Annotated in this window: 48 protein-coding genes and 2 tRNA genes (1 of these 50 only partly in view); 23 read left to right on the plus strand and 27 right to left on the minus strand. The window is 68.0% G+C overall.

Annotated features, from left to right (window positions below):
- Positions 1 to 310 precede the first annotated feature (310 nt).
- From tal to rpiA, 3 genes are all read right to left on the minus strand, one after another.
- Complete coding sequence (gene tal, locus AC07UH_RS10690; RefSeq protein WP_495179852.1) at positions 311 to 1,435, minus strand: transaldolase; 1,125 nt, start codon at positions 1,433 to 1,435, stop codon at positions 311 to 313.
- Entirely contained in the window at positions 1,428 to 3,503 is a 2,076-nt protein-coding gene (tkt, locus tag AC07UH_RS10695) for a transketolase (protein ID WP_495179851.1), read from the minus strand. Before tkt ends, tal begins: the two co-directional genes overlap by 8 nt.
- 80 nt (positions 3,504 to 3,583) lie before the next feature.
- The gene (rpiA, locus tag AC07UH_RS10700; protein ID WP_495179850.1) at positions 3,584 to 4,291 is read right to left on the minus strand and encodes a ribose-5-phosphate isomerase RpiA; all 708 of its coding nucleotides are present in this window, start codon (positions 4,289 to 4,291) and stop codon (positions 3,584 to 3,586) included.
- Between the two features lie 189 nt (positions 4,292 to 4,480).
- Here rpiA and AC07UH_RS10705 point away from each other — a divergent pair, with 189 nt between their 5' ends.
- The 4 genes from AC07UH_RS10705 (at position 4,481) to AC07UH_RS10720 (ending at position 11,194) form a co-directional block, all read left to right on the plus strand.
- Positions 4,481 to 5,662: an efflux RND transporter periplasmic adaptor subunit gene (locus tag AC07UH_RS10705; protein WP_245640851.1), complete on the plus strand. Its 1,182-nt coding sequence runs from the start codon at positions 4,481 to 4,483 to the stop codon at positions 5,660 to 5,662.
- 142 nt (positions 5,663 to 5,804) lie between these two features.
- The gene (locus AC07UH_RS10710; protein ID WP_038660681.1) at positions 5,805 to 9,056 is read left to right on the plus strand and encodes an efflux RND transporter permease subunit; all 3,252 of its coding nucleotides are present in this window, start codon (positions 5,805 to 5,807) and stop codon (positions 9,054 to 9,056) included.
- Complete coding sequence (locus AC07UH_RS10715; protein WP_495179849.1) at positions 9,053 to 10,636, plus strand: efflux transporter outer membrane subunit; 1,584 nt, start codon at positions 9,053 to 9,055, stop codon at positions 10,634 to 10,636. The genes AC07UH_RS10710 and AC07UH_RS10715 overlap by 4 nt, the downstream gene beginning before the upstream one ends.
- 54 nt (positions 10,637 to 10,690) lie before the next feature.
- Positions 10,691 to 11,194 (plus strand): GNAT family N-acetyltransferase, encoded by a 504-nt coding sequence (locus AC07UH_RS10720; RefSeq protein WP_038660687.1) that lies wholly within the window; start codon positions 10,691 to 10,693, stop codon positions 11,192 to 11,194.
- 31 nt (positions 11,195 to 11,225) lie between these two features.
- Here the strand turns inward: AC07UH_RS10720 and AC07UH_RS10725 are convergent, their stop codons facing one another.
- Positions 11,226 to 11,657: a phasin family protein gene (locus tag AC07UH_RS10725; protein WP_038660690.1), complete on the minus strand. Its 432-nt coding sequence runs from the start codon at positions 11,655 to 11,657 to the stop codon at positions 11,226 to 11,228.
- A 143-nt stretch (positions 11,658 to 11,800) separates the two neighbouring features.
- Here AC07UH_RS10725 and AC07UH_RS10730 point away from each other — a divergent pair, with 143 nt between their 5' ends.
- Positions 11,801 to 11,986, plus strand: a complete 186-nt coding sequence (locus AC07UH_RS10730; protein ID WP_038660692.1) for a hypothetical protein — start codon at positions 11,801 to 11,803, stop codon at positions 11,984 to 11,986.
- A 7-nt stretch (positions 11,987 to 11,993) separates the two neighbouring features.
- Here AC07UH_RS10730 and AC07UH_RS10735 read toward each other — a convergent pair whose 3' ends face one another.
- The 6 genes from AC07UH_RS10735 to AC07UH_RS10760 form a co-directional block, all read right to left on the minus strand.
- Positions 11,994 to 12,467, minus strand: coding sequence for a hypothetical protein (locus tag AC07UH_RS10735; RefSeq protein ID WP_249340769.1), 474 nt, complete (start codon positions 12,465 to 12,467; stop codon positions 11,994 to 11,996).
- Positions 12,464 to 12,931 (minus strand): hypothetical protein, encoded by a 468-nt coding sequence (locus tag AC07UH_RS10740; RefSeq protein ID WP_038660696.1) that lies wholly within the window; start codon positions 12,929 to 12,931, stop codon positions 12,464 to 12,466. The genes AC07UH_RS10735 and AC07UH_RS10740 overlap by 4 nt, the downstream gene beginning before the upstream one ends.
- Positions 12,932 to 12,976: 45 nt before the next feature.
- Positions 12,977 to 13,342: a hypothetical protein gene (locus AC07UH_RS10745; protein WP_137899914.1), complete on the minus strand. Its 366-nt coding sequence runs from the start codon at positions 13,340 to 13,342 to the stop codon at positions 12,977 to 12,979.
- Between the two features lie 43 nt (positions 13,343 to 13,385).
- Positions 13,386 to 14,078 (minus strand): helix-turn-helix domain-containing protein, encoded by a 693-nt coding sequence (locus tag AC07UH_RS10750; protein ID WP_495189818.1) that lies wholly within the window; start codon positions 14,076 to 14,078, stop codon positions 13,386 to 13,388.
- 109 nt (positions 14,079 to 14,187) lie between these two features.
- On the minus strand, positions 14,188 to 14,445 hold the full coding sequence (locus tag AC07UH_RS10755; protein ID WP_495179847.1) for a hypothetical protein: 258 nt from the start codon (positions 14,443 to 14,445) through the stop codon (positions 14,188 to 14,190).
- A gap of 356 nt (positions 14,446 to 14,801) precedes the next feature.
- Complete coding sequence (locus AC07UH_RS10760; protein WP_495179846.1) at positions 14,802 to 15,359, minus strand: hypothetical protein; 558 nt, start codon at positions 15,357 to 15,359, stop codon at positions 14,802 to 14,804.
- A gap of 175 nt (positions 15,360 to 15,534) precedes the next feature.
- On the opposite strand from AC07UH_RS10760, the gene AC07UH_RS10765 reads away from it, so the two are divergent.
- The 3 genes from AC07UH_RS10765 to AC07UH_RS10775 all read left to right on the plus strand — a co-directional run bounded on the left by AC07UH_RS10765 (position 15,535) and on the right by AC07UH_RS10775 (position 19,795).
- Positions 15,535 to 16,191, plus strand: a complete 657-nt coding sequence (locus AC07UH_RS10765) for a L,D-transpeptidase family protein (RefSeq protein WP_495179845.1) — start codon at positions 15,535 to 15,537, stop codon at positions 16,189 to 16,191.
- A 152-nt stretch (positions 16,192 to 16,343) separates the two neighbouring features.
- A complete protein-coding gene (acnA, locus tag AC07UH_RS10770; protein ID WP_495179844.1) occupies positions 16,344 to 19,028 on the plus strand; it encodes an aconitate hydratase AcnA in 2,685 nt (894 codons plus the stop codon).
- Between the two features lie 293 nt (positions 19,029 to 19,321).
- Complete coding sequence (locus tag AC07UH_RS10775; RefSeq protein WP_495179843.1) at positions 19,322 to 19,795, plus strand: DUF2141 domain-containing protein; 474 nt, start codon at positions 19,322 to 19,324, stop codon at positions 19,793 to 19,795.
- A gap of 13 nt (positions 19,796 to 19,808) precedes the next feature.
- Here the strand turns inward: AC07UH_RS10775 and mtnP are convergent, their stop codons facing one another.
- The 7 genes from mtnP to AC07UH_RS10810 form a co-directional block, all read right to left on the minus strand.
- Entirely contained in the window at positions 19,809 to 20,672 is an 864-nt protein-coding gene (gene mtnP / locus AC07UH_RS10780; protein WP_495179842.1) for an S-methyl-5'-thioadenosine phosphorylase, read from the minus strand.
- On the minus strand, positions 20,669 to 22,066 hold the full coding sequence (locus tag AC07UH_RS10785; RefSeq protein ID WP_495179841.1) for an amino acid permease: 1,398 nt from the start codon (positions 22,064 to 22,066) through the stop codon (positions 20,669 to 20,671). Before AC07UH_RS10785 ends, mtnP begins: the two co-directional genes overlap by 4 nt.
- A 254-nt stretch (positions 22,067 to 22,320) precedes the next feature.
- The gene (locus tag AC07UH_RS10790; protein WP_495179840.1) at positions 22,321 to 23,118 is read right to left on the minus strand and encodes a transporter; all 798 of its coding nucleotides are present in this window, start codon (positions 23,116 to 23,118) and stop codon (positions 22,321 to 22,323) included.
- Positions 23,115 to 23,885 carry an exodeoxyribonuclease III gene (xth, locus tag AC07UH_RS10795; protein WP_495179839.1) on the minus strand — a complete coding sequence of 257 codons (771 nt, stop codon included), beginning with the start codon at positions 23,883 to 23,885 and terminating at the stop codon, positions 23,115 to 23,117. Before xth ends, AC07UH_RS10790 begins: the two co-directional genes overlap by 4 nt.
- Before the next feature lie 3 nt (positions 23,886 to 23,888).
- Positions 23,889 to 24,224 (minus strand): iron-sulfur cluster insertion protein ErpA, encoded by a 336-nt coding sequence (gene erpA / locus AC07UH_RS10800; protein WP_038660722.1) that lies wholly within the window; start codon positions 24,222 to 24,224, stop codon positions 23,889 to 23,891.
- Positions 24,225 to 24,572: 348 nt separating this feature from the next.
- A complete protein-coding gene (locus tag AC07UH_RS10805; RefSeq protein WP_495179838.1) occupies positions 24,573 to 25,811 on the minus strand; it encodes an SLC13 family permease in 1,239 nt (412 codons plus the stop codon).
- 412 nt (positions 25,812 to 26,223) lie between these two features.
- On the minus strand, positions 26,224 to 27,483 hold the full coding sequence (locus AC07UH_RS10810) for an MFS transporter (protein WP_137899749.1): 1,260 nt from the start codon (positions 27,481 to 27,483) through the stop codon (positions 26,224 to 26,226).
- Positions 27,484 to 27,902: 419 nt separating this feature from the next.
- On the opposite strand from AC07UH_RS10810, the gene AC07UH_RS10815 reads away from it, so the two are divergent.
- The 4 genes from AC07UH_RS10815 (at position 27,903) to AC07UH_RS10830 (ending at position 31,967) form a co-directional block, all read left to right on the plus strand.
- Complete coding sequence (locus AC07UH_RS10815; protein WP_495179837.1) at positions 27,903 to 29,642, plus strand: DEAD/DEAH box helicase; 1,740 nt, start codon at positions 27,903 to 27,905, stop codon at positions 29,640 to 29,642.
- 10 nt (positions 29,643 to 29,652) lie between these two features.
- Positions 29,653 to 30,111 (plus strand): YaiI/YqxD family protein, encoded by a 459-nt coding sequence (locus AC07UH_RS10820; protein WP_495179836.1) that lies wholly within the window; start codon positions 29,653 to 29,655, stop codon positions 30,109 to 30,111.
- 122 nt (positions 30,112 to 30,233) lie between these two features.
- Positions 30,234 to 31,208, plus strand: coding sequence for a hypothetical protein (locus tag AC07UH_RS10825; protein ID WP_495179835.1), 975 nt, complete (start codon positions 30,234 to 30,236; stop codon positions 31,206 to 31,208).
- 345 nt (positions 31,209 to 31,553) lie between these two features.
- Positions 31,554 to 31,967 carry a hypothetical protein gene (locus tag AC07UH_RS10830; RefSeq protein ID WP_038660735.1) on the plus strand — a complete coding sequence of 138 codons (414 nt, stop codon included), beginning with the start codon at positions 31,554 to 31,556 and terminating at the stop codon, positions 31,965 to 31,967.
- Between the two features lie 57 nt (positions 31,968 to 32,024).
- On the opposite strand, the gene lepA is transcribed toward AC07UH_RS10830, so the two are convergent.
- Positions 32,025 to 33,848 (minus strand): translation elongation factor 4, encoded by a 1,824-nt coding sequence (gene lepA / locus AC07UH_RS10835; protein ID WP_038660738.1) that lies wholly within the window; start codon positions 33,846 to 33,848, stop codon positions 32,025 to 32,027.
- Positions 33,849 to 34,045: 197 nt separating this feature from the next.
- Here lepA and AC07UH_RS10840 point away from each other — a divergent pair, with 197 nt between their 5' ends.
- Positions 34,046 to 34,927 carry a CsgG/HfaB family protein gene (locus AC07UH_RS10840; RefSeq protein WP_495180469.1) on the plus strand — a complete coding sequence of 294 codons (882 nt, stop codon included), beginning with the start codon at positions 34,046 to 34,048 and terminating at the stop codon, positions 34,925 to 34,927.
- Between the two features lie 39 nt (positions 34,928 to 34,966).
- Here the strand turns inward: AC07UH_RS10840 and AC07UH_RS10845 are convergent, their stop codons facing one another.
- Positions 34,967 to 35,491, minus strand: coding sequence for an AAA family ATPase (locus tag AC07UH_RS10845; protein WP_137898391.1), 525 nt, complete (start codon positions 35,489 to 35,491; stop codon positions 34,967 to 34,969).
- Entirely contained in the window at positions 35,488 to 36,060 is a 573-nt protein-coding gene (gene pnuC, locus AC07UH_RS10850) for a nicotinamide riboside transporter PnuC (RefSeq protein WP_495180468.1), read from the minus strand. The genes AC07UH_RS10845 and pnuC overlap by 4 nt, the downstream gene beginning before the upstream one ends.
- A gap of 140 nt (positions 36,061 to 36,200) precedes the next feature.
- Between pnuC and AC07UH_RS10855 the strand changes: the two genes are divergently transcribed.
- The 3 genes from AC07UH_RS10855 (at position 36,201) to AC07UH_RS10865 (ending at position 36,864) form a co-directional block, all read left to right on the plus strand.
- Positions 36,201 to 36,277 (plus strand) — tRNA-Pro (locus tag AC07UH_RS10855).
- A 32-nt stretch (positions 36,278 to 36,309) separates the two neighbouring features.
- Positions 36,310 to 36,386, plus strand: a tRNA-Arg gene (locus AC07UH_RS10860).
- Between the two features lie 28 nt (positions 36,387 to 36,414).
- Entirely contained in the window at positions 36,415 to 36,864 is a 450-nt protein-coding gene (locus AC07UH_RS10865; protein ID WP_495179834.1) for a hypothetical protein, read from the plus strand.
- A 185-nt stretch (positions 36,865 to 37,049) separates the two neighbouring features.
- On the opposite strand, the gene AC07UH_RS10870 is transcribed toward AC07UH_RS10865, so the two are convergent.
- Positions 37,050 to 37,643 carry a cysteine hydrolase family protein gene (locus AC07UH_RS10870; protein WP_495179833.1) on the minus strand — a complete coding sequence of 198 codons (594 nt, stop codon included), beginning with the start codon at positions 37,641 to 37,643 and terminating at the stop codon, positions 37,050 to 37,052.
- A 68-nt stretch (positions 37,644 to 37,711) separates the two neighbouring features.
- On the opposite strand from AC07UH_RS10870, the gene dinB reads away from it, so the two are divergent.
- Positions 37,712 to 38,803 carry a DNA polymerase IV gene (dinB, locus tag AC07UH_RS10875; protein ID WP_495179832.1) on the plus strand — a complete coding sequence of 364 codons (1,092 nt, stop codon included), beginning with the start codon at positions 37,712 to 37,714 and terminating at the stop codon, positions 38,801 to 38,803.
- Positions 38,804 to 38,810: 7 nt separating this feature from the next.
- Here dinB and AC07UH_RS10880 read toward each other — a convergent pair whose 3' ends face one another.
- On the minus strand, positions 38,811 to 41,057 hold the full coding sequence (locus AC07UH_RS10880) for a S9 family peptidase (RefSeq protein ID WP_495179831.1): 2,247 nt from the start codon (positions 41,055 to 41,057) through the stop codon (positions 38,811 to 38,813).
- A gap of 196 nt (positions 41,058 to 41,253) precedes the next feature.
- Between AC07UH_RS10880 and rplK the strand changes: the two genes are divergently transcribed.
- Positions 41,254 to 41,685: a 50S ribosomal protein L11 gene (gene rplK, locus AC07UH_RS10885; RefSeq protein WP_037530328.1), complete on the plus strand. Its 432-nt coding sequence runs from the start codon at positions 41,254 to 41,256 to the stop codon at positions 41,683 to 41,685.
- Positions 41,686 to 41,689: 4 nt separating this feature from the next.
- Complete coding sequence (rplA, locus tag AC07UH_RS10890; protein ID WP_137898387.1) at positions 41,690 to 42,382, plus strand: 50S ribosomal protein L1; 693 nt, start codon at positions 41,690 to 41,692, stop codon at positions 42,380 to 42,382.
- A 661-nt stretch (positions 42,383 to 43,043) separates the two neighbouring features.
- Here the strand turns inward: rplA and AC07UH_RS10895 are convergent.
- From AC07UH_RS10895 to AC07UH_RS10905, 3 genes are all read right to left on the minus strand, one after another.
- The gene (locus AC07UH_RS10895; RefSeq protein ID WP_495179830.1) at positions 43,044 to 43,889 is read right to left on the minus strand and encodes an oxidoreductase; all 846 of its coding nucleotides are present in this window, start codon (positions 43,887 to 43,889) and stop codon (positions 43,044 to 43,046) included.
- A 76-nt stretch (positions 43,890 to 43,965) separates the two neighbouring features.
- Entirely contained in the window at positions 43,966 to 44,487 is a 522-nt protein-coding gene (locus AC07UH_RS10900; protein ID WP_495179829.1) for a PilZ domain-containing protein, read from the minus strand.
- A 141-nt stretch (positions 44,488 to 44,628) separates the two neighbouring features.
- Entirely contained in the window at positions 44,629 to 47,121 is a 2,493-nt protein-coding gene (locus AC07UH_RS10905; RefSeq protein ID WP_495179828.1) for a PhoX family protein, read from the minus strand.
- 485 nt (positions 47,122 to 47,606) lie between these two features.
- On the opposite strand from AC07UH_RS10905, the gene rplJ reads away from it, so the two are divergent.
- On the plus strand, positions 47,607 to 48,122 hold the full coding sequence (gene rplJ, locus AC07UH_RS10910) for a 50S ribosomal protein L10 (RefSeq protein WP_037530318.1): 516 nt from the start codon (positions 47,607 to 47,609) through the stop codon (positions 48,120 to 48,122).
- A gap of 75 nt (positions 48,123 to 48,197) precedes the next feature.
- Complete coding sequence (gene rplL, locus AC07UH_RS10915) at positions 48,198 to 48,575, plus strand: 50S ribosomal protein L7/L12 (RefSeq protein WP_137898384.1); 378 nt, start codon at positions 48,198 to 48,200, stop codon at positions 48,573 to 48,575.
- A gap of 132 nt (positions 48,576 to 48,707) precedes the next feature.
- Here rplL and AC07UH_RS10920 read toward each other — a convergent pair whose 3' ends face one another.
- A complete protein-coding gene (locus tag AC07UH_RS10920; RefSeq protein ID WP_495179827.1) occupies positions 48,708 to 49,688 on the minus strand; it encodes a PAS domain-containing protein in 981 nt (326 codons plus the stop codon).
- Between the two features lie 83 nt (positions 49,689 to 49,771).
- Positions 49,772 to 50,920: a hypothetical protein gene (locus AC07UH_RS10925; RefSeq protein ID WP_495193945.1), complete on the minus strand. Its 1,149-nt coding sequence runs from the start codon at positions 50,918 to 50,920 to the stop codon at positions 49,772 to 49,774.
- 384 nt (positions 50,921 to 51,304) lie between these two features.
- Between AC07UH_RS10925 and rpoB the strand changes: the two genes are divergently transcribed.
- Together rpoB and rpoC are read left to right on the plus strand one after the other, a co-directional pair.
- Positions 51,305 to 55,459, plus strand: a complete 4,155-nt coding sequence (gene rpoB / locus AC07UH_RS10930) for a DNA-directed RNA polymerase subunit beta (RefSeq protein ID WP_495179825.1) — start codon at positions 51,305 to 51,307, stop codon at positions 55,457 to 55,459.
- Between the two features lie 236 nt (positions 55,460 to 55,695).
- Positions 55,696 to 56,902, plus strand: partial view of a DNA-directed RNA polymerase subunit beta' gene (gene rpoC / locus AC07UH_RS10935; RefSeq protein WP_038660775.1) — the 5' end (the start) only. The gene runs 3,083 nt beyond the window's last position; the window shows 1,207 of its 4,290 coding nt (coding positions 1–1,207); its start codon is at positions 55,696 to 55,698; its stop codon lies off the right edge, out of view.

The raw sequence follows: 56,902 nt of genomic DNA on the forward strand, positions 1-56,902 counted from the left end.
TGATAAACGGGGCGGCGGCGTCGGAGTTGCGACGGGTCGCGAGACGCTGCGTTTCGCCGAAGGTCGCCGAGCTTGCGCGGTCGGGCTCGGAGCATCTCAGCTTCCCACCCGTCACCCCGGACTTGTTCCGGGGTCCACCGGGCCGCGGAGGTTTCGCCCGTACCTCCAGCCGTTCTCCTCGCTGCGGAGTAGACCCCGGAACAAGTCCGGGGTGACGGTGGGATGGGGACGGCCGCCCCGCGCGATTGCGAGCGGAGTAACCGGGAGGATGAGCGGGTCGCCCCGCCCTGGATCAGGACGGGGCGGCGGGTCATGCCGTTGCCGGCTGCTTGGCCGCGATCGAGCCCAGCAGGTCGTCGAACGCCTTGGCGAAGGAGGCGACGCCCTGCTCGACCAGCGTGTCGGTCACGCCATTGAGGTTGAGCCCGAGCCGCTCCGCCTCGGCGAGCACGCGGCGTGCGTCCTCGACGTCGGCGGTCAGCGTCTCGGCGACGGTGCCGCGCTCGCGGAACGCGTCCATCGTCGCGGGCGGCATCGTGTTGACCGTGTCGCGGCCGATCAGCGTGTCGACGTAGAGCGTGTCGGGATACGCCTTGTCCTTGACGCCGGTCGATGCCCACAGCAGCCGCTGCGGCTGCGCACCCTTGGCGGCGAGCGCCTGCCAGCGATCCGACTTCTCGAAGTCGAGGAACCACTGATAGGCCATCTTGGCATTGGCGATCGCGACCTTGCCGCGCAGACCCTTCAGCGTCTCCGCCTCGGGGTCGTTCTCGGCAACGCGGCGGTCGATCTCCTTGTCGATCACCGCATCGATGCGGCTGACGAAGAAGCTGGCGACGCTGGCGATCTTGTCGATCGGCTGCCCCTGCCGCACCCGCTCCTCGAGACCGGCGGCATAGGCCTCGGCGACGCGGACATAAGCGTCGAGCGCGAACAGCAGCGTCACGTTGACGTTGATGCCCTTGGCGATCGTCGCGCTGATCGCGGGTCCGCCGGCGAGCGTGCCAGGGATCTTGATCATCAGATTCTCGCGATCGACCGCATGCCACAGCTTGTCGGCCTCGGCGATCGTCGCATCGGTGTCGTCGGCGATATACGGCGACACTTCAAGGCTGACGTAACCGTCCTTGCCGGCGAGCCGGTCGTAGACGGGCTTGAGCGTTTCCGCCGCCGCCTTGATGTCCTGGATCGCGAGATGCTCGTAGCGGTCGATCGTCGCCGCGCCGGAATTCTCCTTGTCGAAGGCGGCAAGCGTCGCGTCATAGGCGTCGCCATGCCCCATCGCCTTTTCGAAGATCGACGGGTTGGAGGTGACGCCGGTCAGGCTGTCCTCCTTCACCAGCGTCTCGAGGCCACCGGCCTCGAGGAACTTGCGATCGACGAAATCGAGCCAGACCGCGGTGCCCGCGGCGCTCAGGTCGTTGAGCTTACCCATTGTTGGTCTCCAGCATCTCACGCGCCACCTTGACGACATTGTCGAGGGTGAAGCCGTATTTGTCCTGCAGCTTCGATATGGGGGCGGAGGCACCGAACGTCGACATGGTGATCGTGCGGCCCTTCAATCCGACATAGCGATGCCAGCCCATCTCGCCCGCCTGCTCGACCGCGAGCCGCGACGGCACCGACGACGGCAGCACGCTCTCCTTATACTCTTCCGATTGCAGCTCGTAGCGATACCAGCTCGGCATCGACACGACGCGGCTCTTCACGCCATCGGCGAGCAACTGCTCGTGTGCCTTGACGACCAAGGCCAGCTCGCTGCCGGTGGCGATCAGGATCACCTCGGGCGTGCCGTCGCAATCGGCGAGGACATAGCCGCCCTTCAGCGTCCCCTCGGCCGCCGCATATTTGCTGCGGTCGAGCGTCGGCAGCGCCTGACGCGAGAAGATCAGCGCGGTCGGACGGCTCGCATCCTCCAGCGCCGCACGCCACGCATAGGCGACCTCGTTGGCGTCGCCCGGACGGATCGTGTCGAGCCCCGGGATCGCGCGCAGCGTCGCGAGATGCTCGATCGGCTGGTGGGTCGGGCCATCCTCGCCGACGCCGATCGAATCGTGGGTGAACACCCAGATGCTGGCGAGCTCCATGATCGCCGACAGGCGGATCGGTGCGCGCATGTAATCGGCGAACACCAGGAAGGTCGAACCATAGCTGCGCAGGTGCGACAGCGTCATGCCGTTGACCACGCCGCCCATGCCATGTTCGCGGACGCCGAAGTGGAAGTTCTGGCCGCCGTAATTGCCGGGCTCGAACGACGCCGCGCCCTTGATGTCGGTCTTGGTCGACGGCGACAGATCGGCGGAGCCGCCGATCAGCCACGGCACCCGCTTGGCAAGCGCGTTGAGCACCTTGCCGCCCGAGTCACGGCTGGCGAGACCCTTTTCGTCGGCGGGGAATTCAGGAATGTCGGCGTCCCAGCCCTCGGGCAGCTCGTCCCTGAGCATCAGCTTCAGCTCGCCGGCAAGGTCAGGATAGGCTTCGCCATATTTGGCGAAATTGGCTTCCCATTCCTCGCGCAGCCCGGTGCTGCGGTCGGCAAGTGCGCCCTTGAAATGCTCGGCGACGCCTTCGGGGACGTAGAAGTCCTTGTCCTCGGGCCAGCCATATGCCTTCTTGGTGGCGCGGACATTGTCCTCGCCGAGCGGTTCGCCGTGCGCCTTCTCGCTGCCCGCCTTGGGGCTGCCCCAGCCGATCACCGAATGGACGACGATGAAGGTCGGCCGGTCGTTCGTCGCCTTGAACGTCTCGATCGCCTTGGCGAAGGCCTTGGTGTCGTTGGCGTCGTCGAGGTGGATGACGTTCCAGCCATAGGCCTGGAAGCGCAGGCCGACGTCCTCGTCGAACGCCAGCTCGGTGCCGCCCTCGATCGAGATATGGTTGCTGTCGTAGATCCAGCAGAGGTTCGACAGCTTGAGGTGACCGGCGAGGCTGGCGGCCTCGGCGGCGACGCCCTCCATCATGTCGCCGTCGCCGCACAGCGAATAGACGTCATGGTCGAACAGGGTGAACTCGGGGCGGTTGTAGCGCGCGGCGAGCCAGCGCTCGGCGATCGCCATGCCGACCGAATTCGAGCAACCCGCGCCGAGCGGCCCGGTCGTCGTCTCGACACCGGTGGTGTGACGATATTCGGGATGGCCTGGGGTGCGCGAGGCGAGCTGGCGGAAGCCCTTGAGATCGTCGAGCGTCAGCGCCTGGCGCCCGGTCTTGTTGCCCTCGGCGTCGATCTCCTCGATGCCGGCGAGGTGGATCAGCGAATAGAGCAGCATCGACGCATGGCCGACCGACAGCACGAAGCGGTCGCGGTTCGGCCAGTCGGGCTTGGCGGGATCGTAGCGCAGGAATTGCGACCACAAGGTATAGCCGACCGGCGCGAGCGCCATCGGCGTGCCGGGGTGGCCGGAATTGGCCTTTTGTACCGCGTCCATCGACAGGGTGCGGATGGTATCGATCGTGAGGCGTTCCAGCGAACCGTCTTCGTGGATCGCGGTGTTGGTATCGGTCATGGGATTAAAGGCCCTCGCTCTTACCCTGCGTCGAACGCCTGCACGCCCGATCTGTTGCGGTTGGATCGGCCTTAGCGAGACTAATCGAGCCGTTCCAGCCGCGAAACGGTCCCATCCTGGGCAAAATAGGCGGCATCGACCTCGTCCAGAAACAGTCCGTGGCCCAGGACACCGGCAATTCCGTCAAGCCAAGCCGCTGATTCGCGGGGGTTTTGCAGGTCGATCCGGCAATCGGCAATGTTGTTGCCATTGTCCGTCACATACGGCCCGTCGGGACCGGGACGCAGCACCGCCCCCTCCCCCAGCCGCGCCAGCAGCGAGGCGCGGGCGAACGGCAGGATCTCGACCGGCACGGGTGCGCCGGCGCCGATCGCGGCGACGCGCTTGCCGCCGTCGGCGATGACGACCATCCGGTCGGAGGCGGCGGCGACCACCTTCTCTCGCAGCATCGCGCCGCCGCCGCCCTTGATCGCGAAGAAGCGCGGATCGATCTCGTCGGCGCCGTCGATCGTCAGGTCGAGCCGCGGCACGTCGGCGAAGTCGAGCATGGCGATGCCGGCGCGGCGCGCGAGCGCCTCGCTGGCGCGCGAGGTGGCGACCGCGCGGATGCGCAGCCCCGCCGCGACGCGCGCGCCGATCGCCGCGATCGCATGCGCGGCGGTCGATCCGGTGCCCAGCCCGACCAGCATGCCGTCCTGCACCTCCTGTGCGGCGGCCGCACCGGCGCGCGCCTTTTCCGTGTCCGCGTCCATGCCGGCTCCTTTCCACACTGCGACAAATTGCGACATTAATAACATGGGTGTCGGGTTGCTTTTACGCCACGATCCCCGCCAATGGGCCAGCAAGAGCAACCAATCGCCATGGCCACGCATTGTCGCGCCGGTCACGGCTGCGCGAGTCGAGACACGAGCCGGGTGACATACTTGACCACATTATCCTTTCGGGGCCGCCGGCTAGGTGCCGGCGCCGCTACTGCCGTGGTCCTGCTGACCCTCGCCGCCTGCGGTGGAGGCGGCGAGTCGCAATCGAAGGGCAAGGGCGGTGCGGGTGGTCCGAACAAGGGGCCGACCACGGTCGGCTATGTCGTCGTCCAGCCGACCGACGCGGCGATGGTCACCGAACTCGCCGCGCGTACCAACGCCTATGAAAGCTCGGACGTACGGCCGCAGGTCAACGGCATCATCCGGCGCCGCTTCTTCACCGAAGGCTCGCTGGTGAAGCGCGGCCAGCCGCTCTACGAGATCGACCCGCGCCTCTATCGCGCTGCGGTCAACGAGGCGCAGGCCAATCTGCAGAGTGCGCGCGCCAATCAGGAAGCGCAGCGCGTGCAGGCCGAACGCTACAAGCCGCTCGCCGCGATCCAGGCGGTCTCGCAACAGGAATATACCAACGCCGTCGCCACCGCGCGGCAGGCGACCGCCTCGGTCGCGCAGACCGGCGCGGCGCTCGAGACGGCGCGGATCAATCTCAAATTCACCACCGTGCCCGCGCCGATCACCGGACGGATCGGCCGCTCGCTGTTCACCGTCGGCGCGCTGGTGTCGGCGAGCCAGACCGATCCGCTCGCGCAAATCCAGCGGCTCGACCCCATGTTCGTCGACATCCAGCAGTCCGCCGCCGACATGCTCGCGCTGCGCCGCAGCCTCGCCCAGAACGGCGTGGTGCCGACCCGCGCGGTGGTGCGGCTCAAGCTGGAGGACGGCAGCGATTACGGCCAGACCGGCAGCGTCGAATTCTCCGAAGCCTTGGTCAACACCGAGACCGGCACGGTGACGCTGCGCGCCAGCATCCCCAATCCGCAGGGGCTGCTGCTGCCCGGCATGTTCGTGCGTGCCCGCTTCGCCCAGTCGATCAACCAGCGCGCCTTCCTGGTGCCGCAGGAGGCGCTGACCCGCGACGCCAAGGGCGCCGCGACGGTGATGCTGGTCGGACCGAACGGCAAGACGGTGCAGAAGCCCGTCACCGCCTCGCGGACGCAGGGCCGCTTTTGGGTGGTCACGTCCGGCCTGAATGCCGGCGACAAGGTCATCACGCAGGGGCTCAACAACCTGAAGCCGAATGCGCAGATCAAGGCGGTGCCGGCGAACAGCCCGCAGGTGGTCAAACCGCCGCAGGGCAAGGACGGCCAACAGGGTAACGCCCAAAGCAAGGCGGGCTGAGCCTGATGCCATATCCTTCCCCCGTTCGTGCTGAGCCTGTCGAAGCACGGGTTGCCATCAACGCGCGTTCCGTTCGCGGCGCTGCCCTTCGACTGGCTCAGGGCGAACGGTCTCTCATCACCGCGTCAGGCTGTGTCGTCCTATGATCAGCCGCATCTTCATCGATCGCCCGATCTTCGCCTGGGTGCTGGCGATCATCGTCATGCTCGCCGGCGTCGGCTCGATCCTCAGCCTGCCGATCGCGCAATATCCCGACGTCGCGCCGCCGCAGGTGTCGATCCGCGCCACCTTCCCCGGCGCCAACGCGCAGACGCTGCAGAATTCGGTGACGCAGATCATCGAGCAGCAGCTCACCGGCATCGACGGCCTGCTCTATTTCGCCTCGTCCTCGTCGAGCCGCGGCCAGGTGACGATCACCGCCACGTTCGAGAAGGGCACCGATCCCGACATCGCGCAGGTGCAGGTGCAGAACCAGGTGCAGCAGGGCGTCGCGCGCCTGCCGCAACAGGTGCAGCAGCAGGGCCTCGTCGTCCGCAAGTCCAACCCCGACAATCTGCTGATCGTCGGCGTCTATGACGAGACCGACCAGCGGACCAACATGGACGTGTCGGACTATCTCGTCTCCAACCTCCAGGACCCGCTCGGCCGCGTCCACGGCGTCGGCGACGTCAACGTCTTCGGCTCGCAATATGCGATGCGCATCTGGCTCGATCCGTCGCGGCTCGCCAGCTATTCGCTGATCCCCGCCGATATCAGCACCGCGATCCAGAACCAGAATACCGAGGTCGCGGCGGGCGAGGTCGGCGGCCTGCCCTCCGCGCCCGAGCAGATGCTCAACGCGACCGTCACCGCCCAGTCGCGTCTGCAGACCCCCGAACAATTCCGCCAGATCATCGTCAAGACGCTGCCCTCGGGCGCCACCGTCCGCCTGTCGGACGTCGCGCGGATCGAACTCGGCGCGGAAAGCTACGCCTCGGTCAGCCGCATCAACCGCCATCCCGGCGCGGGCATCGCCGTGCTGCTCGCCCCCGGCGCCGACGCGCTCGAGACCGCCGAGCTGGTCAAGGCCGAGGTGGCGCGCGTCGCCAAGACCTTCCCGCCCGGCCTCAAGGTGGCCTATGCCAACGACACCACCGCCTTCATCGAATTGTCGATCGAAGAGGTGGTCAAGACGCTCATCGAGGCGGTGATCCTCGTCGTCATCGTCATGTTCGTCTTCCTGCAGAGCTGGCGCGCAACGCTGATCCCGACGATCGCGGTGCCGGTGGTGTTGCTGGGGACGTTCGCCGTCTTCCATCTCGCCGGCTTCTCGATCAACACGCTGACGCTGTTCGGCCTCGTCCTCGCCATCGGCCTGCTCGTCGACGACGCCATCGTCGTCGTCGAGAACGTCGAGCGGCTCATGGAGGAGAATCCCGACATGAGCCCGCGCGAGGCGACGATCGAGTCGATGAACGAGATCACCGTCGCGCTGATCGCGATCGCGCTCGTCCTGTCGGCGGTGTTCCTGCCGATGGCGTTCTTCGGCGGCTCGACCGGCGTGATCTATCGCCAATTCTCGCTGACCATCGTCGCGGCGATGGTGCTGTCGGTGCTCGTCGCGCTGATCCTGTCGCCGGCGCTGACCGCCTCGCTGCTCAAGCAGAAGTCGCAGGAGGCCGAGGAGGCGCAGGGCTTCAAGCGCCGCTTCCCGCGCGTCGCCGGCTGGGGGACCAAGGCGTCGACCTGGTTCAACACCAATTTCGAACGCGGCGTCGAGCGCTACACCAATGCGGTGCGCGCGGTCGTCGATCGCAAATGGCTGTTCCTGCTGATCTATCTCGGCGTGGTCGCGTTGCTGGCGATCCTGTTCCTGCGCCTGCCCACCGGCTTCCTGCCAACCGAGGATCAGGGCTCGGCAATCGTCCAGTTCCGCCTGCCCGCCGGCGCCACCCAGGCGCGGACGATCGAGGTGCAGAAGCAGGTCGAGAATTACTTCATCCAGAACGAAGGCAAGAACGCCTCGGTGCTGTTCACCGTCGCCGGCGGCGGCGGTGGCGGCGCGAGCGGCCAGAATACCGGCCAGGGCTTCCTCAACTTCGTCGACTGGTCGGAGCGCAAGGGCAAGGAGAATACCGCCGACGCCATCACCGGTCGCGCTTCCGCCGCCTTCCGTGGACTGCGCGACGCGCAGGTGTTCGCGCTGGTGCCGCCGGCGGTCCGTGGTCTCGGCCAGTCCGACGGCTTCACGATGGAGCTGCAGAACACCGGCGGCCTCTCGCAGGACCAGTTCAACGCCGCGCGCGACAAGTTGCTGGCGATGGCCAATGCCGATTCGATGCTCGCCTCCGTGCGCCTCACCGAATTGCCCGACATCGCGACGCTGCGCGTCGACATGGACCAGCAGAAGCTGTCGGCACTCGGCCTGACGCAGAGCAACGCCAACAGCACGCTGACCACCGCCTGGGGCGGCCAGTACGTCAACGACTTCATCGACCGGGGCCGCGTCAAGCGCGTCTACGTCCAGGGCGATGCGCAATATCGCGCCTCGCCCGAGGACCTGAAGCAATGGTTCGTACGCGGCTCGAACGGGCAGATGGTGCCCTTCTCGTCCTTCGCCAGCACCGGCTGGGCGACCGCGCCGACGACGCTGTCGCGGTTCAACGGCATCTCCTCCTATGAATTCCAGGGCTCGGCCGCATCCGGCAAGAGTTCGGGCGACGCGATGACGCGGATGGCCGAGCTGGCGTCGCAGATCCCCGGCACCTCGGTGAGCTGGGCGGGCCTGTCGTATCAGGAGCGGCTGTCCTCCGGCCAGGCACCGCTGCTCTACGGCCTGTCGATCCTGGTCGTCTTCCTATGCCTCGCGGCGCTGTACGAGAGCTGGTCGATCCCCTTCGCGGTGCTGCTCATCATCCCGCTCGGGCTGATCGGCGCGATCGCCTTCGTCACGCTGCGCGGGCTGACCAACGACGTCTATCTCCAGATCGGCCTGCTGACGACGATGGGCCTCGCCGCCAAGAATGCGATCCTGATGATCGAATTCGCCGAACAGGCGGAGCGCAAGGGTGCGCGCGTCTTCGACGCCGCGCTGGAAGCCGCCAAGATCCGTCTGCGGCCGATCCTGATGACCAGCTTCGCCTTCATCTTCGGCGTGCTGCCGCTGGCGATCTCGACCGGTGCCGGTGCCAACAGCCGCATCGCGATCGGTACGGCGGTGATCGGCGGCATGCTGTCGGCGACCTTCCTCGCGATCTTCTACATCCCGTTGTTCTTCGTGCTCGTCCGCCGCGGCGTCCGCGATGGCATCGCCAAGCTGCGCGGCCGCCCGACCGGCCATCAGGGCGGCAAGGAGGACAAGGAGCCCCCCGCCCCGCCGATGCCGCCCGCCGCCGAGCCGGAGCCCGCCCGATGACCCGCCCGATCCTCGCTTTGGCGCTTGCCGCGACCGCGCTGTCGGCCTGTTCGATGGAGCCCAAATACGTCCGCTCAGAAACGCCGGTGCCGACGTCGTGGCCGGTCGGCGACGCCTATCTGCGCCAAAGCGAGGCGACCCTGCCCGCCTTCACCTATCGCGACATCTTCAAGGACCGCCGGCTCCAGACGCTGATCGACCAGGCGCTGGTCAACAACCGCGACTTGCGCGTCGCCGCCGCCAACATCACCGCGGCGCGTGCGCAATATCGCATCCAGCGCGCCGATCTGTTCCCCGCGGTCGACGCCTCGGGCCGCTACACCTATTCGGGCGGCGGCAACGGCGCGCGCAGCACCGCGAGCAGCGGCAGCACCGGCAATACGGGCACCGGCAATACCGGGACGGGCAACACCGGCACGGGCAATACGGGGACCGGCACGGGCGTCGGCACCGGCAACGGCTCGACCGGCACGATCACCACCACCGGCAACGGCAACAGCGCCTTTTCCGCGCAACTCGGCGTGACCGCCTTCGAACTCGACCTGTTCGGCCGCATCCGGTCGCTGTCGCGTGCCGCGCTCGACCGCTATTTCGCCACCGAGGCGGCGGCACGCGCCACCCGGCTGACGCTGGTCGGCGACATCGCCGACGCGTGGCTGACCTATGCCGCCGACCGCAGCCTGCTCAAGGTCGCGCAGGACACCGCGACCAGCGCACAAGTCAGTGTCCGCCTCACCCGCGCCCGGCTCGAGGGCGGGGTCAGCGCGCGCACGGACCTGCGTCAGGCCGAACAGATCCTCGAAACCGCCAACGCCGATCTCGCCGAACAGAAGACGCTGGTCGCGCAAGACGTCAACGCGCTGCAATTGCTGGTCGGCGCACCGGTCGACCCGACGTTGCTCCCCGTCTCGATCGACGAGGCGCAGGCAACGATCGCGACGCTGCCCGCAGGGATCGACAGCGGCGTGCTGCTGCGCCGCCCCGACGTCGTCCAGTCCGAATATCAGCTGCGTGCCTATAACGCCGAGATCGGCGCGGCGCGCGCCGCGCTGTTCCCGCGCATCTCGCTGACCGGGCTCGTCGGCTTCGCCAGCACCGCGCTGTCGTCGCTGTTCGCCGGCGGCGCGTTCAACTATTCGGTCGCGCCCTCGGTCAGCTATCCGATCTTCCAGGCGGGCGCCGGCCGCGCCAACGTCCGCTATACCGAGGCGCAGCGCGACGCCGCGCTCGCCACCTACGAAAAGACGATCCAGACCGCGTTCCAGGAAACTGCCGACGCGCTCGCCCGGCAGGGCACGATCGCCGACCAGCTGCGTGCCCAGACCAATTTCCAGGCGGCGGCGGCGGATACGCTGCAACTCGTCAACGCGCGCTATCAGGGCGGTATCGACACCTTCCTGTCGAGCCTCGATGCGCAGCGCTCGTTCTACACCGCGCAGCGCACGCTGATCACCACGACGCTGACGGGTGCGAGCAATCGCGTCACGCTATATCGCGTGCTCGGCGGCGATTCGACGCTGGAGGCGACGCCGCAAGGCCCGCAACCGGTGACGCTCAACGGAACGCCACGCAGCGGTTGACGCTTATGCGTGATATCCCCGATGGTTAGCGTCCATCAGGCAGGAACCGCACGCATGAGCCACACGATCCGCCGCTTCCGCCCGACCGACGACGCGGCGATGCTCGCCTTTGCCGCGAGCCTGCCCGAACATGACCTGCTGTTCCTCGGCCGCGACCTTCGCCACGAGCGCGTCATCGAGGCGTGGCAGCAGGCGATCGGCGAAGGCTGGATCGACAGCCTGATCGCGGAGGATGGCGGTCGCATCGTCGCGACCGGCGCACTGGTCCGCGATCCGCTCGGCTGGAGCGGCCATGTCGGCGAGATCCGGCTGCTCGTCGCCACCGACCGCCGCGGTGCGGGGCTCGGCGGCGATCTGCTGGAGGCATTGCTCGCGATCGCCCGCGCACACGGCCTCGCCAAGCTCAGCGCGACGATGACGCCCGATCAGGCTGGCTCGATCGCCTTGTTCGAAGGGCTCGGCTTTCGCCGCGAGGCGCTGCTCGCCGGCCACGTCCGCGCCCGCGACGGCGTCGCGCACGACCTGCTGATCCTCGCCCGCCCGATCCCGACCGGCTGACCGCCGGCCGGGTCGGGATGGCCTTTTCGGCTCAGTCGGCCTTGCCGTCGCCCCCCGACCGCATCGGCGATACCGCGTCGCGGCCGAACTGCATGATGAGCTCGCCCATTTCGCGCGCCTGGTTCATCGCCCGCTGGCCCTGTTCGCGCAGATAATCGCCCTGGATGCGCATCACCTCGCTGAGGTCCTTGGCCTGCGCCGCCTCGCGCATCGCCTCGAACGCCTCGCGCGAATTCTGCTCGGCCTGTTCGATGATCTTCAGGCCGATCGTCGCGCCATTGTCCGCCGCTTTCTGGCCGGAGGCACGCAACGCCTCGCCCGCCCGACGCGCGGGATCGAGCACATGGTCCGAAAAGCCCGCGCGTGCGCGCTCGGCGGCATCGCGCATCGCATCCGCAGCGCCCTGACCCGCACCGGCATCCGTGCCCGCGCCGTTGCCGGCACCACCGAAATCCTCGGCCATCATCGCTCTCCTCTCATCTTGGAACGCCGTTCCGGCCGCCCGCTTGGTTACCCCGACTGCAACGTGTGATAGCGGGCTTGGCTCCGGCACCGCGACGAAGCAGCCGTTGCGTCCCGTTCGCGCGCCGGTAGAAGGCCCGTTCCATGTCGAAGATCGAAAACCCGATGCCGCCCCGAATCCGCGGCGAACTGCTCCACCGCGCGATCGGGCTCGGTGAGGAGCTGATGCGCCTGTCGGACGACCTCGGCCATACCGTCGCAAGCCTGCACATCTGCCAGGGCGTCGAGATGATGCGCGAGGAGGCGGAGCGGCTGCTCGGCCCCGCCTGATCCTGCCTCACGCCGCGGCGATGCAGCGCAGCGCGAAGACGACGCCTTCGTCGGTCAGCGCCACCGCGGCGCTATCCCGCGGTTCCATCGCGTCCCACCGGATCAGGCCGCGCGCCTGCATCACCTGCAGCCAGCGCCGGCCGACCGCGCCGCGCACCCCGATCTCGTCGAGCAGCGGCCCGCTGGTCATCGTCCGCCCGTCTTCATAGGCGACGAACAGGATCAGCAGGATGTCCCAGCCGGGCTCGCCGAACAGCTCGGCAAAGCTGCCCGCCGCCGCGTCGCGGCTCCGTCGCTGCGCCAGCAGCGCGCGGGCGCGGTCGGCGTCGTCCGGCTCCTCCGGACCGACGAAGGTGGAGGCGACGATCTCGCCCCGCCCCTGCGCCGCGGCGAAGCGGACGCGGGCGATCGCGGCGACGAGGCGTTCGTGGTTCTCGCGATCGCGCTCGGGCCAGCGCAGCAACCGGATATCGGCGTTCATGGGTGTTCGTAGTCCGGTCTGCGCAGGGGCGACCAATCGCGGTCGCTCCCGAAACGGGCCAGGCGGTGGCGATGGCGCAACGCACCGATCGCCAGCAGCACCAGCATGGGATAGGCGATCTTGGCGCTCGCCCCGGCGTACATCCACGGCACCAGATGGGGATCGAGCGCCTTCACGCCATGGATCGCGATCGTGATCAGGTGGAGCGCGGCGACGTAGAGCGGCCAGAACCGGTCGGCACGCACCGCGATCCAGACCAGCCCGAGCAGCACCGCGCAATCGACCGCCAGGATCATCAGATGCACCGAATGATAACTGACGCGCGGCTGGAACGGCAGCGCGAAGGTGGTCGCCGCCCCGACGAGGAAGACCGCCGCGGTCCACCGCTCGGGCGCGCCCCCCGCCGCCAGGGCATAAGCGCACGCACCGAGCAGGACGATGTTGAAGAGGATGACGTGTGTCATGACTTGACCGGCCAAAGGAGCAATCTGGTGGTCAAGCCATGACACCTAGGCGGCGACGCGCAGATGACTGGCGCCGACGCCCGTCGGGACGAAATCGGGCTTCGGCTGTTCGTCGCCGAAACTCGTCTCATACCCGATCTGGCGGCCCACTTTCTCGATGACGCGGTGACCGGCGACGGTGTGACCGCGCGCCGTACCGATCGCGAGGATGGCTTGACTGAGTGTTTCGAAGGCCTGCTGCCCGGCGATCGCGGGCAGCTTGGCGGCGGTGCGCGCCCGCGGCAGCGCGGCGAGCAGTTCGCCGCCGGTGGCGAAGGCTTCGTCGAGCTGCGTCTCGAGCCGCCACAGCAATGTGGCGACGGCATCGGCGGCAACCTGGGAATCGGCATAATGAGCGTTCGCGTAAGACATTGGCCACCCCGTTCACCCCCGATGGGGGTGCTTTCGCTGAAGATCAGGAAAGGCGGCGGGCGATCGTCTCGATGATGCCGGTGAGGACCTGGAGGCCGGTCATCAGCATGCCGAACCCGATGGCGAGGCTGATGGCGATGGCCGGTATCCAGATCAACCGGCCTCCGACCGACAAGTCGTTGCCCCGCTGTCCCTTCCGCCGGAAGGGCAGCCGTATTTCCGGGAAGCTGTGCCTCGAAGGCGGCTCCCCGGAAACCCCCGGTGCCCTGACGATCGTGTCGTCCGGCACCACCGGCAATGGCAGGCCGATCGCCGGATCGACTAGCCGTGCAGAATGACCCCCCATTTTATCGGGGTCGGATTGCGCCGCCGAAATGGCGGAAATCTGCGGGTCCTGGGGGTCGGAAGCGCCTTGCCCGGCCGCCTCCTCGTGCGCGGCGAGGCGCAATGCGGCGTCGCGGCGGTTGCGCGCGCCGAGCACTTTCACCGCCTCGGTCAGATATTTGTCGACGGTGCTCTTCTCGATGCCGAGCTCGTCGGCGATCTCCTTCGATCCCTTGAGCTCGCGCACGCCGCGCAGGCACTCGCGGTGGCGTCGCGACAGGCGTTCGAAAGGGGCTGGATCGGTCACTTGCCCTCTGTCCCGCGGGACGGCGGGCATGGCAAGCGCTTCACGGTCGACACCGGTGGTTTCGTCGGCATCGGCAGGCGGTCCATCGTCGCGGTCGATCGGCATGGGGTGCACTGCAGCCAAGATCGTCATTCCACAGATTGCGGGAAAGACGGCGCTTTATCGCCCATCGCGCGCCGCCGCCAGTATCCCGGCGGCGGCGCATGGGTCACGGTCAGCCGTGCGCGGCCTTGGCGGGCTTCTTGTGCGCACCCTTGCCGCTGTTGGCCTTCTTGCCGCGGCGCGTCGCGACCGGCGGCTTGTCGCCGCGCAGCAGCGGCACCGCGATCGCGGCCGCGGCGCCGGCGAGGATCGTCCCGCCGATCGCGAGCCACGCCCCTGTGCCGAGGCCGCCCGGCTGCCGCTTGGGGGATGTCTTCGGCTTCGGCGGCGCCTTGGCCTCGTCGTGATGGACCGGGCCGGCGTGTTTCATGGCGGAACTCGGGATATGGGACATGGAGGATCCTTTCTGGCCGGACCAACCCCATGTACCCGAGCATTGTTCCGCCAGCGCAACGCCTTGGCGGGCGCGCGGCCGGAGTGGGACCGCAGGCAGGGCTATTGCATATGGCCATTTGGAGTGCTGCGACGACATTTCTAGTCCCGTCATGCCGGACTTGATCCGGCATCCCGCTTCTTCGCGCCGTCCGGAGGAGCGGGACCCCGGCTCAAGGCCGGGGTGACGTAGTGGCTTTTGAAAACTCGCCCGAAACACGAAGATGGCCATATGCGATAGCCCTGCCCTGGTGGGGGAGGAGTTTCGCATAATCCGCCGAATGCCGGTCCCGCCTAGCCGTCGCCGCCCTTCCACAGCCGCATCGCGCGTTCGTAGGCGTCCGCCGCCGCCTGCCGCGCCTCGTCCAGCGCTGTGCGTTCGTCCTCCTGCGCGCGTTCCATCGTCCGTCGTCGCTTGGCGAGCGCCACCTCCTCGGCGCGCAACGCGCGCGCCTCGCTGCGATGCCGCGCCTCCGCCTCGGCCATCGCCCGGTCCGCCGCATCGAGCGCGCGACGATCGGGTTTGGGCGCCGGCCTTGGTGCCGGCTTCGGCTCAGGCTCGGACGGCGGGGCGTCCGCCGCATCGTCGGACCGGCGGCGCGGCGCCTTCGCGGGCGTATCGGGCAGCGCCGCGATCTGCTCGGCCGCGGTACCGCGCGACCGTTTGATCACCGTGCCCGGCTGCGCCAGCGGCTCGGCGGTAAGCGCCGGGTCGGTCACCACTTCGGCGATGCCGCGGGCGAACAGGTCGCGCTCGCTCCCCCATGCCTGCAACGCCGCTTTCTGGCTCGCCGCCGCGACATAGGCGTCGTGGAACCCGATCGGCGTACGATAGACCTTCAGCTTCGCCATGCCGCCAGCCTAACCGCCGCGCCCGCCGATGGCTCCCCCTTTCGCACAGGTGCGACTTACGCCCACCAACACGGTTGACGCCGCGCCCCGCCGTCCCGCGCCGGCACAGCCGTGCGACACCCCTAGCCAAGCGCCCGCAACCGGCGCATTCCCGCGTCTCCACCGGGAGCGTCTCATGGCCGCACGTCGGGCCCTCGCGGCCAAGCTCATCCTCGCCGCCGTCGGGATCGGCGTCGCCGCCGCGGCCACCGTGCCGTCCCTCCGCCCGACCCCCGCGCCGTCCGCGCCGACGCCCGCCGCGCCCCCGGTCCGCGCCGCCATCGCCTCGCCCCCACCCACGCCCGAGCCCCGCCCCGTTGCGCGCCCCACGCCCAACCCGCTCATCGTCAAGCGCGTGCTCGACATCGGCCCGATCAAGTTCGGCGATTACACCTGGGACGATGCGGGCGTGCCCGCCGGCCCGCTGATCGTCACCGTCGATCTCGCCGCGCAGACGCTGTCGGTCTTCCGCGACGGCTATGAGATCGGCGCCACCGCAATCCTCTATGGCGCCGACGACAAGCCCACCCCGCTCGGCAGCTTCCCGATCCTGATGAAGGACGCGCACCACGTCTCCAGCCTCTACGGCGCGCCGATGCCCTATACGATGCGGCTGACCAACGACGGCGTCGCGGTCCACGGCACCGAAGTCGCCTGGGGCTATGCCACGCACGGCTGTATCGGCGTGCCGACCGCCTTCGCCAAATTGCTGTTCCGCGAGGCGAAGGTCGGCGACCGCGTCATCATCACCCGCGGCAAGACGCTGGCGACCGGCGAAACGCTCGTGTCTTGAGAGTCATCCGCAGGTGGGCATAGGCGCTTCCCCCGCCGGACAGCCCTTGCTAAGGCCGCCGCGACATACGCTTTCGCTGAAGCGCTCTCGCGCGCCCGCGCGGCCCCATGGCCGCCTCCCCGAGCGCCCTGGGCCAAATTGAAGGGATCATAATGACCGCCATCGGCCAGGACAGCCTGAACACCCGCACGACCCTGACGGTCGGCGACAAGAGCTACGCTTATTACAGCCTCGAAAAGGCCGCCGCCAAGTTCGGCGACATCAGCCGCCTGCCCTTCTCGATGAAGGTGCTGCTCGAGAACATGCTGCGCTTCGAGGACGGCAAGACCGTCACCGAGGCCGACGTGCAGGCGATCGTCGACTGGCAGAAGGAGCGCCGCTCCGACCGCGAGATCCAGTATCGCCCGGCGCGCGTGCTGATGCAGGATTTCACCGGCGTGCCCTGCGTCGTCGATCTCGCCGCGATGCGCGATGCGATCACCAAGCTCGGCGGCGACGCCGCCAAGATCAATCCGCAGGTTCCCGTCCATCTCGTCATCGATCACTCGGTGATGGTCGACGAATTCGGCACGCCGCAGGCGTTCGAGGACAACGTCGATCTCGAATATCAGCGCAACGGCGAGCGCTACGAGTTCCTCAAGTGGGGCTCGGCGGCGCTCGACAATTTCAAGGTCGTGCCGCCGGGCACCGGCATCTGCCATCAGGTGAACCTCGAATATATCGGTCAGGCGGTCTGGTCGTCGGACAGCGTCGGCGACCATGGCGACGGCACTGCGATCGCCTATCCCGACACGCTCGTCGGCACCGACAGCCACACGACGATGATCAACGGCCTCGGCGTGCTCGGCTGGGGCGTCGGCGGCATCGAGGCGGAAGCGGCGATGCTCGGCCAGCCGGTGTCGATGCTGATCCCCGAGGTCGTCGGCTTCAAGCTGACCGGCGCGCTGCGCGAGGGCATCACCGCCACCGATCTGGTGCTCACCGTCACGCAGATGCTGCGCGCCAAGGGCGTGGTCGGCCGCTTCGTCGAATTCTTCGGCCCCGGCCTGTCGTCGATGACGCTCGCCGACCGTGCGACGATCGCCAACATGGCGCCGGAATATGGCGCGACCTGCGGCTTCTTCCCGATCGACGAGAAGACGATGGACTATATGCGCCTCACCGCGCGGTCCGAGGAGAATGTCGCGCTGGTCGAGGCCTATGCCAAGGCGAACGGCTTCTGGCGCTTCGACGACGCGCCCGAGCCTGTGTTCACCGACACGCTCGAACTCGACATGGGCACCGTCACCGCGTCGCTCGCCGGCCCGAAGCGGCCGCAGGACCGCGTCAGCCTCGGCAAGGTCGACGAGGTGTTCAACGGCGATCTGTTCAAGATCTACCACAAGGAGCGCCCCGAGCGCGTCGACGTGCCCGAGCGCAGCCATGACATCGGCGACGGCGACGTGGTGATCGCGGCGATCACCAGCTGCACCAACACCTCGAACCCGTCGGTGCTGGTCGCCGCCGGCCTCGTCGCGCGCAAGGCGAACGCGCTCGGCCTCAAGCCCAAGCCCTGGGTCAAGACGAGCCTCGCCCCCGGTTCGCAGGTCGTCACCGACTATCTCAACAAGGCGGGCCTGACCGCGGATCTCGATGCGATCGGCTTCAACCTCGTCGGTTACGGCTGCACCACCTGCATCGGCAATTCGGGTCCGCTCGCCGAGCCGATCTCGAAGGCGATCAACGGCAACGACATCGTCGCCGCCTCGGTGCTGTCGGGCAACCGCAACTTCGAGGGCCGCGTCTCGCCCGACGTGCGCGCCAACTTCCTCGCCTCGCCGCCGCTCGTCGTCGCTTATGCACTCAAGGGCACGGTGACGCTCGACATGACCGAGACGCCGCTCGGTCAGGGCACCGACGGCCAGGACGTGTTCCTCAAGGACGTGTGGCCGACCAACCAGGAGATCGCCGACGTCATGGCGGCGAACATCGACGACACGATGTTCCGCTCGCGCTACGGCAACGTCTACGCCGGCGATGCCAAGTGGCAGTCGATCCAGATCACCGAATCGGACACCTACGCCTGGCCGTCGGGGTCGACCTATGTCGCCAACCCGCCCTATTTCGACGGTCTCGAAATGACCCCGAAGCCGGTTACCGACATCATCGACGCCAAGCCGCTGGCGATCCTCGGCGATTCGATCACCACCGACCACATCTCGCCGGCCGGCTCGATCAAGGCCGACAGCCCGGCGGGCAAGTGGCTGATGGAGCGGCAGGTCAGCCGCGCCGACTTCAACAGCTATGGCGCGCGTCGCGGCAACGACAACGTCATGGTCCGCGGCACCTTCGCCAACATCCGCATCAAGAACGAGATGGTGCCGGGGATCGAGGGCGGCATGACCAAATTCGAAGGCGAGGTGATGCCGATCTTCGACGCGGCGATGCGCCACAAGGAGAATGGCACGCCGCTCGTCATCGTCGCGGGCAAGGAATATGGCACCGGTTCCAGCCGTGACTGGGCGGCGAAGGGCACCAACCTGCTCGGCGTGCGCGCGGTCATCACCGAGAGCTTCGAGCGCATCCACCGGTCGAACCTCGTCGGCATGGGCGTGCTGCCGCTGCAATTCGCCGAGGGCGTAACGCGCCAGACGCTCGGCCTCGACGGCTCGGAGACGTTCACGATCACCGGCGTCGCCAACCTGCGCCCACGCCAGACCGTCGAGGTCCAGCTCACCCGCGCCGACGGCAGCACCGAGACGTTCGAGACGCGCTGCCGCATCGATACCGTCAACGAACTGGAATATTTCCTCAACGGCGGCATCCTCCAATACGTGCTGCGCAACCTCGCCGCATAAGCCGGCGCGCCAGCCCAGCGCGCAAAAGGGGAGGCACCGAAAGGCGCCTCCCCTTTTTCGTGCGCGAGACCGAGCCAGTGCTCCTGCGAACGCAGGAGCCAAGGGTCCCGAACGCCGCGAGCCGTTGCTCTGCTTGACCCTGGATTCCCGCTTTCGCGGGAACACTGAAGGTCGCGTCACCAGCTTACGCTACGAAGTCGCGCAGCCACCAACCGCCACGATCCGCCAAGCGGCGGCCACACGCTCGCCACATCCAACGGTATAATCACGCTTTTCCGGAGCGTTACCGCCGCATGGCCCGCCTCATCCTGTCACTCGCGCTGCTCGCGCTCGCCACGCCGGCGACCGCGCAGCGCAACACCGCCGGCTGCACCGCCGCGACCACGCACCGGCTGATCGTCACGGTGCGCGGCGTGCGCGCCGGCACCGGCGACGTCCGCGTCCAGCTCTACGACGAACCCGGCTTTCTCGAAAAAGGCCGCTGGCTCGGCCGCGTCGAGGCACCGACCAACGGCCGCCGCACGCTTGAGGTCTGTATCCCCGTCCCCCGCCCCGGCACCTATGGCGTCGCCGTCCGCCACGACGCCAATGCCAACGGCAAGTCCGACAGCGGCGACGGCGGCGCCTTCTCGCGCGATCCCGGCCTCTCGCTGCTCAGGCTCAAGCCCGCCTTCGCGCAGGTGGCGGTGCCGCTCGCCGCCGGGACGAGCCGGATCGCGGTGACGATGAACTACCGCCACGGCTTCTCGGTCGGCCCGGATCGCTGACCGGACCGGCGGCTCAGCGCAGTCCCAACGCCCGCCACGCCACCGCGTCGAGCTTCGCCACCAGCGCCGGATCGCGCCCACCCTTGGCGGTGATGATCGCGCTGTCGAGGCACGTGTCGATCGGCGACGCCGGCCGCTTCTCGGGCAGCGCGCGCAGCAGCCGCACCACCATCGCCCGCGCCTTGGCCGCGTTCGCCGCCAGTTGCGCGACGACCTGTGCGACGTCGACCGCCGCCTCGCCCTCGCGCCAGCAATCGTAATCGGTCACCATCCCGACCAGGGCGTAAGGCAGCTCCGCCTCGCGCGCGAGCTTCGCCTCGGGCAGCGCGGTCATGCCGATCACGTCGCACCCCCATTGCCGGTAGAGGCGGCTCTCCGCGCGCGTCGAGAATTGCGGCCCCTCCATCGCCAGATAGGTGCCGCCGCGATCCACCCCCGCGCCGACCGCATCGGCGGCATAGCCGCTCAGCCGCGGGCAGACCGGATCGGCCATCGAGACATGCGCGACGCAGCCGGTGCCGAAGAAGCTCGATGCCCGCCCCTTGGTCCGGTCGATGAACTGGTCGACGATTGTGAAGCTGCCCGGCGGCCGCGCCTCGACCAGCGAGCCGACCGACGACACCGCCAGCACGTCGGTCACGCCGAGTCGCTTCAACGCGTCGATATTGGCGCGCGCGTTGATCGCCTCCGGGCTGATCCGGTGACCCCGACCGTGCCGCGGCAGGAACGACACCGCGACCGCGCCGATCCGCCCGCTGAAGATCGCATCCGACGGCGCCCCCCACGGCGTCGTCACCTCGACCCAATGGCCGTCCTCGACGCCCTCGACGTCGTAGAGGCCGGAGCCGCCGATGATGCCGATATGCCAGCCGCTCATGCCCGCACGATCTCCGCCCGGCTCCGCGCGTAGAGGAAATAGACCAGCAACCCAAAGGCGTTCCAGCCCAGGAAGGCGACCTGCGTGCGCACCTGCAGGCTGGTGAACAGATACAGGCAGCCGAGGATGGCGAGCGGTGCGACGACGAAGGCCAACGGCGTGCGGAACGGCCGCCGCGCGCCGGGATCGCGCCGCCGCGACACCAGGACGCACGCCGCCACCGCGACGAAGGCGCACAGCGTCCCCGCATTGGCGAGGCTGGCGATCACGTCGAGCGGCGCCAGCCCGGCGATCACCGCGACGAACACCGCGGTCATCGCGGTGATCCGCGCCGGCGTGCCGCGCTTGCTGACCTTGGCGAGCGCCTGCGGCAGGAAGCCGTCGCGCGCCATGACGAGGAAGATGCGGCTCTGCCCGTAGAGGAAGGCGAGCAGCACCGTCGGCAGCGCGACCGCCGCGGCGGCGGCGATCACCGTCGCCACCTTGGGCTGGCCGAGCTCGCGCAGGATCAGCGCCAGCGGCTCGGGGCTGCTGCCGAACCGCGTATAGCTCAGCGCCCCCACCGCCGCGGTCGCGACGATCATATAGATTGCGGTGCAGGCCAGCATCGATCCGACGATCCCGATCGCCAGATCGCGCTCCGGGTTCTTCGCCTCTTCCGCCGCGGTCGAGATGGCGTCGAAGCCGTAGAAGGCGAAGAAGATGATCGCCGCCGCGCCCATCACGCCATATTTGACGCCGCCTGCGCCGGTCGGGCTGCCGAACCCGTAGGGCGTGAACGGATGCAGATTGGCCGCATCGAAATGCGGCAGCGCGACGCCGACGAACAGCGCCAGCGTGACGATCTTGATCAGCACCAGCACGGTATTGACCCGCGCGCTCTCGCGCGTCCCCAGCATCAGCAGCCCGGCGACCAGCGCGATGATCGCCACCGCGGGCAGATTGACGACGCCGCCCAGCCCCGGCCCGTTGGCGAGCGCCGCCGGCACGGTCACGCCCAGCCCCTTGAGGAACCCCACCGCATAGCCCGACCAGCCGACCGCGACGGTCGACACGACCAGCGAATATTCGAGGATCAGGCTCCACCCGACCACCCAGGCGATCACCTCGCCCAGCGTCGCATAGCTATAGGTATAGGCCGATCCCGACGCGGGGATCATCGTCGCCATCTCCGCATAGCAGAGCGCGGCGCAGGCGCAGATCGCGCCGGCGACGACGAAGGCGAGGATCACAGCCGGCCCGGCGCGATCGGCGCCGACGCCGATCAGCGTCAGGATTCCGGTACCGACGATCGCGCCCACCCCCAGCGCGACGAGATGCGGCCAGCTCAGCGTCCGCGCGAGCTGCTGCTCGGGCGGCTGGGCGTGGATCGTCTTGCGACGCAATAAGCTCATGTGGGTCCCTCCCTCGATGGCGGAGGTATAAGCGGTCGCTGCCGTGGTGGGTAGAGCAGCGAAAACGGCGGGGAGCCGTAAGGCTGGCGATACCACCGCCTCATTCTCACCGTCACCCCGGACTGGTTCCGGGGTCCACCGCGCCGCGAGGGAACGGCAAGAGGCTCCAGCCTTTCTCCTCGCCGCGGAGTGGACCCCGGAACGAGTCCGGGGTGACGGTGAGAATGAAAGCGCGGCGACCTACCTCCGCCGCCTCAGAACCGCCGCGAAATGCCCCCGGCCAGTTCCACGTCCGGCGCCGCATGGTTGAGGCTTAGCGTCGTCTGCATGTCGAACTGCCAGTCCTTCTTCGGCTTCCACGTCACCGACGCCGCGCTCAGCCATTGCGTGCTGTGCGCGTCCGGATCGTCGTCGCGAATCACCTGCGCCTCGAGCGCCGCCGACACCGTCTTGCTGAGCTTCACCGTCGCCCCGCCCGCGCTGCTGTAGCGCAGGTGCCGCCCGGCGCGCTCCTCGTCGGGCTGCGCGTCGATCTCGGGCGTCGCATCCAGATGCACCGTGTCGTTCAACCGGAAGGTCACCGGCACCAGCAACCCGCCCCCGGCGACGCGCGACCCGATCGTGCCGCCGCCGACCGGCAGCGTCACATAGGGCAGCAGCGACAGCGACAGGCCGTCGCCGTCGGGATGCAGCAGCCCCGCCTTCATCCCCAGCGACACGTCACCGCTCTGCCCGACGCGATCGATCGCGCCCGTCTGCCGATCGCGCACCCGCTCGTGGCCGTAAGGCGTCCAGCCGATCCGCGCCTCGATCTGGTCGGCGACGCCGACGCGCACCAGCGTGTCCGCGATCAGCACGGTATCGGTGCGGCTGTCCGGCTGGCGGTCGAGCGTCCAGTCGACCACGCCCGTCTCCACCGAGACGCGGCCGGGCGCGGTGATGCACGCCGGCGTGTCGAGCCCCGGCCGTTCGGGGCAATAGCTCTTCTGGGCCAGCGCCGGCGCGGCGGCGAGCGTCATCGCGAGCCCGCCCGCCGCGACGAGGCGCCTCACGTCAACCGCACCCAGGTCGGCGCATGGTCGCTGGCCTTCTCGCGGCCGCGATAGTCCTTGTCGACGCCGGCATCGACCAGGCAGTCGGCGGCCTGCGGGCTGAGCAGCAGATGGTCGATGCGGAAGCCCGCATCGCGCTGCCATGCCCCCGCCTGATAATCCCAGAAGGTCCACACCTTGCCGGTCGGATGGCGCGTGCGCAGCGCATCGGTCCACCCCTGCGCGAGCAACCGGCGATAGGCGGCACGGCTTTCCGGCTGCATCAGCGCATCGGTCGCCATCGCCCGCACCGAAAAGGTATCGTCGTCATTGGGGATCACGTTGTAATCGCCCATCAGGACGGTCGGCACTTCCTCGTCGAGCAGCACCTGCGCACGCGCCGCCAGCCGCTCCATCCAGCGCAATTTATAGTCGAACTTCGGCCCCGGCTGCGGATTGCCGTTGGGCAGATAGATGGATGCGACCACCAGTCCGTCGACCGCGCATTCGAGATAGCGGCTGTGATCGTCCTCGTCCTCGCCGGCGAGACCGCGCTGGCGTTCCACCGGGACCTGCCCGCGCGCGAGCACCGCGACGCCGTTGAAGCCCTTCTGGCCGTGCCACACCGCGCCATAGCCCAACGCCTCGATATCGGCGTGCGGGAAGGTGTCGTCGCTCGACTTGATCTCCTGCAGGCAGACCACGTCGGGCTGCTGCTCGGTGAGATATTCCAGCAACCGGGGCAGGCGCGCCTTGATCCCGTTGACGTTATAGGTGACGAGCTTCAACCGTCAGATCGCGAAGCTGGAGCCGCAGCCGCAACCCGATGCCGCATTGGGGTTTTCGACCCGAAACGCGGCACCGCCGAGCGATTCGACATAATCGACCTGACAGCCGCGGACGAGATCAAGGCTGACGCTGTCGACCACCAGCCGCACGCCGTCGGTCTCGGCGACGGTGTCGTCGCCCTCGGGCGCCTCGGCGAAGCCGAACTTGTACTGGAACCCCGAACAGCCGCCGCCATCCACCGACAGGCGGAGGATCGCGGGCTTGTTCTGCTTGCCGGCGATCGCCGCGACACGCTTCGCCGCGGCAGGGGTGAGCAGGATCTCGGGAGACGTGGCCATGTCTGCGAGATAGGCGCGGCAAGGGCGCGGGGCAACAGGGGATGGCGGTGGTCGGCCGCGGCGTGCGCCTTATCCTCCCTGCGGCTTGCCACTCGCCTGTCGCAGGCAGGGCTATTGCATAAGGCTGTGGTGATGAGGTTCGATCGGCTTCCTCTCGAGATACGTCACCCCGGACTCGTTCCGGGGTCCACCGGGCCGCAAGAGAATGGTGCCATCTCAAGCCGTTCTCCTAGCCGCGGGGTGGACCCCGGAACGAGTCCGGGGTGACGGGGTGGGCTTGGACTACGACGGCTCACACCAATCGTCATAGGCGGAAGCCCTGCCCCAAGCCGGGTGAGATATACCCCCCTACCCCATCAAAATCCGCACCCCGATCGCCAGCACCAGCGCCGGCACCGTCGTCACCACCCCGACGCGCAGGAATTGCCCGAAGGTGACATCCTCGCCCTCACGCCGGATCGCGATCAGCCACAGGATGGTCGCCAGCGATCCGGTGATCGACAGGTTCGGCCCCAGATCCACCCCGATCAGCAACGCATCGACCACCAGCGCCGGCGGATGCGCCGCAGCGATCGTCTGCGCCGCGATCAGCCCGGCGGGCAGATTGTTGACCAGATTGCTGCCGACCGCGAGCAACCCGCCCGCCGCCGCGGCGGCCGCGCGCGGATCGGTCGCCGCCGCCGCGGAGAGCTGCGCCGCCAGCCACCCGATCAGCCCGGTCTCGGCCAGCGCCTGCACCATCACGAACAATCCGGCGACGAGCAGCAGCACCAGCCACGACACGCCCTTGACCAGCGGCACCAGCGACTCGCGCGCCCTCAACTGCACCGCCAGCGCGGTGACGACGCCCGCGCCGAACGTCGGCCAGCCGAGGTCCCAGCCCGATGCCGACGCCACCGTCAGCAGCACCGCGGTCGCGCCGATCCCGGCAAGCGCCATCCGCCCGTTGCCCGACAGCGCGACACTGTTGCCCTGCTCGGCCGCGCCGGAAAGGTCGCTGCGGAACAGCCAGCGCAGCCCCAGATAGGTCGTGGCGATCGCCAGCACCGACGGCAGCGCGAACGCCGCCAGCCATGCGCCGAGCCGCGGCAGGTCGCTGGCATAGAGCACCAGATTGGCGGGATTGGAGATCGGCAGGATGAAGCTCGCCGCATTGGCGACCAGCGCGCAGGCGAACAGCATCGGCAGCGGCTTGACCTTGGCGCGCTGCGCGACCGCATAGACCGCCGGGGTCAGCACCACCGCGGTCGCATCGTTCGACAGGAAGGCGGTCACCACCACGCCGACGAGGAAGACGAGCGTGAACAGCCGCGCCGCCGACCCGTTCGCGCCCGCCGCCGCCAGATGCGCCACCCAGTCGAACACGCCATGCGCCCGCGCCGCCTCCGACAGCAGCATCATGCCGATCAGGAACAGATAGACGTCGGTCCCCTTGAGCACCGCCGCCCACGCGCTCGCCGGCGCGATCAGCCCGAACAGCAGCAGCAGCAGCGCGCCACCGACCGCCCATATCGCCTCGGGCCAGCGGAACGGCCGGATGATCACCCCCGCGGTCGCGGCGGCGCATATCCCAACGGTGGCGATCATCGGCCCCTACCCCTTTGCACACACGCCCCGATCGAAGGCACGATCCCACCCAAGTGACCCATAATATCCTCGCGAAGGCGAGCCATCGGCGATGATCGGTTCGTCACACCCTTATATCGTACCCCGGCGGAGGCCGGGGCCCAGTTGGGTGAAGGTTGGGAATAATCCACAGCGGTCTTCTCAACTGGACCCCGGCCTCCGCCGGGGTACGTCGGGTGTCTTGCAGAGGCTTCGCGTCGGCGATGATCCTTGCCCACGGATTGGTCCGTGACGCCAACCACCCGCACCACCAGTGCTCCCGCGAAAGCGGGAGCCCAGGAGTCCCGAGCACCGACCTGCGTTGCTCCGCCCAAGCTCGTATCCCCGCCCCTGCGGACATACGGCAACGGCATCGTCGCGAGACATACGCACCTCACGCCGGCTTCGTCTCCGGCATCGCCAGCGCGTACAGCGCCAGCCCCGCCGCCGCGATGCCCGCGAGCGTCAGGAAGCTCGCGCCATAGCCGACGCCGACGATGATCGCCCCCGCCAGCGACGCGCTCAGCGCCGCGCCCAGCCCCTGTGCGGTCGCCACCGCGCCCTGCGACACGTTGAACCGCCCGGTGCCCTTGGTCAGGTCGGCGATCACCACCGGGAAGAGCGCCCCGAAGATCCCCGCGCCGACGCCGTCGAGCGCCTGCACGCCGACCAGCCACCACGGATCGTTCGACATCGTGTACAGCGCGCCGCGCGCCGCCAGCACGCCGAACGCGATCAGGAACAGCGGCTTGCGCCCCCAGCGATCGACGTTGCGCCCGACCACGACCGCCACCGGCACCATCACCAATTGCGCCGCGACGATGCACGCCGCGGTCAGCGACGTCGCCGAATCCTTGCCCACCGTCTTGGCGAGCAACTGGCTGACCGAGGTCAGCATCGCCGCATTGGCGAGGTGGAACAGGAAGGCGATCACCGCGAACAGCAGCAGCGGCTTGTTCTCGACCAGCACCTTCCACCCGCCCGGCTCCTCGCACCCCTCGTCGGGCTCGCAATCGAGCCCGCGGGCCACCGCATTGTCGATGTCGCCGTTCCTGATTCGCAGCGCCGCGAAGACGCTGGCGACGGTCAGCCCGCCCATCAGCCAGAAGACGACGACCGGCCCGAATTTCCACGCCAGCGCCCCCGCCAGCGCTGCCGAGACGGCGTTGCCGGCATGGTTGAACGCCTCGTTGCGCCCGACCCGCTTGGAGAACAGCTTCGGCCCGAACAGGCCGAGCGTGATCGCGCTGATCGCCGGCGCGAACACCGCGCCCGCCACCGCCGCGATCGACTGCGTCGCCGCGACCATCGTGAAGCCGGTGACGAACGGCAGCGACACGCTGCTCAGCGTCACCAACAGCGCGGCGATGATGACGATGCGCGGCTTGTTGCGGCTCCGGTCGATCAGCCCGCCCGCCGGCGTCTGCGACACCAGCCCGACGATCCCGGCGATCGTCAGCACCAGCCCCACCGTCGCCTCGTTCCAGCCGTGCGCTGGCCCGCGCACCGCGAGCAGATAGATCGCCAGATACGGCCCCAGCCCGTCGCGCACGTCGGCGAGGAAGAAGTTGAGCGCATCGAGTGTCCGCCCCGCGTCGGGGGCCGGTCCGGCTTCGGGTGCGCGGGGCAAAGCGGAGGGGGCAAGGCTGGCCATGAATGTGCTCCACCGCGTTCGGACCGTTCTGGTCCGTCTCTCCGCGTGGCCGCTTAACGTAGGTAAGTTGCGGATGATCCCGCTTCGGACTGATAAATGTTACGCAATGTTGCCGCACGCGCCTCCCGCCGTGTCAGTTCCAGCGCATAAGCGGCGGCGAGTTGCGCGAAGCAACGTTTCAGCGTAGGGGATGCGGCGCGGCCTCGCTCGGCCTCGGCTTCGCGGATTAGGCGGTGCAGGGTCTCTGGGGTCACGGAAACGGCCATGATGCGCGCGATACAAGCGCCACGTTGCGTCCGTATTGCCGCCCGCGATTGGCCCGCGTTTCCAACGGACTCGCGACTGTACTGTCCTCTGCCGCGCCCCAGTCCTGGCCCCGAGCCATGCTGTCGGGGCGCCGCTTCCATTTAGGTTACCCGATGCCCTTTTCTTCGCTCCCCCCGCTTCTCGCCGAAGCGCTCGTTGCCCGTGGCTATGAGGCTCCCACCGCCGTCCAGGCGCAGGTGATCGAGCCCGAGGCTGCCGGCCGCGACCTCATCGTCTCCGCCCAGACCGGCTCGGGCAAGACCGTCGCCTTCGGCCTCGCCATGGCCGCCGAGCTGATGGCCGACGGCGCGCTGCCGCCGCCGGGCAAGCCGCTCGCACTGATCATCGCGCCGACGCGCGAACTCGCGCTCCAGGTCAGCCGCGAGCTGATGTGGCTGTACAAGGAGGCGCATGCCCGCATCGCCACCTGCGTCGGCGGCATGGACGCCAGCAAGGAGCGCCGTTCGCTCAGCCACGGCGCACATATCGTCGTCGGTACGCCGGGCCGTCTGCGCGACCATCTCGAGCGCGGCGCGCTCGACCTCGCCAGCCTGCGCGTCGCCGTGCTCGACGAGGCCGACGAGATGCTCGACATGGGCTTCCGCGAGGATCTCGAGCAGATCCTCGACGCCTCGCCCACCGAACGCCGCACGCTGATGTTCTCGGCGACGATGCCGCGCCCGATCGTCGCGCTCGCCAAGCGCTACCAGCGCGACGCGCTGCGCATCTCGACCGTCGGTGAGGATCGCGGCCACGGCGACATCGCCTATCAGGCGGTCACCGTCGCGCCCGCCGATATCGAACATGCCGTCATCAACCTGCTCCGCTTCCACGAGGCGGAGACGGCGATGCTGTTCTGCGCCACCCGCGACAACGTCCGCCACCTCCACGCCAGCCTCGTCGAGCGCGGTTTCGCCGCGGTCGCGCTGTCGGGCGAGCACAGCCAGAGCGAGCGCAATTCGGCGCTCCAGGCGCTGCGCGACCGCCGCGCCCGCGTCTGCGTCGCCACCGACGTCGCCGCCCGCGGCATCGATCTGCCCAGCCTCAGCCTCGTCGTCCACGTCGAGATGCCGCGCGACGCCGAGACGCTCCAGCATCGCTCGGGCCGCACCGGCCGCGCCGGCAAGAAGGGCACCGCGGTGCTCATCGTCCCCTATCCGCGCCGCCGCCGCGTCGACATGATGCTCAAGCAGGCCAAGATCGCCTGCGAGTGGATCCCCGCCCCCAGCGCCGACGACATCCGCAAGCAGGATCGCGAGCGGCTGATCGCCACGCTGCTCGCCCCGATCGAGTTCGACGACGAGGATCGCGAGCTGGCGACGCGCCTGATCGCGGAGAAGAGCCCCGAGGATATCGCCGCCGCGCTCGTCCACGCGCACCGCGCCGCGATGCCGCAGGCCGAGGATCTGCTCGATTCCGCCGCTCCGCAGCAGTCGGATCGCACGCAGGGCCACCGCCCCGGCTTCGAGGACACGGTGTGGTTCCGCATGGACATCGGCCGCCGCCAGAACGCCGACCCGCGCTGGCTGCTGCCGCTGATCTGCCGCCGTGGCCATATCACCAAGGCGGAGATCGGCGCGATCCGCATCAACCCGAACGACACGATCTTCGAGGTGCCGCGCACCGTCGCCGATCGCGTCCTCGCCAGCGTGCAGCGCACCGCCAATCCGGAGAGCGACGAGGGCAGCCTGCAGATCGTCCCCTTCACCGGCAACCCGCGCGAGGCGGGCGGCAGCGACCGCTCTGACCGCGCACCGCGGAGCGGCTCGGGCGCCCCGCGCACCCGCAACGCACCCGGCGGCGCCCCCGCGCGTCATCAGGCCAAGCCGTACCGCAAGGGCCCGCGGGGCTAAGGCGCGGCCGATGACGGAGGGCGTCCGCATTCTGGTCGATGCGGACGCCTGTCCGGTCAAGGACGAGATCTACAAGGTCGCCTGGCGCCGCGCGGTGCCGGTGACGATCGTCAGCAACAGCCATTTCCGCATCCCCCAGCATCCGCTGGTCAGCCGCGTCGTGGTCAGCGACGGCTTCGACGCCGCCGACGACTGGATCGCCGCGGCGGCGGACGCGCAGGCGGTGGTGGTCACCGCCGACATCCTGCTCGCCGACCGCTGCCTGAAAGCGGGCGCGAGCGTGCTGAGCCCGACCGGCAAGCCCTTCACCACCGCCTCGATCGGCGGCGCGATCGCAACGCGCGCGATCATGGCCGACCTGCGCGCCGGCGGCGACCAATTGGGCGGCCCCAAACCCTTCGCCGCGCAGGACCGCAGCCGCTTCTTGCAGGCACTCGATACCATATTGGCCAAGCTGCAACGCGGCTGACCCGGCGTCGTCGCGGACCGGGCAAGCCGGGTCCGCTACATCCCGAGACTTACCCCAAGCCGCCCAACAGCTTCCCCGTCCGCTCTGTCCTATTTGGAAGCGATATGGTTCGTCCGCGACTCATGAGCGACCAAGCCCCCCACCCGCCCGAAGCCTGCCCCGCCCCGGCCGGCTTCGCTCCCGTCCCGCGCCTGCGCGACCGCCACGACGGCTGGACGCCCGAGCGCCAGCGCGCCTTCATCGCCGCGCTCGCCGATTGCGGATCGGTGCGCAGCGCCGCCGGCATGGTCAATATGTCGGCGGAAAGCGCCTATGCCCTGCGCCGCCATCCGCAGGCCGCCGGCTTCCGCGCCGCCTGGCACGCCGCGCAGGGCATGGGCGTGCTCCGCCTCAAGGACGAAGCCTTCGATCGCGCGATCCACGGCGAACTCGTGCCGGTGATGTCCGCCGGCAAGCTGATGGGCTTCCGCCGCAAGCTCAACGACCGGCTGCTGATGTTCATCCTGCGCCATTATGGCGCGACGCCGGACGACCACCGCCACACCATCCGCCACATCACCGCGCAGGCCACCGCCGTCGCGATTGCGACAAGCCCCGATGCCACGGCCCCCGACGCCGCCACCACGCAAGCCGCCGCGCAGGCGACCATCACCGCCGGCACCCCGCCCGCAGCCGATGACGTCGCGGCGCACGCCGCGACGCTCGCCGCCTTCGCCGGCGTCCCGCTCGATCCGGCTGCGCAGGCCGACATCCTCGCCGCGCTCGCCGCCAACGCCGCCCGCGCCCACGCGCTGCCGCCGGAGGACGACCCCGACGTCCCCTATCTCCCGCTCGACGCGGACGGCCACCATCACGCCTTGCTCGAAGGGGTCGGCGACGATTTGCCTCCCCCTTATGCCCCCGGCGAGCCCGAATGGCGCCTGCTCGACGATCCCGCCGCGCTCGACGCGATCGAGGCTGCGACCCGACGCGTCGCGGACGCGAGGGTCAGCGGCGACTGGGACCGCGAAGGCGAAAAGCTGTCCGCCGACCGCGCCCGCAAGGCCGACCGCGACGCCCGGCTCGAAGGTGGCTGGGAGGGATATGTGGAGGACTAGGCCGGCTCGACAGTCGATATCCTCGCCGGTCCCGGACGACGATGATCGCCGAAGCCTCCCTCCTCGTCACCCCGGGCTCGACCCGGGGTCCCGCTTCTTCCTGATCGGCAAACGTAAAGGACGTAGCGGGACCCCGGATCAAGTCCGGGGTGACGGATCGCAGGTGTCGAGGTCCCGGCACTAATGAATGTCGATCCGGCCTCGCCATCGCGCGGTGTAAGTGGCGATGCCGGGACTAAAACTGGAGGTCTGGTCTTCGCCGTCGTGACGCGATCACGCGCATCCACTCAACCCGGAACCATCACTCCTCCCGCCCATTGTCGCGAGCGTAACGAGGAGTATGCCATGTTTCGTCCCATCCTGATCGGCGCCGCGCTGATCGCCGCGCCGGTCGTCGCGCAGACCACCCCCACGCCGCCGACTCCGACCGAGCAGCGCGACGATGCCGTCGCGGCCGAAACCGCACCCGAAGTCGCCGCCGCCAACCGTCAGGTCGGCGCCGTGGCAAGCTTCGACAATGGCGCGGTCACCGCGGTCAATGCCGCCAACGAGGCGCGCTATCAGGCGGACGTGCGCCGCTACCGTGCCGCGATGCGCGCGCGCCGCCACACCATCGCCGCCGACGCCGCTTTGCAGTCCGATCGCGAGCGCGCCTATGCGATGGCGATGGCCGACTGGCGCGATCAGGTCGCCGCCTGCAAGCGCGGCCGCACCCGCGCATGCCGCATGCCGAGCCCGAACCCCGCCAATTACATGTGATCCTGTCCGGGCTCGAACCGCGACGCCCGACGATGATCGGGCGTCGCGGCTTCGGGCCTAGCTCTCGTCGCCCATGCGCAGCGCGGCGATGAACGCCTCCTGCGGGATGCTGACCGAGCCGTATTCGCGCATCTTCGCCTTGCCCTTTTTCTGCTTGTCGAGCAGCTTGCGCTTGCGGGTGGCGTCGCCGCCATAGCATTTCGCGGTGACGTCCTTGCGCATAGCGCTGATCGTCTCGCGCGCGATCACCTTGCCGCCGATCGCCGCCTGGATCGGGATCTTGAACAAATGGCGCGGGATCAGCTCCTTCAGCCGCTCGACCATGCCGCGGCCGCGCACCTCGGCGGTGCCGCGGTGGACGATCATGCTGAGCGCGTCGACCGGCTCCTCGTTGACGAGGATGCTCATCTTGACGAGGTCGCCCTCGCGATAGCCGATCTGTTGATAGTCGAAGCTCGCATAGCCCTTCGACAGCGATTTCAGCCGGTCGTAGAAGTCGAACACCACCTCGTTGAGCGGCAGTTCGTAGGTCGCCTGCGCGCGCCCGCCGACATAGGTCAGATTCTGCTGGATGCCGCGCCGGTCCTGACAGAGTTTGAGTATCGAGCCGAGATATTCGTCGGGGACGTAGATCGTCGCGTTGATCCACGGCTCGCTGATCGTCTTGATCTTGTTGACGTCGGGCATGTCGGCGGGATTGTGCAGGTCGATCTGCGTGATCCCCGCCGGATCGGGATGCGTCAGCTCGATCTGATAGACCACCGACGGCGCGGTGGTGATGAGGTCGAGGTCATATTCGCGGGTCAGCCGCTCCTGGATGATCTCGAGGTGGAGCAGGCCGAGGAAGCCGCAGCGGAAGCCGAAGCCGAGCGCCGCCGACGTCTCCATCTCGAAGCTGAAGCTGGCATCGTTGAGGCGCAGCTTGCTGATCGATTCGCGCAGCTTCTCGAAGTCGTTGGCATCGACCGGGAACAGCCCGCAGAACACCACCGGCTGGACTTCCTTGAACCCCGGCAGCGCCTCGGCGGCGGGGCGCTTGGTGTCGGTCAGCGTATCGCCGACGCGTGCCTGCGCGACGTCCTTGATCTGCGCGGTGATGAAGCCGATCTCGCCCGGCCCGAGGTCGGTGAGCTGCTCGATCTTCGGCCGGAAACAGCCGACGCGATCGACCAGATGCGTGGTGCCGGCCTGCATGAAGCTGACCTGCTGCCCCTTCTTCAGCACGCCGGCCATGACGCGGACGAGGATGACGACGCCGAGATACGGATCGTACCAGCTGTCGACCAGCATCGCCTTCAGCGGCGCGGTGGGATCGCCCTTGGGCGGCGGGATGCGCGTGACGATCGCCTCGAGGATCTCGTCGATGCCGATCCCCGACTTGGCGCTGGCCAGCACCGCCTGCGACGCGTCGATGCCGATGACGTCCTCGATCTCCTTGCGCACCTGCTCGGGTTCGGCGGCGGGCAGGTCGATCTTGTTGATGACGGGCACGATTTCGTGGTCGTGCTCGATCGACTGATAGACGTTGGCGAGCGTCTGCGCCTCGACGCCCTGCGCCGCGTCGACCACCAGCAGCGCGCCCTCGCAGGCGGCGAGGCTGCGGCTGACCTCATAGGCGAAGTCGACGTGCCCCGGCGTGTCCATCAGGTTGAGCGTATAGGTCACGCCATCCTTCGCGGGATAGGACAGGCGCACCGTCTGCGCCTTGATCGTGATCCCGCGTTCCTTCTCGATATCCATGTTATCAAGCACCTGGCTCGACATCTCACGATCGGTCAGCCCTCCTGTCCTTTGGATCAGACGGTCGGCGAGGGTCGACTTGCCATGGTCGATATGCGCGATGATTGAGAAGTTACGGATCGTGTCGGGAGGAGTAGCCATATCGCCACGCGCCTAGCGCACCAGCGGGCCGGGTGCTAGATGCCGACGGCTCCGGGACGCCGATCAAGGGGGCTCCGCGACGACGTCTCGAGCGAGCTGATCGCTTGGGAGGAACAGTGGAAGTGAGAAAGCAGATACTTATCGCCGCATTGGCCGGCGTGGGACTGGTCGTGTCTGGCGTCGCGGACGCGCAGAAGCTGGCCCGCGAGTCGAGCGGGCAGAAGCTCCAGACCAAATTGTCCGCCGAGGTGCCGCATTGCGTGCGCAAGCTCGGCACCCTCTCGATCGCCGACGGCGACGATCCGCACTGGTGGACGCAATACAGCCTCGCCCCGCCCTCCAAGCTGCTCAAGGTGCTCGTCCAGCGGTCGGGCTGCTTCAACCTCGTCGATCGCGGCACCGGCCTCAACGCCGCGCAGATCGAGCGCAACATCGGCGGCAATCTGGGGCTGCAGCGCGGCGCCAACGTCGGCCAGGGCCAGATCAAGGCGACCGATTACGTGATGGTCGCCGAGATCCAGGGCGCCAACAGCAACGTCAGCGGCAATGCCGTCGCGGGCGTCGCCGGCGGGCTGCTCGGCGGCGCGGTGGGCGGCCTGCTCGGCGGCCTCAAGAGCAAGAAGATGGAGGCGAACACCGTCCTGTCGCTGACCAACGTCCGCACTACCGAGACGCTCGCGACCGAGGAAGGCTATGCCGCCAAGAACAACCTCGCCTTCGGCGGTGGCGGCTTCCTGTCGGTCGCCGGCGCGGCGGGCGGCGGCTATGACAATACCGAGATCGGCCGGATCGTGACCCTGTCGTTCATCCAGGCCTATTCGAAGCTGGTGACCGGGCTCGGCCTCGTCACCCCGGGCGACGCCGGCACCGCGCAGGCCGCTCCCGCCAAGACCTTCACCGCGCAGGCGCCGGTCGCGCTGCGCGAGAGCGGGCTCGCGTCGAGCAAGGTGGTGCGGACGCTGCCGACCGGCGCGATCGTCTACCCGACCGGCAAGAAGGACGGCCTGTGGTGGGAGGTCGCCGACGAGAACGACATTGTCGGCTGGGTGCTCAACACCAAGCTCGCCCCGTCGAGCTGATGCGCAGGGGGACGGCCCGCCACGTGGCAGGCCGTCCCCTCAATCGCGGCTCAGCGCCTCGATCGCGCGCAACGCGTTAAGGTAGCGCGTCGAGCCCTGCCCCGACACCAGCGCCCAGCGCACGCCACGCTCCTCCAGCACCGCCTTGCTCAGTTCGAAGAAGCGCCGCCGCGCCGCTTCGCCGCCGAACATCCGGGTGCCGTCGTCCTCCCACGGCAGGTCGATGTCGAACAGCAGATAGATATCGGCGGTGTTGCTCCACGTCGCGAACCATGCGTCGCGCCGCCGGAACATCATGTCCGCCCACACCGCGGTCATCAGCGGATCGGTGTCCATGATCACCGGATAGCTGCGCTCGGCGAGTGCATGGCGGACCTTGGCATCGTGGCCCTTCCCGATCTCGACGAGGTCGGCCATCGTCAGATCGGTGCCGAACGCCTCGCAATAGGCGCGGCCGAACTCGGCGACGCAGGGCACGCCGCCGAAATGCTGCGCCAGCCGCGGCATCATCGTCGACTTGCCGGTGCTCTCCGGCCCGTGCAGACAGATCGAACGCAACGTCATGCCAATGCCATCCTGCCCTGCCGCCCGCGTGCGCGCCGCCAATCGTTCAGCCCCCATATCGAAAGGCCGAGCAGCACCAGATACAGGCCGGTGGTGAACATCAATCCCTTGGCGGCATAGAGCGGCACGCTGGCGACATCGACCGCGATCCACACCCACCAGCTCTCGATCGCGCGCCGCGCCTGCAGTACCTGCGCCGCGACCGAGGCGATCGCGATGCCGCCGTCCCACCACGGATAGGAGGCATCGGTATAACGGTGCATCAGGGTGCCCCAGACCAGGCAGGCGACGATGCCGCCACCCAGCCACGTCAGGCGCGTCACCGGATCGAGCCGCTCGACCACCACTTCGCCCGCATCTGCCCGGCTGCGCGCCCAATTGGCCCAGCCATAGAGATTGGCGGCGAAGAAGAAGCTTTGCAGCAGCGCGTCGCTGTAGAGATGCGCTCCGACGAACACCCAGCCGTAGATCGCCACCGCCGCGAGCGCGACCGGATAGTTCCACACGTTGCGCGCCGCGACCAGCGCGACGTTGACGATGACGAGTGCGGCGGCAAGCGCTTCGACCATATTCACCGGCTCTGCCTAGGACGTTGCACGCGGATTTCGCAAGGGTGCGATTCCGGCGCTTGCATCCGCTATCCGGCGTGGGTATAGGCGCGCCTCCAAGCACGGACGGACCCTTTCCAAGGGCCCCGGACGTACTCCGTCGGGGAGTAGCTCAGCCTGGTAGAGCACTGTCTTCGGGAGGCAGGGGCCGGAGGTTCGAATCCTCTCTTCCCGACCATTATATCCGCCGCGGCTCCCGCCGTGGCACATGCACCCATAGCTCAGCTGGATAGAGCATCAGACTACGAATCTGAGGGTCGGGCGTTCGAATCGCTCTGGGTGCACCATTTTTCAAATCATGCCGGAGCCACGATCGTGGTGGACAAGAGCTGGGGCACGCCCTCGCCATCGGCGGACTTCCGCGTCCGCAGCAATCTCACCCTCGAACAACGCGCGGCCGAACGCGCCGCCGCCCGAGAGGCGCGGACACGCGAGCGTGCCGGCGACACCGAACAGCGCTTGAAGGAACGGCTCGCCAGCCGCGAGGCCGAGATGCGCGAGCGCGAACAGGCCCGCGAAGCCCGCCGCGAGGAGGAACAGCGACTGGCGGAAGGCGATCCCCATGCCGCCGCCGCACAGCGCCGCCGCGGCTCGGGCCGCAAGGACGTGGTGCGCGAACAACGCGATACGCGCGGCTATGCCACGGTGGTCGATATCGCCCGGATGCGCGAGCTGGCGAAGCGCGGCGCCTCGCTCACCGGCCTCGCCGGCGCCTTCGGAATTTCGGTGGAAGCGGTCGAGGCGGCGCTCGCAGAAAGCGACTGACGGTCCCGGCCCCGCCGATCAGCCGGCGCGCTGGCGACGGTAAGCGATGATGTGGACGATCAGGCTCAGCACTTAACACCTCGGCAATGCCGCAGGGGTGCGGCTCATGGGGGCGCCTATATGCCGCGCTGCCCGCGTGCACAAATGCAACCTCGGTCGTCCCGGTTGCAGCGCGAACAATCGTCCTAACCGGCGGCGGCGACCCACTCGGCCAGCGACAATTCGCCGGTCGGCCGGATTTCCGCCTGCATACTGTTCGCCATGATCTCCAGCGCCCAGCGCGTCCGCGCATCGTGGTCGCCCGCTACCCCGTCGGACGGCACCCATAGATCATATTGTCGCATATGCGCGTCGGCAGCGGTGAACAGCACGCAAATGTCGGCGGCAACCCCGGTGAGCACCAGCCGGCTCGCGCCCAATTGCGGCAGCAGCACCGGCAGGTTGGTCGCGTAGAAGCCGGAAAACTGCGGCTTGATGATGAAATAGTTGGTGTCGCGCGGCCGCAGCGCCTCGGTCAGCGCCTGCCCCAGCGATGCGCGCGACAGCGTCTCCTCGATCAGCTTGTCGCGATCGGAATGCCATTGCCCGTCGTTGTCGTTGACGTAAATCACCGGCACGCCGGCAGCGTCCGCCGCGTCGCGCAGCGCGAGGATCGGCGCGATCGTCGCCTCCGCCGATTCCTTCAGCCGATCGCCGCCGTCGAAGTCGAGTGCGTTGATCATGTCGATGATGATGAGCGCGGTATGCCCCGCGGCGGGAGGAAGCTGCTGTTGCGCCATGGAACATCCGTAGCGCTTTTACCGCGGCGGCGCCTTGATCTGTAATGCGTTTGGAACGAAACGGGATCATGGCCGATGGCGAAACGCCTCCTCAGCGAAAGGTGATCCATGTCGACATGGACGCCTTCTACGCGTCGGTGGAGCAGCGCGACGATCCGACGTTGCGCGGCAAGCCGGTCGCGGTCGGCGGATCGCGCGCGCGCGGCGTCGTCGCCGCGGCGAGCTACGAGGCGCGGGCGTTCGGCGTGCGATCCGCGATGCCGTCGGTCACCGCGTTGCGCCGCTGCCCCGACCTCGTCTTCGTCCGGCCGCGCTTCGACGTCTATCACGCCGTCTCGCAGCAGATCCGCGCGATCTTCGCCGATTATAGCGACGCGATCGAGCCTTTGTCGCTCGACGAGGCCTATCTCGACGTCACCACCGACGTGCGCGGGCTTGGTTCGGCGAGTGCCATCGCCGAGGAGATCCGCGCACGCATCCGCGCCGATACCGGCCTCACCGCCTCGGCCGGGGTGAGCTACAACAAGTTCATCGCCAAGCTAGCCTCCGACCAGAACAAGCCCGACGGGCTCTGCGTCATCCCGCCGCACAAGGGCGCGGCGTTCGTCGCCTCGCTGCCGGTCAAGCGCTTCCACGGCGTGGGACCGGTCACCGCCAAGCGGATGGAGCAGCTCGGCATCCTCACCGGCGCCGACCTGCGCGACCGCCCCCTGCCCTTCCTCCAGGCGCATTTCGGTTCCTACGCCGACTATCTGTTCGCGGCGGCGCGCGGCGTCGATCATCGCCCGGTACGCGCCCACCGCGAGGCCAAATCGGTCGGTGCCGAGCGGACGTTCGAGACCAATCTGTCCGCGCCCGACGAGCTGCACGCCGCGCTCGCCCGTGTCGCCGAGGCGGCCTGGGTGCGGATCGAACGATCGGGGGTGCGGGGCCGGACGGTGACGCTGAAGCTGCGCCACGCCGACTTCCGCACGATGACGCGGGCCCGCTCGCTCGCGCTGCCGGTGACCAGCGAGGCCGACTTTCTGCGCATCGGCGACGAACTGCTCGACGCGCAGCTGCCGGTGCCCGATGGGGTGCGGCTGCTCGGCCTGACGCTGTCGGGCATCCTGCGCGACGCCGCCGACGCGGAGGAGGTTCAGCCCAGCCTGCCGCTGTGAGCGCCGATCACCGGCCACCCGGCGGCAAATTGGTCTCGAGGTAGCGCGTCATCAGCGAATAGAGATGCAGGCTGGTCCCCGGCTTCTCGTAGATGCCGTGCGTGCGGTCGGGATAGGCCATCATCGTGAAGGGCTTGTTGGCGGCGATCAGCCGATCCTCGAGTTGTTCGAGATTCTGGTAATGGACGTTGTCGTCGCCGGTGCCGTGGATGACGAGCAGATTGCCCGTCAGCCCCGTAGCATAAGTGATCGGCGACCCCGCCTTGTAGCCAGCTTCATTATCCGCCGGCAGGCCCATGTAGCGCTCCTGATAGACGGTGTCGTAGAGCATCTGGTCGGAGACGGCGGCGACGGCGATGCCGGTCTTGAACAGCTCGGGGAAGCGGAACATCGCGTGCAACGTGCTCGATCCGCCGCCGCTCCAGCCCCAGATGCCGATCCGCGCCGGATCGATATAGGGCCGCTCGGCGATCAGCTTGCGGACGCCGGCGGCATAATCCTCCGGCCCGATGACGCCGAGCCGGCGATAGATGCTCTTGCGCCAGTCGCGTCCCCGCGGCGTGTTCGTGCCGCGCGGATCGATGCTGGCGACGATGTAGCCGCGCTCGGCGAGCATGCGATGCCACAAGGCGGTATTGCCGCCCCAGGCGTCGGCGACCGTCTGTCCCCAGGGTTCGCCATAGACCTGGAACAGCACCGGATAGCGTTTGGCGGGATCGAAACCCGCCGGCTTCATGATCCAGGCGTCGACCGACACCCCCTTGCCGAGATCGAGCCGGGTGAACTCGGTCGGCCCGAGCGGCTCGTGCGCGATCTCGTCCTGCAAGGCGGCGTTGCGGGCGAGCACGCGCACGGGGGCCTGCGTGGTGAAGTCGATCATCTCGGTCACCGGCGCACGGTCGATCGCCGAGACGGTGTGCCGCGCCCAATGCGCGCCGGGGGCGATGTCATAGCCGTGCGTCCCCGCCTGCCCCGCCGGCGTCACCCGCTCGACCCGCGGCTTGCCGGTCAGCGTGGCACGATAGAGGTAGCGCTGCGTCGGATTGTCCGGCGAGGCGGTGAACCACGCCCAGCCCTGCGCCTCGTCCACGCGCAGCAGGCTGACGACGTCGAACCTGCCGGGGGTGCGCAGGCTCGGCGGCTTGCCGTCGGCAGAGGCGACGTACAGATGCCGCCAGCCGTCGCGCTCGCTCAGCCAGGTGAAGCGTTTGCCGCCGTCGAGCCAGGTCGGATCGCCATTGGCCTCGACCCATGCGGCGTCGCGTTCGACGAACACCGGCCGCGTCGTCCCGCTGGCGGGGTCGGCGAGCAGCAGCCGATAGGTGTTCTGCAGCCGGTTGGCATATTGCAGGAACAGCTTGCCGCTGGTCCCCGCCCAGCTCATCTGCGGCACGTAATTCTGGCGCGGATCGCCGGTCAGGCCGATCCATCGCGTCGCGCCGCTCGCCACGTCGATCGTGCCGACGCGCACCGCCGAATTGGTGGTGCCGACCTTGGGATATTGCAGCGGGATCGGCCGGGAATATTGCCCCACCGTGTTGCTGATCATGTAGAAGGTGCCGACCCCGGACGTGTCGAACCGCCAGAAGGCGATCGTCTTGGAATCCGGACTCCACGACCATGCCTTGCGGAGGTAGAATTCCTCTTCATACACCCAGTCGCCGAGGCCGTTGACGATCAGGTCGCTGCCGTCGCGGGTGAGCTGCCGCGGCGGCGCATCGCCCGCGCTCGGCTCGACGTACAGGTTGTTGGCACGGACATAGGCGATGCGGCTGCCGTCGGGCGAGAAGTCCGCGTACATCAGGCTGGCGGTCGGCGCATCGCCGCCGATCCGGCGCAGCGTTTTGGCGGCGACATCGAACAGCCAATAGTCGCCGAGCGCCCGGGTGCGGCGAAAGCGCGTGCCGTTGGTGAAGATCAACAGCCGCTTGCCGTCCGCGGACCAGGCATAGCTCTGGATCGCGATCGGCTTGCCCGTCGCCGGCACGACGAGGTCACCTGCCGCGACCAGCACGGTGCGCGTGTTGCGCGCGACGTCGTAGCGGACGAGGTCGGTGCCGTCGGCGACCGCCTTGGACGGTTCGATCGCGTCATAGCCCTTGCCATCGGCGGTCCATTCGCCGCCCTCGACGCGATCCATCGGGATCGCCTTGTCGCCGAAGATGCGCTCCAGCGTCAGCGGCGTCGATTGCGCCGCCGCGGGCACGGGTTGCGACATCGTGGCGAGGCCGGCGAGGATCAGGGCATTGCGCATCGTCTTCAGACTTCCCCATCTGCTGTTTGCGAGATGGTATCGCACGATCCCGCCCCCGTATACGATCGTCAGATCCGCACCGCCCTTGCCCCGCCGCCCGCTTTCCGCTAACGGCCGCCGCTTCCACGCTTTGGCTGGATGCTTGCGGGAGGGCGGAGACGCCCGCTCGGACCGCTAAACTTGAAACGAGAGTGACATGGCAAAGAAGATCACAGGTTACATCAACCTGCAGGTTCCTGCAGGCGACGCCAAGCCCGCCCCGCCGATCGGCCCGGCCCTCGGTCAGCGCGGCGTCAACATCATGGAATTCTGCAAGGCGTTCAACGCGCAGACGACCGACATGGACAAGGGCACGCCGCTGCCCACCAAGATCACCGTCTATGCCGACCGTTCGTTCAGCTTCGAGATCAAGACGCCGCCGGCGTCATTCCTGATCAAGAAGGCCGCCGGCCTGAAGTCGGGTTCGAAGGAGCCGGGCAAGGTCGTCGCGGGCAAGATCGCGCGCAGCAAGCTGACCGAGATCGCCCAGACCAAGATGAAGGATCTGAACGCCAACGACATCGAGGCTGCGACCAAGATCATCGAAGGCTCCGCCCGCGCGATGGGCCTCGAAGTGACGGAGGGCTGAGATCATGGCCAAGCTGACCAAGAAGCAGAAGTCCAACGCCGTGAACCCTGAGACGCTGCACGGCGTCGATCAGGCGATCGCGCTGGCCAAGCAGAACGCCACCGCCAAGTTCGACGAGACCATCGAGGTCGCGCTGAACCTGGGCGTCGATCCGCGCCACGCCGACCAGATGGTCCGCGGCGTCGTCACGCTGCCCGCCGGCACCGGCAAGACCGTCCGCGTCGGCGTCTTCGCCCGCGGCGCCAAGGCCGAGGAGGCTCTGGCCGCCGGTGCCGACGTCGTCGGTGCGGAAGACCTGATGGAGACGATCCAGGGTGGCACGATCGATTTCGATCGCTGCATCGCGACCCCGGACATGATGGGCGTCGTCGGTCGCCTCGGTAAGGTGCTCGGCCCCAAGGGCCTGATGCCGAACCCGAAGCTCGGCACCGTGACGATGAACGTCGCCGAAGCGGTCAAGGCCGCCAAGGGCGGTCAGGTCGAGTATCGCGTCGAGAAGGCCGGCATCATCCACTCGGGCATCGGCAAGGCGTCGTTCACGCAGGAAGACCTGCGTCGCAACTTCGACGCGCTGGTCGACGCCGTGGTGCGTGCCAAGCCGTCGGGCGCCAAGGGCAAGTATGTCCGCAAGGTCGCCGTCAGCTCGACGATGGGCCCGGGCATCCGCGTCGACACCACCGAGGTCGCAGGCGCCTGAGCCTTTCGCGCCACGCGAATACGAAAAGGGCCGGGAGCAATCCCGGCCCTTTTTGTTGGTGCGGATAAGTATCTAAATAGCTAGGTCGCCCCGGACTGGATCTAGGTGGGATCGACATTCATTGGCGCGGTGACTTCGCACATTCAATCCGTCACCCCGGACTTGATCCGGGGTCCCGCTATCGACCCCATGGTTGCCGAGCAGGAAGAAGCGGGACCCCGGGTCAAGCCCGGGGTGACGGAAATGCAAACCACCCTATGTACCCCGGCGAAGGCCGGGGCCCAGTTGGAAAGGCGGCGGTACGTCGTCGCCAACCTCCACCCAACTGGGCCCCGGCCTTCGCAGGGGGATAGCCTTGACGGGTATCGGGCCGACTTTCGCCAAAGCCTCGACCGAGTCCGGGGTCCACCGGGACGCGGGAGCACGGTAGAGGCTCATGCCATTCGTCCCGCCACAGGGCGGACTCCGGACCATGGCTAGACCTCTACTAAAGCCACCCAGTGCTCCTGCGAAAGCAGGAGCCCAGGAGTCTCGAACGCCATAAGACGTTATTTTACTTGGCTCTGGGCTCCTGCTTTCGCAGAAGCACTACGCTGACCTACCGGTAGTCCGGACTTTCGCAGAGGCCTCGAACACGTCCGGGTGACAGGCATAAGCGAGCCTACGCCGGAAAATCCGCCCCCAGCGCCTGCTCGCGCAGGCCCTCGATCTCCGCGAGCCGCTCCTTGAGCTTGGCGGTCACCGCCTCGAAGCCGAACTTGCCGAGCACCAGATGGCGCGGCGGCGTGGCCGCCTCAGCGGCAGCGATGATCGCCTCGCCCGCCCGTACCGGGTCGCCGGCCTGTTCGCCGCTGATCTGCTTGGTCGATTCCATCCGCTTGCCCGCGGTCTCGGCATAATCCGCGATCCGCACCGGCGTCTGCTGCAGCGACCGGCCGGCCCAATCGGTGCGGAACGGCCCCGGCTCGACGCAGGTCACCGCGATGCCGAGCGGCCCGACCTCGGCGGCGAGACCGTCCGACCAGCCCTCCACGGCATGTTTGGACGCGGCATAATAGCCCGATCCCGGAAAGCCGATCAGCCCGGCGACCGAAGTGAAGTTGATGACGTGACCGGCCCGCTGCGCGCGCATGCCGGGCAGCACCGCGCGGGTCAGCGCGAACAGGCCGAAGACGTTGGTGTCGAACTGGGCGCGGATCGCCGCCTCCTCGCCTTCCTCGACACTCGCCTGATAGCCGTAACCGGCGTTGTTCACGAGCACGTCGATACGCCCGAACCGTTCCTGCGCGGCCGCGACCGCCGCACGCACCTGCCCGGCGTCGTTGACGTCGAGCGCGAGCGCCAGCGCGCGATCCTCGGCGCCCTCGACCAGATCGGCGACCCGCGCCGCATCGCGCGCGGTGACGACGACGCGCCAGCCTCGATCGAGGACGAGACGCGCGAGATCGCGGCCGAAGCCGGTGGAACAGCCGGTGATGAACCAGACGGGGGAGGATGGCAGCGTCATGATCGGAAAGCCTTGGACCAAGGGAAAGGATCGAACATCGGCAATGCCGCAGCCCGGTCCCGGTTCCTCGCCGCGATCAGTTTCCGGCGGCGCTTCCCGTCGCATCGGCACCGCCCGCCAGCGCCGCGCCCACCGCCGCGAACGGCCGCGACAGCACCGACCCGACCTCCTGCGCCGCGAACAGCGCCGCGGCACCGACCGCCGCGATCAGCACGACGAACTGGAATGCCGAGGCGAAGCGCCGGCTCTGCGCCTCGCGCTCGGCAGCCGGCACGCGGCGGACCGCCCGGCGGTCGTCCTCGCCCGCATCGCTCCGCTGCGGCTTATGTGCGGGCGGCTGGGCGGTGACGATACCCTGGATATCGATCGGGTCCTGCGTCCGCACCCCGAAGAAGGCGCCCTTCTGCCAGACCACGCGGCCGACGACGATATGATGGATGCGGCGGATCTCGATCACCGTGCCCGGCCGGCAGACCGGGCTGGACGATGCGAGCAGGCCGCGTGACGACATGTTGTGGATGACCACGTCGGTCCAGTCGGCGCCGGCGCGCATCCGGGCGCGGACCATCACCTTCACCCGCGGTTCCCGCGTCTTCATCGCTGGGACCGATGAATCGGAAAGGAGGCGGACGCGGGCATGAGCGTCGTTATGCCCCCGAAACCTTAAACGTCCGTAATCGACAAATCCGTTTTCGACCAAGACGGTGCCGCGCCCGACCGGGGCGCGGCACCCGACGGATCACAGGCCGATGATGCCGCCGTCGCTCTTGGTGATGACGATCGTCGCCGAGCGCGGCCGGCCGCTGCCGGTGCCGCTCGCCTGGCTCTGCGGCCAGTTGCTGGTGAGGTTCGACGGGCCGCCGCCCTCGCCGGGATGCTGGATGTTGACGAAGATCGAACGGCCGTCGGGCGTCGAATCGATGCCGGTGATCTCGCATTCCTTCGGCCCGACCAGGAAGCGCTTGAGCGCGGTCCCCGGCGCCTTGCCGATCCGGGTGGTCTGCGACGCGGTCTGGCCGCCGAGGCTGTTGGTGAAGGTGCGCGTGCCGCCGTCGCCGACCGTCCCCGGGATTGCGGCGAGCAGCATGCAATTGGTCACGTCGGTATAGGCGCCGTCGTCGGTCTCGATCCACAGCAGCGGCGTGCCCTGCCCCGCGACGTTGCTCGGCCGCGCGAACCACAGGCCGTCCGGCGAGGAGAAATCGTTGGTGGCATCGAGGTTGGACAGGTTGATGTTCGCCGGGTTGAGATCGCTGCCCGCGCCGAAGGCATAGATGTCCCAGGCGAAGGTCAGCGCCTCGCTGCTGTCGCCGGTCTCGCGCAGGCGGATGACATGGCCGTTGGGATTGCCGTTGCTCGCCCCTCCTGTGGTCTTGGGGTCGCTATAGGCGCGCGGGTTGGCGGCATCGGTGGTGGCGACGGTGCGGGACGAATTGTTGGTCAGCGTCAGATACATCTCGCCGGTCACCGGATTGACCGCGGTCCATTCCGGCCGGTCCATCCTCGTCGCGCCGAGCGCGTCGCCGGCCAGCCGGGCGTGGGTCAGCACGTCAGCCTGATCGGCGAAGGCATAAGCGCTGTTGGCGCCGGTCAGCGGCCCCTGGCCGAACACCAGCGGCAACCACTGGCCGCTGCCGTCGGCGTTGAACTTGCCGACGTAGAGCGTGCCGGTGTCGAGATATTTGTCGCCGATCGCGAGCCGGTTGGTCGCGCTCGCATCCGCCGCCGACCAGGTCGCCGACGAGACGAACTTGTAGACATATTCGTTCTGCGCGTCGTCGCCCATGTAGAAAGCGGGGCGCACGCCGGCGATCGTCCGGCCAATCACGCAACCTTCGTGGTTCATGCGGCCGAGCGCGGTGCGCTTGCGCGGCGTCGAGGCGGGATCGAACGGGTCGATCTCGACCACCCAGCCATATTGGTTGGGCTCGTTGCGGAAGTCGCCGGTGCCGTTGGCGGCCTTGGTCGCGTCGACCGTGGCGTTGAACTTGGCGATGCGGGTGTCGCCGGCCGCCGGCGCGGCGGCGGTCGCCCAATTGTAGTTACCCGCCTTCAGCGCGTCGTTGCTGCCGGTGTTGAGCCCGTAGCGGCTGAACGCGACGACCGATTTGGCGCCGAGTGCGGCGGTGCGACGGGCGTTGTCGCCGGCCTCGCGGCGGAAATAGCCGGCCCAATTCTCTTCGTTGGTCAAATAGGTGTTCCACGGCATCGTGCCGTTGGCGCAATTGTTGATCGTGCCGCGCGCCGCGACGCCGGTCGGCGAGTAAGCGGTGAACAGCAGCGCACTGCCCTTCACGGGACCGGAGACGTCCATCGGCGTGAACGGGGTGATGCGGCGGTTGAGGCTGCTGCTGTTGACGTAGCTCCAGCCGCTGGTGCCGCGGTTGATCTCGATTACGCTGACGCCGTGCGCCTCGATCTCCTTGAGCACCTCGGCGGTCGGACGGACGCCGCCCGTGGTCGTCGGCCCGTTGGGATGCAGATAGCTTTGCGTGATATTCTCGTGGTTGAGCACGAGCAGGCCGCGGCTGCTGTTGGTCGGATCGGGCGCGGTGCCGGTCGCGGCGAGGCCGAAGAAGCTCATGCCGTCGTGATGGTCGCCGGCGCGTGCCGAGAAGTTCGTGTCGCTGCCGTCGTTGGCATAGGCGCCGACGCTGCCGTTGATCGGATCGCCCAGCCGGTAGAGCACGGTGACCTGATAGCCCGACGGCACCGCAACGACGTCGGCGAGGCTCTTCGGCACCGCGGTGAAGTCGAGCGTCGCGGGCGCGACGGTGACGGTCGTGTCGGCGATCGAGCGGATGCCGTCGGTCGAGGTGCTGGTGAACTGGAAGGCGAGCGGCGTCGCGGCGGTCACTGCCGGTGCGGTGAAGCTGGCGGTCCCGCTCGTCGCGTTGGTAAGGCTGACGATCGGGCCGCTGATCTGCGTCCATGCGGTCGAGGCGGACTTGCCGCTGGTCACCGTGCCGGTGAGCGTCACGGTCTTCCCGGCCGAGGTGGTGATCGCGCCGCCGGCGGTGACCGTGGTCGCGCGCCGCTCGTCATCCTGATCGCAGCCGGCGAGCATGCCGGCGCCGAACACCGCCGCGGTCATCGCCGAGATGCCGCCGCGCAACGTCTGGCGGCGCGAATAGCGGCTGGCGATCAGTTCGCCGATATGCGGATTGGCGCTGACGTTGGTGTCGATGTCGCCATCGTCATAGCCGATGGTGGACAGGCTCTGGATCGTCATGATGGTTCCCCCGCTGCGCGGCGAACTGCCGCTATGCCGCGGTCTTTGGCCGCGAAAAGCGGCAGCGGGGTTGCAGCGGGGTGACGGGAAGATGAAGTTCAGATGACGCGAAGATGACAACCCTAAATCCTCCCCCTGGCGGGGGAGGAATTTCTGCCCAACTCCCGCACGTCGAACCACCGGCGGGTGGAGCGATGCCGGACGAGTCTTGACTCCGCCCCGCATTCCACTAGAGGCACGCGCTTGCCGGTGGGTTCGCCCGTCGCGCATCCGTCCAAGACAGCAGGTGCCGCGGATTTGCCGCGGCTTAATGTCCTGCCGAGACGGGGACAGGAATTCGACGATCGGTTCGCCTCGCTGCGCGCCGGTCTGCCGCCCTTCACGGGTGCCTTCCCCATCGATGGACAACCCCGGCGGGGTTTTCCCCTCCGGTTTGTAACCGGGAGGGTCGCTTCGTGCGGCACTCTCAAAACGTGGAGAATGGCATGGATCGTGCTCAAAAGGCCGCGGCCGTTGCCGAGTTGAATCGCACCTTTTCCGAAGTCGGCGTGGTAGTCGTTACCCGCAACAACGGAATGACGGTTGCCCAGTCCACCCGACTGCGCAACGCGATGCGTGATGCCGGCGCGACCTACAAGGTCTCGAAGAACAAGCTTGCCAAGATCGCACTCGATGGCACCGATTACGGCTCTGTGGGCGACCTGCTCACCGGTCCGGTCGGCCTCGCCACCTCGATCGACCCCGTCGCCGCAGCCAAGGTTGCGGTCGAATTCGCGAAGACGAACGACAAGTTCGAAATCGTCGGCGGTGCGATGGGTGCGACCTCTCTCGACGTTGCCGGCGTGCAAGCGCTCGCCACCCTGCCCTCGCTGGATGAACTCCGGGCGAAGATCGTCGGCCTCATCGTTGCCCCGGCAACGAAGCTCGCGACCATCACCCAGGCTCCCGCGGCGCAGATCGCGCGCGTGCTGTCGGCCTACGCCGAGAAGGAAGCCGCCTGAACCTCAGGCGCTTTCGGACAAGCGATTTTCAACTGACACTTGGGGCCGTCGGCCCCAGCATATGAAGGAACTATCATGGCAGACCTGAACGCGCTGGTTGACCAGCTGAGCGAACTGACCGTCCTCGAGGCCGCCGAGCTCTCGAAGCTGCTCGAAGAGAAGTGGGGCGTTTCGGCCGCCGCTGCGGTTGCGGCGCCTGCCGCCGGCGGCGCCGGCGCAGCGGCTCCGGCCGCCGAAGAGAAGACCGAGTTCGACGTGATCCTCACCGGCGACGGTGGCAAGAAGATCAACGTCATCAAGGAAGTCCGCGCCATCACCGGTCTCGGCCTGACCGAAGCCAAGGCGCTCGTCGAAGGCGCGCCGAAGGCCGTCAAGGAAGGCGTGAACAAGGACGAGGCCGAGAAGGTCAAGAAGCAGCTCGAAGACGCCGGCGCGACCGTCGAGCTCAAGTAAGCCGCAGCGGAGGGTCGGCCAGCACGCTGCCCCCCCCTCCGCAAGGCCTGGCCGGTCTCCGGTCGGCCAGCGACAGGACAAGGGCGGCCCCCGCAAGGAGGCCGCCCTTTTTCGTATCCGCGCCCGTTGCGGTCAGCCGCGTCGGCGCGCCCGCCACGCGCCCGTACCGATCCCGTGCACCGCCCCCTCGCCGGCATGCGCCGCGTCGATCGCTGCGTTGAGCTTCATCAGATCGGCCTGCGCCGACAGCGACTTGATCGTGCCGACGACGCCGGCGAGTTGCGTCATCATCTCCTGCACCTCCGCGGTCTTGGCCTCGAGCGCCGACTGGAAGCGCTGCTGCTCGTCGAGCCGCTCGGCGACCGCGCGGTCGAGCCGCACCTGCCGCGAGACGTCGCTGGCGATCGCAACGATGCGCAACGGCCGCCCCGTCGCATCGGACACCGGCGTATAGCTCGCCTGCAGCCAGCATTCCTCGCCGTCGCGGGCGCGCCAGCAATGGACGCCGCTGTCGATCTCGCCGCCGGCCATCCGTGCCCAGAAGGCGGCATAGCCGGTCGACGCCACGTAGCCGGGGTCGCAGAAGCTGCGATGATGCCGCCCGACGACATCCTCCAGCCGATAGCCGGTCAGCGCGAGGAACCGCTCGTTCGCATGCAAGACCACACCGTCGGGCGCGAACTCGACCACCGCCTGGCTGCGGTCGAGCGCCGCGAGCCGCGCGCTGCGCTCGGCATCGCTGCGCCGGCGATCGGTGACGTCGGTCGCGACCTTGACGAAACCGCAGACCGCGCCGTCGTCGTCGGTCAGCGGATCATAAGCGGCATGCAGACGGACCTCGCGGCCGTCCTTGGTGATGCGCGTGCATTCGCCAGAGACCGCGCGACCGCGTTCCAGATCATGCCACAGCCGCCGATAGCCCGGCGACGCCAGTTCCTGCGCCGAGCAGAACACGCGGTGATGCAAACCCTGCATCTCTGACAGACCATAGCCCATCGTCGTGCAGAACCGCTCGCTCGCCCAGATGACGTGACCGACATGGTCGAACTGGACGACGTTGGTCGCACGGCACACCGCTGCCCAGATCTCGGCACCATGACGTTCGGCAGCCATATATTCTCCTGGCCCGTAATCGGACCAAAGTGGACACGCCGTCAGCCGTTACCCGCTCCCGACCATTATGCAACCCGCGCGAATCATCGTTCCACCGCAACCGCATAGGGACGAACGCCGAGCGCGTCGTACATCCGGGCGGGCTGGTCGAACCAGAACGGGACCAGTTTGGCGGAATCGACGCGCTCGACGCCGACCGCAAAGGCCGCCGCACTCTGCCCCTCGCTACCGCCCGCATCGTAGAGCAAATTGACCGCCACGACCGGCACGAACATCGCCCGCCCCCCGGCTTCCAGCGGCCGGATCTCGGTGCGCGGCAGCGCGGCGACGATCCGCACCCGCCGCGTCTCGCCCGGCGCGAGCGCGAACGGCGGCACCGCGGTACGCCCGACCGGCGCCGCGAATACCGCCGCCACGTCGCCCTCCTGCCCCGGACCGGCGCCGGTCAGCGCGACGCCGACGCGGATCGCCGTCGCGGGCACGGTGCCGAGGTTGCGCACCTCCAGCTCCGCTTCGACGGTGGCGCTGAGCAGGTTGAGCCCGGCGCGGCGCGGGTGCAGCGCCAGCGTCAGCCGCGCGCGGTCGACCGGCTCGGGCGCGAGCATCGCCGGTTGCGGCGCTGCCGGTGCCGGTGCCGGCACAGGTGCCGGCACAGGTGCCGGAGGGCGCGGGCGAGGCGTCGGCTCGACAGCCACGACCTCCGCAGGCTGCTCGCTCGCGCGGCGCCGCAACAGCCACCAGCCGGCTGCGGCGGCGATCGCCAGCACCGCCGCCCCGCCCAGCCACCAGCCCGTGGCGGACTCAGACGAAGACGCCGCCACATCGACCGGGGTGGCCGATGGCGTTGCGACCGGAACCGGTGTCGGCGCAATCGTCGCGACCGGTGACGGCTCGGCCGCCGGCGTCGGAGCGGCCGTCACCGGCGTCGCGCTGGGAGCCGGGGTCGGTGTCGGCGTCGGGCTCGACGTCGGCGTGGCGCGAGGAGTCGGCGTGGGACGCGCGGAGGGGGTTGCGGTCGCCCGCGGCGTCGGCGTCACCACCGGCGCCGGGCTCGGCTGCGGCGCTGGCGTCGGCTGCGGGATCGGGGTCTGCTGCGACGGCGTCAGGCTGAAATTGTCCAGCCCCGGAATGGTCTGCGGCGCGGTCGTGCTCGACGTCTGCGCCACGCCGGGAGCCGCAGCCGCGCCCGCCACCAAAAGGGCGACCGCGCTGAGCCGCGCGCCCCGCTTCATGTTCATGTACCCTGATCTCACCCAAAACGCTTGCGCGCTCCTTAGTGAACGGTTCACGACCGCCACCCTCGCTGCGACGAACCGCCCCGGTACGACGACAGGGCGAAGCCATGCGATGCCCGAAGGTTGGATACACCCCCTTTGACAGCGTCCACACCTGCGCCTATATCCGCGTTTCACCACAGCTTTCGGGACATGATGCGCCGTCGCGCAGTGCATCGTACGGATAGAGGGTTCTGGTTCATAGACGCCGAAGGCCGACGCACTGCGATGCGCTCGGCTTTTTTGCGTCGCACCTCGCGTCCCGCTCCGGGGGTTCCCGGGCACGATATTCCGGCCGACGCCCGTTTTCGACGGGCCGGCCACGACTGAGGGCATAACACCATGGCCAGCAAGGCGATCCAGGGCAGCACCGCGAAGCGGCGCATCCGCAAGATCTTCGGGGACATCCACGAAGTCATCCAGATGCCGAACCTGATCGAGGTTCAGCGCGAGAGCTACGAGCAGTTCCTCCGTTCGGACAAGAGCACCGGCCACGTGTCGGGCCTCGAAAAGACGCTGCGCAGCGTCTTCCCGATCCAGGATTTCGCCGGCACCGCCTATCTCGATTTCGACGACTATGTTCTCGAGCCGCCGAAGTTCGACGTCGAGGAATGCCGCCAGCGTGGCATCACCTATGCCGCGCCGATGCGCGTCACCCTGCGCCTGACCGCGTTCGAGGTCGATCCGGATACCGAGGCCAAGTCGGTCATCGATATCAAGGAGCAGGACGTCTACATGGGCGACATGCCGCTCATGACCGAGAACGGCACCTTCTTCATCAACGGCACCGAGCGCGTCATCGTGTCGCAGATGCACCGTTCGCCGGGTGTGCTGTTCGACCATGACCGCGGCAAGACCCACGCCTCGGGCAAGTATCTGTTCGCCGCGCGCGTCATCCCCTATCGCGGCTCGTGGCTCGACTTCGAGTTCGACGCCAAGGACATCGTCAACGTCCGTATCGACCGCAAGCGCAAGCTGCCGGTGACGGCGCTGCTCTATGCGCTCGGCATGACCAGCGAGGATATCCTCAACTATTTCTACAACCGTGTCACCTATGTGCGCGGCCAGGGCGGCTGGATCATCCCGTTCGCGCCGGAGAACTGGCGTGGCGTCAAGCCGCTGTTCGACATCGTCGATGCCTCGTCGGGCGAGGTCGTGTTTGCCGCGCAGCAGAAGATCTCGCCGCGTGCCGCCAACAAGTCGGCGAAGGACGGCCTCACCCAGTTGCTGATCCCGACCGAAGAGATCTTCGGACGCTATTCGGCCTATGACCTCATCAACGAGACGACCGGCGAGATCTACGTCGAGGCCGGTGACGAGATCGGTCCCGAGAACCTCGAAGCGCTGGACAAGGCGGGCATCGACACGATCGAACTGCTCGACATCGATCACGTCTCAACCGGCGCCTGGATCCGCAACACGCTGAAGGCCGACAAGGCCGAAGAGCGCGAGCAGGCGTTGTCCGACATCTATCGCGTCATGCGCCCCGGCGAGCCGCCGACGCTCGAGACCGCCGAAGCGCTGTTCGCCGGCCTGTTCTTCGATCCGGACCGCTACGACCTGTCCGCCGTGGGTCGCGTCAAGCTCAACATGCGCCTCGACCTCGACTGCCCTGATACGGTGACGACGCTGCGCAGCGAGGACATCCTCGCCGTCATCAAGACGCTGGTCGGCCTGAAGGACGGCAAGGGCGAGATCGACGATATCGACAATCTCGGCAACCGCCGCGTGCGGTCGGTCGGCGAGCTGCTCGAGAACCAGTATCGCGTCGGCCTGCTCCGCATGGAGCGCGCCGTGAAGGAGCGCATGTCGTCCGTCGACGTGTCGACGGTGATGCCGAACGACCTCATCAACGCCAAGCCGGCGGTCGCCGCGGTGCGCGAATTCTTCGGCTCGTCGCAGCTGTCGCAGTTCATGGACCAGACCAACCCGTTGTCCGAAGTGACGCACAAGCGTCGTGTTTCGGCGCTCGGGCCGGGCGGTCTGACGCGTGAGCGCGCCGGCTTCGAAGTCCGCGACGTTCACCCGACGCATTACGGCCGCATCTGCCCGATCGAGACGCCGGAAGGCCCGAACATCGGTCTGATCAACAGCCTCGCCTCGTTCAGCCGCGTCAACAAATACGGCTTCATCGAGACGCCGTACCGCAAGGTCGTCGACCACAAGGTCACCGACGACGTGGTGTATCTGTCGGCGATGGAAGAGGCCAAGCACACGATCGCGCAGGCCTCGGCAGAGCTGGGGCCGGACAAGGGCTTCACCGAGGAGCTGGTGTCGTCGCGTCAGGCGGGCGAGTTCCTGATGGCGCTCCCCGACAACGTCACGCTGATGGACGTCAGCCCCAAGCAGCTGGTGTCGGTCGCCGCGTCGCTTATTCCGTTCCTGGAAAACGACGACGCCAACCGCGCGCTGATGGGCTCGAACATGCAGCGTCAGGCCGTGCCGCTGGTGAAGGCGGAAGCGCCGTTCGTCGGCACCGGCATGGAAGAGACGGTCGCCCGTGACTCGGGCGCCGCGATCGCCGCCAAGCGCGCCGGCATCGTCGACCAGGTCGACGCCAGCCGTATCGTCGTGCGGGCCACTGGTGAGGTCGATTCGGCCAAGTCGGGGGTCGACATCTACACGCTGATGAAGTTCCAGCGCTCGAACCAGTCGACCTGCATCAACCAGCGTCCGCTGGTGAAGGTGGGCGACGTGGTCAACGCCGGCGACGTCATCGCCGACGGCCCGTCGACCGAATTCGGCGAGCTGGCGCTGGGCCGCAACGCGCTCGTCGCGTTCATGCCCTGGAACGGCTACAACTATGAGGATTCGATCCTCATCAGCGAGCGGATCGTAAAGGACGACGTGTTCACGTCGATCCATATCGACGAGTTCGAGGTGATGGCCCGCGACACGAAGCTCGGGCCGGAGGACATCACGCGCGACATCCCCAACGTCGGTGAGGAAGCCCTGCGCAACCTCGACGAGGCGGGCATCGTCTACGTCGGCGCCGAGGTCGAGCCGGGCGACATCCTCGTCGGCAAGATCACGCCGAAGGGCGAGAGCCCGATGACGCCGGAAGAGAAGCTCCTCCGCGCCATCTTCGGCGAGAAGGCGTCCGACGTCCGCGACACCTCGCTGCGTCTGCCGCCGGGCGTTGCCGGCACGATCGTCGACGTCCGCGTCTTCAATCGTCACGGCATCGACAAGGACGAGCGCGCGATGGCGATCGAGCGCGAGGAGATCGAGCGCCTGAAGAAGGACTCGGACGACGAGCGCACCATCCTCAACCGCGCGACCTGGTCGCGTCTGCGCGAGATGCTGCTCGATCAGGTCGCCACGGCGGTGCCGAAGGGCCTGAAGAAGGGCGCGACGATCGACATGGACCTGCTCGACAGCGTCGACCGCCACGAATGGTGGAAGTTCGCGGTCGCCGACGACAAGGTCCAGGGCGATCTGGAAGCCGTCAAGCAGCAGTATGACGAAGCCGCCAAGCGGATCACGGACAAGTTCCACGATCGTCGCGAGAAGCTGGAGCGTGGCGACGAGCTGCCGCCCGGCGTGCTCAAGATGGTCAAGGTCTTCGTCGCGGTGAAGCGCAAGCTGCAGCCGGGCGACAAGATGGCCGGCCGTCACGGCAACAAGGGCGTCATCAGCCGCATCCTGCCGCAGGAGGACATGCCGTTCCTCGCCGACGGGACGCCGGTCGATCTGGTGCTCAACCCGCTGGGCGTGCCGTCGCGCATGAACGTTGGGCAGATCTTCGAAACGCATCTCGGCTGGGCCGCCCGCAATTTGGGTATGCAGGTCGCGACCGCGCTTGAGGATTGGCGCGAGGCCAACCCCGACGCCAAGGCGGGCGAGATGCCCGACGCGGTTCGGTCGCGTCTCGTGGAAGTCTATGGCGATCATTATGCCGAGGACATCCAGAGCCGCGAGCCCGAGGAGATCGTCGAGCTGGTCAAGAACATCCGGACCGGCATCCCGATGGGCACCCCGGTGTTCGACGGCGCCCGCGAGAGCGACGTGTCGGCGATGCTGGAGCTGGCGGGTCTCGACACGTCGGGCCAGTCGGAGCTGTTCGACGGCCGCACCGGCGACAAGTTCGACCGCAAGGTGACCGTCGGCATCATCTACATGCTGAAACTGCACCATCTCGTGGACGACAAGATCCACGCCCGGTCGATCGGGCCGTACAGCCTCGTCACCCAGCAGCCGCTGGGCGGTAAGGCGCAGTTTGGCGGCCAGCGCTTCGGTGAGATGGAGGTCTGGGCCTTGCAGGCATACGGCGCCGCCTACACCTTGCAGGAGATGCTGACGGTGAAGTCCGACGACGTCGTCGGCCGCACCAAGGTCTATGAGGCGATCGTCAAGGGCGACGACACGTTCGAGGCCGGCATCCCCGAGAGCTTCAACGTGCTCGTCAAGGAAATGCGCTCGCTGGGTCTCAACGTCGATCTCAAGACGATGCAGGACCAGGTCGACGAGGACGGCATCGCGATCGCCGCGGAGTGACCTCAAGTCCCCTCTCCCCCCGTGGGAGAGGGGCAAGCCGCGGAACGCGGCGCGGGGTGAGGGGCAGTGCGGCACGGCAGCCGCATCGCTTCCCCCTCACCTTCCCACTGCCTTCGGCAGCGGGCCCAGTGTTAGGTAAACAGCACCCCGTGCTGTTTAGTCTATGCTGGGAGCATAGACGACCTAACACTCTCTCCCACAAGGGGAGAGCAAACAGTTTCTAAGAGGACAGGTTCATGAACGAACTGACCAACTTCGCGAACCCGATCGCAAAGCCCGAGACCTTCGACCAGATCCAGATCGGCATCGCCTCGCCCGACAAGATCCGTTCGTGGTCGTTCGGCGAGATCAAGAAGCCCGAAACCATCAACTATCGCACGTTCAAGCCCGAGCGTGACGGCCTGTTCTGCGCGCGCATCTTCGGTCCGATCAAGGATTACGAGTGCCTGTGCGGCAAGTACAAGCGCATGAAGTACAAGGGCATCGTCTGCGAGAAGTGCGGCGTCGAGGTCACCGTCTCGAAGGTTCGCCGCGAGCGGATGGGCCATATCGAGCTCGCCGCTCCGGTCGCGCACATCTGGTTCCTGAAATCGCTGCCCAGCCGCATCGGCCTGCTGCTCGACATGCAGCTCAAGCAGCTCGAGCGCGTGCTGTATTTCGAGGCGTATATCGTCATCGAGCCGGGCCTGACCCCGCTTGAGAAGTTCCAGCTGATGACCGAGGACGAGCTCCTCGAGGCGCAGGACCAATACGGTGAGGACGCGTTCTCGGCCGGCATCGGTGCTGAGGCCGTGCGCATCATGCTCGAAAGCCTCGACCTCGAAGGCGAGAAGGTCGCGCTGCTCGAAGAGCTGGCAACGACCAAGTCGGAGCTGAAGCCCAAGAAGATCATCAAGCGGCTCAAGGTCGTCGAGAGCTTCCTCGAATCGGGCAACCGTCCCGAGTGGATGATCCTCGAAGTCGTGCCGGTCATCCCGCCCGAGCTGCGCCCGCTGGTGCCGCTGGACGGCGGCCGCTTCGCGACCTCCGATCTCAACGATCTGTATCGCCGCGTCATCAACCGCAACAACCGCCTGAAGCGCCTGATGGAGCTGCGCGCGCCGGACATCATCGTCCGCAACGAAAAGCGCATGCTGCAGGAAGCGGTCGACGCTTTGTTCGACAACGGCCGTCGCGGTCGCACGATCACGGGCGCCAACAAGCGTCCGCTGAAGTCGCTGTCCGACATGCTGAAGGGCAAGCAGGGCCGCTTCCGCCAAAATCTTCTCGGCAAGCGCGTCGACTATTCGGGCCGTTCGGTCATCGTTACCGGTCCCGAGCTCAAGCTGCACCAGTGCGGCCTGCCGAAGAAGATGGCGCTCGAGCTGTTCAAGCCGTTCATCTACGCGCGCCTCGACGCCAAGGGTCTGTCCATGACCCTGAAGCAGGCGAAGAAGTGGGTCG

The organism is Sphingomonas sp. GW821-FHT04B01 (assembly GCF_059420425.1).

What these genes read in the sequence shown, in the direction of transcription:
- rpoB (WP_495179825.1), top strand. Translation starts at nt 51,305, where the DNA reads ATGGCCAGCAAGGCGATCCAGGGCAGCACCGCGAAGCGGCGCATCCGC.
- rplK (WP_037530328.1), top strand. Translation starts at nt 41,254, where the DNA reads ATGGCAAAGAAGATCACAGGTTACATCAACCTGCAGGTTCCTGCAGGC.
- AC07UH_RS10735 (WP_249340769.1), bottom strand. Translation starts at nt 12,467, where the DNA reads ATGAACGCCGATATCCGGTTGCTGCGCTGGCCCGAGCGCGATCGCGAG.
- AC07UH_RS10925 (WP_495193945.1), bottom strand. Translation starts at nt 50,920, where the DNA reads ATGAAGCGGGGCGCGCGGCTCAGCGCGGTCGCCCTTTTGGTGGCGGGC.
- AC07UH_RS10920 (WP_495179827.1), bottom strand. Translation starts at nt 49,688, where the DNA reads ATGGCTGCCGAACGTCATGGTGCCGAGATCTGGGCAGCGGTGTGCCGT.
- AC07UH_RS10775 (WP_495179843.1), top strand. Translation starts at nt 19,322, where the DNA reads ATGGCCCGCCTCATCCTGTCACTCGCGCTGCTCGCGCTCGCCACGCCG.
- AC07UH_RS10905 (WP_495179828.1), bottom strand. Translation starts at nt 47,121, where the DNA reads ATGACGATCCAGAGCCTGTCCACCATCGGCTATGACGATGGCGACATC.
- AC07UH_RS10730 (WP_038660692.1), top strand. Translation starts at nt 11,801, where the DNA reads ATGTCGAAGATCGAAAACCCGATGCCGCCCCGAATCCGCGGCGAACTG.
- erpA (WP_038660722.1), bottom strand. Translation starts at nt 24,224, where the DNA reads ATGGCCACGTCTCCCGAGATCCTGCTCACCCCTGCCGCGGCGAAGCGT.
- AC07UH_RS10765 (WP_495179845.1), top strand. Translation starts at nt 15,535, where the DNA reads ATGGCCGCACGTCGGGCCCTCGCGGCCAAGCTCATCCTCGCCGCCGTC.
- AC07UH_RS10785 (WP_495179841.1), bottom strand. Translation starts at nt 22,066, where the DNA reads ATGAGCTTATTGCGTCGCAAGACGATCCACGCCCAGCCGCCCGAGCAG.
- tal (WP_495179852.1), bottom strand. Translation starts at nt 1,435, where the DNA reads ATGGGTAAGCTCAACGACCTGAGCGCCGCGGGCACCGCGGTCTGGCTC.
- AC07UH_RS10720 (WP_038660687.1), top strand. Translation starts at nt 10,691, where the DNA reads ATGAGCCACACGATCCGCCGCTTCCGCCCGACCGACGACGCGGCGATG.
- AC07UH_RS10710 (WP_038660681.1), top strand. Translation starts at nt 5,805, where the DNA reads ATGATCAGCCGCATCTTCATCGATCGCCCGATCTTCGCCTGGGTGCTG.
- AC07UH_RS10755 (WP_495179847.1), bottom strand. Translation starts at nt 14,445, where the DNA reads ATGAAACACGCCGGCCCGGTCCATCACGACGAGGCCAAGGCGCCGCCG.
- AC07UH_RS10715 (WP_495179849.1), top strand. Translation starts at nt 9,053, where the DNA reads ATGACCCGCCCGATCCTCGCTTTGGCGCTTGCCGCGACCGCGCTGTCG.
- AC07UH_RS10815 (WP_495179837.1), top strand. Translation starts at nt 27,903, where the DNA reads ATGCCCTTTTCTTCGCTCCCCCCGCTTCTCGCCGAAGCGCTCGTTGCC.
- rpiA (WP_495179850.1), bottom strand. Translation starts at nt 4,291, where the DNA reads ATGTCGCAATTTGTCGCAGTGTGGAAAGGAGCCGGCATGGACGCGGAC.
- lepA (WP_038660738.1), bottom strand. Translation starts at nt 33,848, where the DNA reads ATGGCTACTCCTCCCGACACGATCCGTAACTTCTCAATCATCGCGCAT.
- AC07UH_RS10830 (WP_038660735.1), top strand. Translation starts at nt 31,554, where the DNA reads ATGTTTCGTCCCATCCTGATCGGCGCCGCGCTGATCGCCGCGCCGGTC.
- AC07UH_RS10900 (WP_495179829.1), bottom strand. Translation starts at nt 44,487, where the DNA reads ATGAAGACGCGGGAACCGCGGGTGAAGGTGATGGTCCGCGCCCGGATG.
- AC07UH_RS10870 (WP_495179833.1), bottom strand. Translation starts at nt 37,643, where the DNA reads ATGGCGCAACAGCAGCTTCCTCCCGCCGCGGGGCATACCGCGCTCATC.
- AC07UH_RS10895 (WP_495179830.1), bottom strand. Translation starts at nt 43,889, where the DNA reads ATGACGCTGCCATCCTCCCCCGTCTGGTTCATCACCGGCTGTTCCACC.
- AC07UH_RS10880 (WP_495179831.1), bottom strand. Translation starts at nt 41,057, where the DNA reads ATGCGCAATGCCCTGATCCTCGCCGGCCTCGCCACGATGTCGCAACCC.
- mtnP (WP_495179842.1), bottom strand. Translation starts at nt 20,672, where the DNA reads ATGAGCGGCTGGCATATCGGCATCATCGGCGGCTCCGGCCTCTACGAC.
- AC07UH_RS10825 (WP_495179835.1), top strand. Translation starts at nt 30,234, where the DNA reads ATGAGCGACCAAGCCCCCCACCCGCCCGAAGCCTGCCCCGCCCCGGCC.
- dinB (WP_495179832.1), top strand. Translation starts at nt 37,712, where the DNA reads ATGGCCGATGGCGAAACGCCTCCTCAGCGAAAGGTGATCCATGTCGAC.
- tkt (WP_495179851.1), bottom strand. Translation starts at nt 3,503, where the DNA reads ATGACCGATACCAACACCGCGATCCACGAAGACGGTTCGCTGGAACGC.
- AC07UH_RS10805 (WP_495179838.1), bottom strand. Translation starts at nt 25,811, where the DNA reads ATGATCGCCACCGTTGGGATATGCGCCGCCGCGACCGCGGGGGTGATC.
- acnA (WP_495179844.1), top strand. Translation starts at nt 16,344, where the DNA reads ATGACCGCCATCGGCCAGGACAGCCTGAACACCCGCACGACCCTGACG.
- AC07UH_RS10750 (WP_495189818.1), bottom strand. Translation starts at nt 14,078, where the DNA reads ATGCCGATCGACCGCGACGATGGACCGCCTGCCGATGCCGACGAAACC.
- pnuC (WP_495180468.1), bottom strand. Translation starts at nt 36,060, where the DNA reads ATGGTCGAAGCGCTTGCCGCCGCACTCGTCATCGTCAACGTCGCGCTG.
- rplA (WP_137898387.1), top strand. Translation starts at nt 41,690, where the DNA reads ATGGCCAAGCTGACCAAGAAGCAGAAGTCCAACGCCGTGAACCCTGAG.
- rplJ (WP_037530318.1), top strand. Translation starts at nt 47,607, where the DNA reads ATGGATCGTGCTCAAAAGGCCGCGGCCGTTGCCGAGTTGAATCGCACC.
- AC07UH_RS10820 (WP_495179836.1), top strand. Translation starts at nt 29,653, where the DNA reads ATGACGGAGGGCGTCCGCATTCTGGTCGATGCGGACGCCTGTCCGGTC.
- rplL (WP_137898384.1), top strand. Translation starts at nt 48,198, where the DNA reads ATGGCAGACCTGAACGCGCTGGTTGACCAGCTGAGCGAACTGACCGTC.
- AC07UH_RS10745 (WP_137899914.1), bottom strand. Translation starts at nt 13,342, where the DNA reads ATGTCTTACGCGAACGCTCATTATGCCGATTCCCAGGTTGCCGCCGAT.
- AC07UH_RS10845 (WP_137898391.1), bottom strand. Translation starts at nt 35,491, where the DNA reads ATGACGTTGCGTTCGATCTGTCTGCACGGGCCGGAGAGCACCGGCAAG.
- AC07UH_RS10760 (WP_495179846.1), bottom strand. Translation starts at nt 15,359, where the DNA reads ATGGCGAAGCTGAAGGTCTATCGTACGCCGATCGGGTTCCACGACGCC.
- AC07UH_RS10725 (WP_038660690.1), bottom strand. Translation starts at nt 11,657, where the DNA reads ATGGCCGAGGATTTCGGTGGTGCCGGCAACGGCGCGGGCACGGATGCC.
- AC07UH_RS10810 (WP_137899749.1), bottom strand. Translation starts at nt 27,483, where the DNA reads ATGGCCAGCCTTGCCCCCTCCGCTTTGCCCCGCGCACCCGAAGCCGGA.
- AC07UH_RS10740 (WP_038660696.1), bottom strand. Translation starts at nt 12,931, where the DNA reads ATGACACACGTCATCCTCTTCAACATCGTCCTGCTCGGTGCGTGCGCT.